At 62.2% G+C, this 57,671-nt stretch carries 41 protein-coding genes (1 of these 41 running past the window's edge); 22 read left to right on the top strand and 19 right to left on the bottom strand.

The annotated features are described in order from the left end of the window. The 3 genes from ACI2KS_RS19140 to ACI2KS_RS19130 all read left to right on the top strand — a co-directional run. Positions 1 to 284: the 3' end of an SDR family NAD(P)-dependent oxidoreductase gene (locus tag ACI2KS_RS19140; protein ID WP_404622561.1), read on the top strand. Its footprint begins 484 nt before the window's first position; 284 of the gene's 768 nt are visible here — the last part of the coding sequence; its start codon lies beyond the left edge, outside the window; its stop codon occupies positions 282 to 284. 21 nt (positions 285 to 305) lie between these two features. Then, the gene (locus ACI2KS_RS19135; RefSeq protein ID WP_404622560.1) at positions 306 to 1,514 is read left to right on the top strand and encodes an acetyl-CoA C-acyltransferase; all 1,209 of its coding nucleotides are present in this window, start codon (positions 306 to 308) and stop codon (positions 1,512 to 1,514) included. Between the two features lie 92 nt (positions 1,515 to 1,606). Further along, positions 1,607 to 2,380 (top strand): enoyl-CoA hydratase, encoded by a 774-nt coding sequence (locus ACI2KS_RS19130; protein ID WP_404622559.1) that lies wholly within the window; start codon positions 1,607 to 1,609, stop codon positions 2,378 to 2,380. A 26-nt stretch (positions 2,381 to 2,406) separates the two neighbouring features. On the opposite strand, the gene ACI2KS_RS19125 is transcribed toward ACI2KS_RS19130, so the two are convergent. Beyond that, complete coding sequence (locus ACI2KS_RS19125) at positions 2,407 to 3,963, bottom strand: type VI secretion system Vgr family protein (protein WP_404622558.1); 1,557 nt, start codon at positions 3,961 to 3,963, stop codon at positions 2,407 to 2,409. A 323-nt stretch (positions 3,964 to 4,286) separates the two neighbouring features. Between ACI2KS_RS19125 and ACI2KS_RS19120 the strand changes: the two genes are divergently transcribed. Continuing rightward, positions 4,287 to 4,991 carry a YebC/PmpR family DNA-binding transcriptional regulator gene (locus tag ACI2KS_RS19120; protein ID WP_404622557.1) on the top strand — a complete coding sequence of 235 codons (705 nt, stop codon included), beginning with the start codon at positions 4,287 to 4,289 and terminating at the stop codon, positions 4,989 to 4,991. Positions 4,992 to 5,162: 171 nt separating this feature from the next. Here ACI2KS_RS19120 and ACI2KS_RS19115 read toward each other — a convergent pair whose 3' ends face one another. Together ACI2KS_RS19115 and ACI2KS_RS19110 are read right to left on the bottom strand one after the other, a co-directional pair. Then, positions 5,163 to 6,452 (bottom strand): leucine-rich repeat-containing protein kinase family protein, encoded by a 1,290-nt coding sequence (locus ACI2KS_RS19115; protein WP_404622556.1) that lies wholly within the window; start codon positions 6,450 to 6,452, stop codon positions 5,163 to 5,165. Between the two features lie 59 nt (positions 6,453 to 6,511). Further along, positions 6,512 to 7,060, bottom strand: coding sequence for a TetR/AcrR family transcriptional regulator (locus ACI2KS_RS19110; protein WP_404622555.1), 549 nt, complete (start codon positions 7,058 to 7,060; stop codon positions 6,512 to 6,514). 106 nt (positions 7,061 to 7,166) lie between these two features. On the opposite strand from ACI2KS_RS19110, the gene ACI2KS_RS19105 reads away from it, so the two are divergent. From ACI2KS_RS19105 to ACI2KS_RS19095, 3 genes are all read left to right on the top strand, one after another. Then, positions 7,167 to 8,372, top strand: a complete 1,206-nt coding sequence (locus ACI2KS_RS19105) for an MFS transporter (RefSeq protein WP_404622554.1) — start codon at positions 7,167 to 7,169, stop codon at positions 8,370 to 8,372. A gap of 158 nt (positions 8,373 to 8,530) precedes the next feature. Next, on the top strand, positions 8,531 to 10,432 hold the full coding sequence (locus ACI2KS_RS19100; RefSeq protein WP_404622553.1) for a propionyl-CoA synthetase: 1,902 nt from the start codon (positions 8,531 to 8,533) through the stop codon (positions 10,430 to 10,432). A 123-nt stretch (positions 10,433 to 10,555) separates the two neighbouring features. Further along, positions 10,556 to 12,154: a lactate dehydrogenase gene (locus tag ACI2KS_RS19095; protein WP_404622552.1), complete on the top strand. Its 1,599-nt coding sequence runs from the start codon at positions 10,556 to 10,558 to the stop codon at positions 12,152 to 12,154. Positions 12,155 to 12,212: 58 nt separating this feature from the next. Here the strand turns inward: ACI2KS_RS19095 and ACI2KS_RS19090 are convergent, their stop codons facing one another. Both ACI2KS_RS19090 and ACI2KS_RS19085 read right to left on the bottom strand, forming a co-directional pair. Next, positions 12,213 to 12,959 carry an anti-sigma factor family protein gene (locus ACI2KS_RS19090; RefSeq protein ID WP_404622551.1) on the bottom strand — a complete coding sequence of 249 codons (747 nt, stop codon included), beginning with the start codon at positions 12,957 to 12,959 and terminating at the stop codon, positions 12,213 to 12,215. After that, positions 12,956 to 13,468 carry a sigma-70 family RNA polymerase sigma factor gene (locus ACI2KS_RS19085; RefSeq protein WP_404622550.1) on the bottom strand — a complete coding sequence of 171 codons (513 nt, stop codon included), beginning with the start codon at positions 13,466 to 13,468 and terminating at the stop codon, positions 12,956 to 12,958. The genes ACI2KS_RS19090 and ACI2KS_RS19085 overlap by 4 nt, the downstream gene beginning before the upstream one ends. A 191-nt stretch (positions 13,469 to 13,659) precedes the next feature. Between ACI2KS_RS19085 and ACI2KS_RS19080 the strand changes: the two genes are divergently transcribed. Together ACI2KS_RS19080 and ACI2KS_RS19075 are read left to right on the top strand one after the other, a co-directional pair. After that, complete coding sequence (locus ACI2KS_RS19080; RefSeq protein WP_404622549.1) at positions 13,660 to 14,745, top strand: catalase family peroxidase; 1,086 nt, start codon at positions 13,660 to 13,662, stop codon at positions 14,743 to 14,745. Further along, positions 14,742 to 15,278 carry a cytochrome b gene (locus ACI2KS_RS19075; RefSeq protein ID WP_404622548.1) on the top strand — a complete coding sequence of 179 codons (537 nt, stop codon included), beginning with the start codon at positions 14,742 to 14,744 and terminating at the stop codon, positions 15,276 to 15,278. Before ACI2KS_RS19080 ends, ACI2KS_RS19075 begins: the two co-directional genes overlap by 4 nt. A 144-nt stretch (positions 15,279 to 15,422) precedes the next feature. Here the strand turns inward: ACI2KS_RS19075 and ACI2KS_RS19070 are convergent, their stop codons facing one another. The 4 genes from ACI2KS_RS19070 to ACI2KS_RS19055 form a co-directional block, all read right to left on the bottom strand. Next, the gene (locus ACI2KS_RS19070; protein ID WP_404622757.1) at positions 15,423 to 16,562 is read right to left on the bottom strand and encodes a M14-type cytosolic carboxypeptidase; all 1,140 of its coding nucleotides are present in this window, start codon (positions 16,560 to 16,562) and stop codon (positions 15,423 to 15,425) included. Between the two features lie 191 nt (positions 16,563 to 16,753). Next, the gene (locus ACI2KS_RS19065; RefSeq protein WP_404622547.1) at positions 16,754 to 17,299 is read right to left on the bottom strand and encodes a DUF4880 domain-containing protein; all 546 of its coding nucleotides are present in this window, start codon (positions 17,297 to 17,299) and stop codon (positions 16,754 to 16,756) included. A gap of 176 nt (positions 17,300 to 17,475) precedes the next feature. Beyond that, positions 17,476 to 17,844, bottom strand: a complete 369-nt coding sequence (locus ACI2KS_RS19060) for a hypothetical protein (RefSeq protein ID WP_404622546.1) — start codon at positions 17,842 to 17,844, stop codon at positions 17,476 to 17,478. Between the two features lie 48 nt (positions 17,845 to 17,892). Next, positions 17,893 to 18,360 (bottom strand): Lrp/AsnC family transcriptional regulator, encoded by a 468-nt coding sequence (locus ACI2KS_RS19055; RefSeq protein WP_404622545.1) that lies wholly within the window; start codon positions 18,358 to 18,360, stop codon positions 17,893 to 17,895. 223 nt (positions 18,361 to 18,583) lie between these two features. Between ACI2KS_RS19055 and ACI2KS_RS19050 the strand changes: the two genes are divergently transcribed. Next, positions 18,584 to 22,066: an indolepyruvate ferredoxin oxidoreductase family protein gene (locus ACI2KS_RS19050; protein ID WP_404622544.1), complete on the top strand. Its 3,483-nt coding sequence runs from the start codon at positions 18,584 to 18,586 to the stop codon at positions 22,064 to 22,066. Between the two features lie 170 nt (positions 22,067 to 22,236). On the opposite strand, the gene ACI2KS_RS19045 is transcribed toward ACI2KS_RS19050, so the two are convergent. The 7 genes from ACI2KS_RS19045 to ACI2KS_RS19015 form a co-directional block, all read right to left on the bottom strand. Next, positions 22,237 to 24,198 (bottom strand): acetyl-CoA carboxylase biotin carboxylase subunit, encoded by a 1,962-nt coding sequence (locus ACI2KS_RS19045; protein ID WP_404622543.1) that lies wholly within the window; start codon positions 24,196 to 24,198, stop codon positions 22,237 to 22,239. Beyond that, positions 24,198 to 25,016: a gamma-carboxygeranoyl-CoA hydratase gene (locus ACI2KS_RS19040; protein WP_404622542.1), complete on the bottom strand. Its 819-nt coding sequence runs from the start codon at positions 25,014 to 25,016 to the stop codon at positions 24,198 to 24,200. Before ACI2KS_RS19040 ends, ACI2KS_RS19045 begins: the two co-directional genes overlap by 1 nt. A 13-nt stretch (positions 25,017 to 25,029) precedes the next feature. Beyond that, positions 25,030 to 26,637 (bottom strand): carboxyl transferase domain-containing protein, encoded by a 1,608-nt coding sequence (locus ACI2KS_RS19035; RefSeq protein ID WP_404622541.1) that lies wholly within the window; start codon positions 26,635 to 26,637, stop codon positions 25,030 to 25,032. A gap of 92 nt (positions 26,638 to 26,729) precedes the next feature. Next, entirely contained in the window at positions 26,730 to 27,893 is a 1,164-nt protein-coding gene (locus tag ACI2KS_RS19030; RefSeq protein WP_404622540.1) for an isovaleryl-CoA dehydrogenase, read from the bottom strand. Positions 27,894 to 28,752: 859 nt separating this feature from the next. Continuing rightward, positions 28,753 to 29,652: a hydroxymethylglutaryl-CoA lyase gene (locus ACI2KS_RS19025; RefSeq protein WP_404622539.1), complete on the bottom strand. Its 900-nt coding sequence runs from the start codon at positions 29,650 to 29,652 to the stop codon at positions 28,753 to 28,755. 51 nt (positions 29,653 to 29,703) lie between these two features. Then, positions 29,704 to 30,087, bottom strand: a complete 384-nt coding sequence (locus ACI2KS_RS19020; RefSeq protein ID WP_404622538.1) for a MerR family DNA-binding transcriptional regulator — start codon at positions 30,085 to 30,087, stop codon at positions 29,704 to 29,706. 248 nt (positions 30,088 to 30,335) lie between these two features. Next, on the bottom strand, positions 30,336 to 31,283 hold the full coding sequence (locus ACI2KS_RS19015; protein WP_404622537.1) for a LysR family transcriptional regulator: 948 nt from the start codon (positions 31,281 to 31,283) through the stop codon (positions 30,336 to 30,338). A gap of 156 nt (positions 31,284 to 31,439) precedes the next feature. Here ACI2KS_RS19015 and ACI2KS_RS19010 point away from each other — a divergent pair, with 156 nt between their 5' ends. Next, positions 31,440 to 32,672 carry an acyl-CoA dehydrogenase gene (locus ACI2KS_RS19010; protein ID WP_404622536.1) on the top strand — a complete coding sequence of 411 codons (1,233 nt, stop codon included), beginning with the start codon at positions 31,440 to 31,442 and terminating at the stop codon, positions 32,670 to 32,672. Positions 32,673 to 32,772: 100 nt separating this feature from the next. Here the strand turns inward: ACI2KS_RS19010 and xthA are convergent, their stop codons facing one another. Continuing rightward, entirely contained in the window at positions 32,773 to 33,585 is an 813-nt protein-coding gene (xthA, locus tag ACI2KS_RS19005) for an exodeoxyribonuclease III (RefSeq protein ID WP_404622535.1), read from the bottom strand. Between the two features lie 214 nt (positions 33,586 to 33,799). On the opposite strand from xthA, the gene ACI2KS_RS19000 reads away from it, so the two are divergent. The 3 genes from ACI2KS_RS19000 (at position 33,800) to ACI2KS_RS18990 (ending at position 39,937) form a co-directional block, all read left to right on the top strand. Next, positions 33,800 to 34,450: a GNAT family N-acetyltransferase gene (locus ACI2KS_RS19000; protein WP_404622534.1), complete on the top strand. Its 651-nt coding sequence runs from the start codon at positions 33,800 to 33,802 to the stop codon at positions 34,448 to 34,450. A gap of 67 nt (positions 34,451 to 34,517) precedes the next feature. Further along, on the top strand, positions 34,518 to 36,248 hold the full coding sequence (locus ACI2KS_RS18995; RefSeq protein WP_404622533.1) for an autotransporter assembly complex family protein: 1,731 nt from the start codon (positions 34,518 to 34,520) through the stop codon (positions 36,246 to 36,248). A gap of 5 nt (positions 36,249 to 36,253) precedes the next feature. Further along, positions 36,254 to 39,937 (top strand): translocation/assembly module TamB domain-containing protein, encoded by a 3,684-nt coding sequence (locus ACI2KS_RS18990; RefSeq protein ID WP_404622532.1) that lies wholly within the window; start codon positions 36,254 to 36,256, stop codon positions 39,935 to 39,937. 641 nt (positions 39,938 to 40,578) lie between these two features. Here the strand turns inward: ACI2KS_RS18990 and ACI2KS_RS18985 are convergent. Beyond that, positions 40,579 to 41,574, bottom strand: coding sequence for an aldo/keto reductase (locus ACI2KS_RS18985; RefSeq protein ID WP_404622531.1), 996 nt, complete (start codon positions 41,572 to 41,574; stop codon positions 40,579 to 40,581). 123 nt (positions 41,575 to 41,697) lie between these two features. On the opposite strand from ACI2KS_RS18985, the gene ACI2KS_RS18980 reads away from it, so the two are divergent. The 8 genes from ACI2KS_RS18980 to ACI2KS_RS18945 all read left to right on the top strand — a co-directional run bounded on the left by ACI2KS_RS18980 (position 41,698) and on the right by ACI2KS_RS18945 (position 55,582). Next, on the top strand, positions 41,698 to 42,627 hold the full coding sequence (locus ACI2KS_RS18980; protein WP_404622530.1) for a LysR family transcriptional regulator: 930 nt from the start codon (positions 41,698 to 41,700) through the stop codon (positions 42,625 to 42,627). Between the two features lie 103 nt (positions 42,628 to 42,730). Continuing rightward, positions 42,731 to 43,231, top strand: coding sequence for a thiol peroxidase (gene tpx, locus ACI2KS_RS18975; protein WP_404622529.1), 501 nt, complete (start codon positions 42,731 to 42,733; stop codon positions 43,229 to 43,231). A gap of 210 nt (positions 43,232 to 43,441) precedes the next feature. Next, positions 43,442 to 44,770: an MdtA/MuxA family multidrug efflux RND transporter periplasmic adaptor subunit gene (locus tag ACI2KS_RS18970; RefSeq protein WP_404622528.1), complete on the top strand. Its 1,329-nt coding sequence runs from the start codon at positions 43,442 to 43,444 to the stop codon at positions 44,768 to 44,770. Continuing rightward, positions 44,767 to 47,862 carry an MdtB/MuxB family multidrug efflux RND transporter permease subunit gene (locus ACI2KS_RS18965; RefSeq protein WP_404622527.1) on the top strand — a complete coding sequence of 1,032 codons (3,096 nt, stop codon included), beginning with the start codon at positions 44,767 to 44,769 and terminating at the stop codon, positions 47,860 to 47,862. The genes ACI2KS_RS18970 and ACI2KS_RS18965 overlap by 4 nt, the downstream gene beginning before the upstream one ends. A gap of 97 nt (positions 47,863 to 47,959) precedes the next feature. Next, positions 47,960 to 51,067: an efflux RND transporter permease subunit gene (locus ACI2KS_RS18960; RefSeq protein WP_404622756.1), complete on the top strand. Its 3,108-nt coding sequence runs from the start codon at positions 47,960 to 47,962 to the stop codon at positions 51,065 to 51,067. Further along, positions 51,064 to 52,566 carry an efflux transporter outer membrane subunit gene (locus tag ACI2KS_RS18955; RefSeq protein WP_404622526.1) on the top strand — a complete coding sequence of 501 codons (1,503 nt, stop codon included), beginning with the start codon at positions 51,064 to 51,066 and terminating at the stop codon, positions 52,564 to 52,566. Before ACI2KS_RS18960 ends, ACI2KS_RS18955 begins: the two co-directional genes overlap by 4 nt. A gap of 127 nt (positions 52,567 to 52,693) precedes the next feature. Continuing rightward, positions 52,694 to 54,784 carry a putative bifunctional diguanylate cyclase/phosphodiesterase gene (locus tag ACI2KS_RS18950; RefSeq protein WP_404622525.1) on the top strand — a complete coding sequence of 697 codons (2,091 nt, stop codon included), beginning with the start codon at positions 52,694 to 52,696 and terminating at the stop codon, positions 54,782 to 54,784. Between the two features lie 51 nt (positions 54,785 to 54,835). Beyond that, the gene (locus ACI2KS_RS18945; RefSeq protein ID WP_404622524.1) at positions 54,836 to 55,582 is read left to right on the top strand and encodes an SDR family oxidoreductase; all 747 of its coding nucleotides are present in this window, start codon (positions 54,836 to 54,838) and stop codon (positions 55,580 to 55,582) included. A 124-nt stretch (positions 55,583 to 55,706) separates the two neighbouring features. On the opposite strand, the gene mapR is transcribed toward ACI2KS_RS18945, so the two are convergent. Then, positions 55,707 to 57,188: a GntR family transcriptional regulator MpaR gene (gene mapR, locus ACI2KS_RS18940; protein WP_404622523.1), complete on the bottom strand. Its 1,482-nt coding sequence runs from the start codon at positions 57,186 to 57,188 to the stop codon at positions 55,707 to 55,709. Between the last annotated feature and the right edge of the window lie 483 nt (positions 57,189 to 57,671).

Below are 57,671 nucleotides of genomic sequence, written 5' to 3'. Positions count from 1 at the left end.
CAGCCTCCAAGGGCGCGATCGTCAGTCTGACGTTGCCCGCGGCCCGGGAGCTGGCGCGCTTCGGGATCCGGGTGATGACCATCGCGCCGGGAATCTTCGAGACCCCAATGATGGCCGGCATGACCGCGCAGGTGCGCGAAAGCCTGGCCGCCGGGGTGCCGTTTCCGCCAAGACTGGGCAAGCCCGAAGAATATGCAGCGCTTGCCCGCCACATCATTGAAAACAGCATGCTCAACGGTGAGGTGATCCGTCTCGACGGCGCCTTGCGCATGGCTGCGCGCTAATCGAATCGAGGAGATCTTGTCATGTCACTGAACAAACGCCAGCTGCTCAATGAGGACCCTGTGGTCATCGTCAGCGCCGTGCGCACCCCCATGGGCGGTTTTCAGGGCGATCTGAAAAGCCTCACCGCGCCACAGCTCGGGTCGGCCGCGATCCGCGCCGCGGTGGAGCGTGCCGGGCTCGACAGCGCGGATGTCGAGCAGGTGCTTTTTGGTTGTGTGCTGCCCGCAGGCCTGGGCCAGGCACCGGCGCGTCAGGCGGCGCTGGGCGCAGGACTGAGTAACGCCACGCTGTGCACGACGCTGAACAAAATGTGTGGCTCGGGCATGCAGGCGGCGATCATGGCTCATGACCTGCTGCTGGCCGGCACTGCCGAGGTGGTGGTCGCCGGCGGCATGGAGAGCATGTCCAACGCGCCGTATCTGCTGGACAAAGCCCGCAGCGGTTACCGCATGGGCCACGGTCAGGTGATTGATCACATGTTTTGCGACGGTCTTGAGGACGCCTATGAGCGCGGCCGATTAATGGGGACCTTTGCCGAGGAGTGCGCCTCGTTCGAAGGCTTCAGTCGTGAAACCCAGGACGCATTCGCCATTGCCTCGCTGACCCGCGCCCAGGACGCGATGCGGCAGGGCTGGTTCGACGCCGAGATCGTTCCGGTACAGGTCACCGCGGGCAAAGAGCAAAAACTCATCCGCCAGGACGAGCAACCGCCCAAGGCCAGGCTGGACAAGATTGCCGGTCTCAAACCGGCCTTTCGTGAAGGCGGCACGGTCACAGCAGCCAACTCCAGCTCGATTTCCGACGGCGCTGCCGCACTGACCCTGATGCGCAGGTCCGAAGCTCAGCGGCGAGGGCTCAAGCCTTTGGCGGTGATTCATGGCCATGCGGCGTACGCCAATCAGCCAGGGCTGTTTCCTACGGCGCCTGTGGGTGCCATTGAAAAGCTCATGGGCAAGACCGGTTGGGCGCTGGGCGAGGTGGACCTGTTCGAGATCAATGAAGCGTTCGCGGTGGTGACGCTGGTCACTATGAGCAAGCTGGAGTTGCCTCATGACAGGGTCAACGTCAACGGCGGGGCTTGCGCACTGGGGCACCCGATCGGAGCCTCCGGGGCGCGCATTCTGGTCACCCTGTTGTCGGCTCTGAAGCAACGCGGATTGCAGCGCGGCGTCGCGGCGATCTGCATCGGTGGCGGCGAAGCGACCGCGATGGCGGTTGAGTTGATTTAATCGTTATTTATCAATCATTTATGGACAATACTTAAAGCGGGTTAACGTCGTTTATAGCCTACCTGGTCGAATAATAAAACGGATATAGAACAATGAGTTACTCAACGATTCTCACAGAAGTTCAAGGTCGGGTCGCCCTCATCACCCTCAACCGTCCAGAGGCACTGAACGCACTGAATTCGCAGCTGATCAGCGAACTCAACCACGCCCTCGACGAGCTGGAAAGCAACCGCGACATCGGCTGTATCGTACTCACCGGCTCAGCCAAGGCGTTTGCCGCCGGCGCCGATATCAAGGAGATGGCCGAGCTTAAATACCCGCAGATTTATCTGGATGACCTGTTCAGTGACAGCGACCGGGTGGCCAACCGGCGCAAACCGATCATCGCGGCGGTCGCCGGTTTCGCCTTGGGCGGGGGCTGTGAGCTGGCACTGATGTGCGACTTCATCCTGGCCGCTGAGAACGCCCGTTTTGGTCAGCCGGAAATCAAGCTCGGGGTGCTGCCGGGTATGGGGGGCACGCAGCGTCTGACCCGTGCGGTGGGCAAGGCCAAGGCCATGGAAATGTGCCTGACCGGACGCATGATCGATGCCGTCGAAGCTGAACGTGCCGGACTGGTCGCGCGCATCGTGCCGCAGGAGCAGTTGCTCGAGGAGGCCTTGAAGGTCGCCCAGTCAATCGCTGCCAAGTCATTGCCAATCGCCATGATGGTCAAGGAAAGCGTCAATCGCGCCTTTGAAGTCAGCCTGGCCGAAGGCATTCGTTTCGAGCGCCGGGTGTTTCATTCTGCGTTCGCCAGCGACGATCAGAAGGAAGGCATGGCGGCGTTCATCGAAAAGCGTGAGCCGGCGTTCAAGCATCGCTGATGCGCAGGAGCACGCCCCTGAACAGGTCAGGGGCGCTTGCGCAGTGCGCAGAGAATCCCGTCTTCGGTGATGCGCAGGGTGGCTCGTGCACTGCGCAGCAGCAGAGGCGCAGCGCTGTCGACGCGCAACTGTTCATCGACGCCCAGCTGCACGGACGGCGCGGCTGGCTCGTATGCCGCGCTGTCGGCTTGTAGCACGCGGATCACCCGTGCCGTGTCTTGACCATCGCCGAGCGTGCCGCACGCCAGAGGCTGATCGGGGTCGCCCTCGAAAAACCTGATGCGCAAGCGCGTTCCGGCGCGATGCTGGCCCAGGCTGCCGACGACGCTTGCCCAGCTGTCCAGCTCGTGGTCCACAGGGCTCTGCGGTTGCCAGTCATAGCGAATCTTCACTCGCCCCAGCGGGTCGGCGAGTTCAGCGGTCTGCGTGGCGAGCAGAGTCTCTAGAACCACCGGCCGGTGGTGCTTCACCGAAGGACGGAACGGCATCGTCCATGGGATGACTCGAAAGTGGTTGCTGTAGCTGGCCAGGAGCGGCAGTTCGCTTGCGGCTTGCGGCCAGTCGCGATTGGCGACGCTGATCGCCTGCAGAATGCCGATGGCATCGCTGGAGGGGCAATCCTTCAGCGGTGCCAGTTGCTTGGCGCAGTGGCGCACGTGCGTCAGCAGCCAGTGATCGTTCAACAGTGCGTCGGGTTGTCCCTCCACGCGTATCACCTGCCCGCTGCGCAGCCAGCCCTGATCGCTGCGTCCGCGGATATCCCGACGCTCGCAGCGCAAACGCTCCAGGTTGCGGCCGCTGCGCTGCTGACAGTGCCGGTGGTTCTCGCGCGCATCATTGCCGGGCCAGGACGGCTGATTGTCCGCGCCATCGTGGCCCGCAGGCGCGGCCACGCCGTCAGGGGCGTAGCGCTCACCGGCATGGCTGCTGTGGCAGGTCTGCACCGACAGTCGCTCGACCAGATGCTCGGGGTGCAGCGCTGTGGGACGTTCAGGGAAAGCTGCCGGATCATCGGAGAACACCAGGCAGTGGCCGTCCCGCTGCTGCTCGAAGCGAAAGCTGATGCCTTCCTCCTCGCACAAGCGGCAGAGCAGCTGCAGGTCGCTTTCGTCGTACTGCACACAGTGTTCGCGGGCGGGATAGACGCCGATCAGCGGGTCGAAGCGGAACGCCTGTTGCGCAACGCCGTGGTGGTCGAGCAGGCGGGCGATGATTTGCGGCACCGTCAGGCCGTTGTGACTGCGCCGGCGAACGCTTGCGCCAAGTCGCTGCAGGGCCGGCATCAGGCGCACTCGGTACAGGGTCAGATCGACCCCACGGTGCAGCCGTCTGACGCTGTATACCTGGCCATGCACGCCACAGTCGTTGTCTGTGTCCACACCGAAGGTCAGCCAGGCCTCGCGTTGCAACAGGCTGTTGCCATCGAATGTTGCATCCCAGGTCACGATATCCACATCAAAGCAGAAGGGCGCATTCAGCCGGTCCTGACCGTTGACGCCGATGACCTGCATATCGCCCGGGCTACCGGCGATGTCCAGGGACATTGTCACGTGCGGGTCTTCGCGCATCTGCTGTTTCACCATGAAAATTCGGGGTGCAGAGGGTACGAAAAGCTACAGACCAAAAGGGCGACTGCTGAATTTTCGGAAGGGGACTACAGGCTTCGCTTAGAAATCCCAGGCGTCGTGGTGATGTTTTCCGCGAAACTTCTCGACCACCGTTTGATCGATGGCAGCACGCCGGGGGTTTCATCTGTCGTCATCGCGTATAAAATGCGCCGGGCGCCATGGATCTGCATGGGCGTGTCATCATCGGTCACCATTTTTCAGCATTCACCGTCATCGGTCCGGCGCGCCACGCCGGGCCGGCATGGACGGTTTATCGCCACCGGAACAAGAGAGCAATCATGGGCGCACAGTGGAAGGTCAAACACAAAGAAGCAGCAGCCAACGCCAAGGGGCGTATTTTTGGCAAGCTGTCCAAGGAAATCATGATTGCTGCGCGCTCCGGCGCCGATCCGGACATGAATGCGCGTTTGCGTCTGGTGGTCGAGCAGGCAAAAAAGGCCTCGATGCCCCGTGAAACCCTGGAACGGGCGATCAAGAAAGGCGCCGGGCTGCTGGGCGAGCACGTGCATTTTGAGAAACTGACCTACGAAGGCTTCGCCCCGCACAAGGTTCCGGTGATCGTCGAATGCCTGACCGACAACATCAATCGCACCGTCTCCGAGATCCGCGTGCTGTTCCGCAAGGGGCAACTGGGCGCCGAGGGTTCGATTACCTGGGACTTCGATCACCTGGGCATGATCGAAGCGGTAGCGGCCAGCTCCGATGTGGACGCCGACGAAGCCGCCATCGAAGCGGGCGCTCAAGAGGTTGAAGCCGGTGATGAAGGCGCGACGATGTTCTACACCGAGATCATCGATCTGGACGCCGTGTGCAAGGCGCTGCCGGAATTCGGTTTCACGGTCGAGTCGGCGAAGATCGGTTATCGCCCGAAAAACCCGGTGGATGGCCTGAGCGACGAGCAGATGGCCGAGGTCGAAGCCTTTCTGGAAGCGATCGACAGCCACGATGACGTGCAGAACGTCTACGTAGGGCTGGCAGGGTAAATACCCTTTGTGTGGCACTGCGCCTGTTCTGTCCTGGGCGGTGCCGGGTTCTCGGCATGCTGCTACGGATGCTGGCTGCGGCATCTTCAAAATTGGCGCATACACAAACCCCTGTAGCAATCCGGCTCGCCGGCGGTAGCGATGGCAAAGCCGCCGCCGGCAAGCGTGCGGCTACAGGCTGCTGAGCGCCTGCTGCAGTTGCATAAGACTCGGGCGCTTCAGGATGTCGACCTGCACGCAACGCCGCTGCAAATCCCTCAGCCCGGCGGTTTCGGTCTCGCTGGCATCGCAGCACGTCAGCAGCTCCCCCAGCAATATCCCCAACGCCCGCACTTCGATGCGCTCCAATGCCCGCCCGGTTTCTGCATCCGGATAAAACGCGGCGGCGCCAAAATCCCCCAGCAGGCTATCGCCGCTTTCTTCCCAGAGAATGTTGTGGGCATACAGGTCGCCGTGGTTGATGCCGCGGGCGTGCAGATGGTGGCAAGCTGAGGCGATGCCCGCAGCAATGCGCCGGATCGTCGGCAAGCTCAGGCGTGTGCCCTGATAGACATCGCGTGTGCAGGACTCCAGGCTCGGCGGCCGGGCCAGTGTGGTGAAGCGTGGGGAAATCAGCTCCATCACCAGCCCATGGGCGTTTTGCGGATGAGCACAGACCTGCCCCAGGACCGGGATCAGGTTGCCGTGCAAGCCTGCGGCAATGCAGGCCGCCATCTCATTGAGCGGCGAACCGTCGCTGGTCAGCTCGCCCTTGTAGAGCTTGACCGCCACTGCGTGCGAAACCCCGTCGTCATCCAGCCATACTCCCTGTTGAATCACCCCTGAGGCGCCTTCGCCCAGCACTTGCTGCAGCGCCAGTTGCTGCCAGGGAATCTGCCCGATGGGCGACTCGACGTGGATGTCGTTCAGTGGGTTGCCAGCAAACGCCAGCCACGCCAGCGCAGGCATTTTCAGCAGCCATTCGGGCAGCTGGCGAATGTTGTTGGCGGCAATGCGCACCAGTTCCAGGCGTCGGCACGCGGCCAGGGATTCGGGCAGGCTGTGCAAGCGATTGCCGGCCATCATCAGCTTTTTCAGGTACTGGCACTGGCCCAGCGCTTGCGGCAACGACTCGATGCGATTGTCGGTCAGCACCAGCGAGCGCAAGGCCGGGGGCAGGGCGCGGGGGGAAACTTCGCTGATCCTGCAGGCCTTGAAGCCGACAAAAAACAGCTGTTCGCAGCGTCCCAGTGCTTCCGGTAAACGGGTGAACAGGTTGTCCGAGCAGAACAGGACTTTCAGGTGCTTGAGTCGGTGCAGATCGTCGGGCAGCTCGCTCAACTGATTGCCGCTCAGATTCAGCGTTTCCAGAGTGTCGCTGAGGCTGAAGATTTCGTCGGGAAATTGCGTGAGGCCGCAGCTGAGATCCAGCCGCTTGATGCCCGCCAGCTTGCCGGCGCGCAGGTCTGCGAGGGTATGCATGGGAGAGAGACACCGGTGGTCCAGGGCCGGCCATCATACCCAGTTGAGGGGCACCTTGCTCATCCCAGGCAGCGGTCGAGCAATTGGTGCATGCGCTCCAGGGTGGGCGGCGATTCGGCATAAAGGATGCGATAGACCATCGGCGCGACCACGGCGTCGACCAGCTCATCGGCGCCCGGGCTGCGTTCACCGCGGGCCTGGGCGCGGTCGATGATGATCTGCAGCTGATCGCGGACCATGTTCAGGCACTTGCCGGAGCACAGGGTCGCGCTGCTGGCCACGACGTCGCGCATCATCTCGCGACCGGGGGCCGAACTGGTTTCCTCCAGATACACCTCCACCCAGGTACGCAAGTCGTCGCGCAGGTTGCCGCAATCGACCGGCTCGTCGGGCCGCAGGCGCTCGACCGCAGCGTCGGCCAGCAGCGCGGTCAGGTCGCCCCAGCGGCGATAGATGGTCGAGGGGGTGACGCCGGCGCGTGCGGCGATCATCGGCACGCTGAGGGCCGAGCGCTCTTGTTCCAGCAGCAGATCGCGCACTGCCGCGTGAATCGATGTCTGCACCCGGGCACTGCGGCCGCCGGTACGAATGCCTTCTTTGATAGCCATGGGGCGGACCTTAACACAAAGTATTTGCTTTAAGCGGATTCTGCTCGCACACTCGCTAACGCAAATTCATAGCTTTTATAGCGTGCTTTTTTGGGAGAGTGTACTCGTGTCTGATTCTTTGCAGAACCCGCAAGTAGATGGTCGGGGCCGAGGTCACCTGGGATACCTGGCGTTGGTGATGTTGGGCTTTTTTGCCGCATCCAGCGCGCCCACGCCGCTTTATCATGTGTACCAGCAGGCATGGGGATTTTCCTCGGCGTCGCTGACGCTCATTTTTGCGGTGTATGCCTTGAGCCTGCTGGCGACGCTGCTGGTGTTCGGCTCGCTGTCCGACTATCTGGGCCGACGCCCGGTGATCCTTGCCGCGCTGGTGCTGGAGATGCTCTCCATGCTGCTGTTCATCAGCGCCAGTGACGTCGGCTGGCTGATTGCCGCGCGGGTACTGCAGGGAATCGCCACCGCCATCGCCACCAGCGCGCTGGGCGCGGCCATGCTCGATACGTCGGTGTCCCAGGGTCCGCTGATCAACAGCGTCACACCCATGCTGGGGATGGCCGTGGGCGCGCTGGGCACCAGCATCTTGGTCGAGTTTGCGCCGTTGCCGCTGCTGCTCGTGTACGGGCTGCTGCTGGCGGCGTTCGCCTGCCAGGCGCTGTACCTGTGTCGTATTCAGGAGACGGTGACCCCGCAAGCCGGCGTCCTCAAGACCCTCAGACCCACCTTATATGTGCCGCAACGAGCCCGCAGCACCCTGTTATTGGTATTGCCAGCGGATATCGCCGCCTGGGCGCTGGGCGGCTTTTTTCTGTCGCTGGCACCCTCGCTGCTGGCCGCCGCCACCGGTTCGAAGTCGGTCCTCAATGGCGGGCTGGCAGTCGCAGCGCTGACCATCAGCGGCGCGATCTCGATCATGAGCCTGCGCCTCAAGGCGCCGCAGTTGGCGTTGTTGGTGGGCTGCAGTTTCCTCGCCGTGGGGGTGTCAGTGGTGCTGCTGGCGGTCAATCTGGGCTGGCTGTGGCTGTTCTTCACGGGGGCGGTGATCGCGGGCATTGGTTTCGGCGCCAGTTTTCTCGGAGCTTTGCGCTTGCTGTTGCCTTTGGCCCACGCCCATGAACGTGCCGGCCTGATGTCCGCGTTTCTGGCCCTCAGTTACCTGGCGTTCTGCGTGCCGGCGCTGGTTGCCGGGCTGGCGATAAAGACCCAGGGTTTGATCGTCACCACCAATGTCTACGGATCGGTGGTGATCGTACTGGCGTTACTGGCGTTGGCCGGGCTACTGGCGCAACGAGTCGCCGGCAGCCGCACGGCGTAAGTTGCACCACCGACACAGCCCCTGTAGCAGTCCGACTCGCCGGCGGTAGCGCCTCTGTCAGCGCCATGGATAACGACCAGATGGCAAGCCCTTGAGCTTCTGCTAAGTTGATTCCTGTGTTGTCGCCCCCTCATAAAAACAATCACAGGGATACACGGATGAATGACCGCAACGGCGCACCGGCAAGCGCTCAGCATGCCCACCATCATCAGCGTTCCATTGCCAGCCCGGAGGAGTACTGGGCTGAGCAGGCTCGGCAGGTGGCCTGGTACCGCGCACCGCAACAGACCCTGCAGACGATGCCTGACGGGACGCACCGCTGGTTTGCCGATGGGCAGCTGAACAGCTGTTACCTGGCGCTGGATCGGCAGGTCGAGCTTGGCCGGGGTGATCAACTGGCGCTGATCTACGATTCTCCCGTCACCGGCCAGCAAGCGAGCTACAGCTACAGCCAGCTCTGCGATGAGGTAGCGCGCCTGGCTGGTCTGCTGCGCAAGCTGGGCGTGCGCAAGGGCGATGGCGTCATCATCTATATGCCCATGGTGCCGCAGGCGGCCATGGCCATGCTGGCCTGTGCGCGGATCGGCGCCATGCATTCGGTGGTCTTCGGTGGTTTCGCACCTCATGAGCTGGCATTGCGCATCGACGACCTGAAACCCAGGCTGCTGCTGACGGCCTCCTGCGGCCTGGAATTCGACAGGGTCATTGCCTACAAACCCCTGGTGGACAAAGCGCTGCAGCTGGCGACCTACAAGCCCGATCACGTGTTGCTCTGGCAGCGCGAGCCGTCGCTGGCGGATCTTCAACCGGGTCGCGACCTGGACTGGCGCGCTGCGCTGCAAGGCGTCGAGCCTGTGGACCCGGTGCCGGTCGCCAGCCTTGACCCGCTGTACATTCTCTACACCTCGGGTACCACCGGTAAACCCAAGGGGATCGTTCGCGAAAACGGCGGGCATGCGGTGGCCATGCTCTACACCATGGCCCAGGTGTATGGCATGCACGCCGGGGATGTCTGGTGGGGGATTTCCGATGTCGGTTGGGTGGTCGGCCACACGCTGATTGTCTACGGCCCGCTGATGGCCGGTTGCACCACGGTGTTTTACGAAGGCAAGCCGATTCGTACCCCGGACGCCGGGGCCTATTGGCGCATCATCGAGCAGTATCGGGTCAACGCGCTGTTTTGTGCGCCCACGGCCATGCGTGCGATTCGCAAGGAGGACCCGGACGGGCGACTCCTTGAAGGCCGCGACCTGAGCTCGATCAGGCAACTGTTTCTGGCCGGCGAAAAGCTCGACTCCAGCACCCATCAGTGGCTGCAGCAGTTGACCGGTAAACCGGTGCTGGACCACTGGTGGCAGACGGAAACCGGCTGGCCGGTGACCGCGCCGTGCCTGGGCCTCGCCGGACATGACCCGGCGCCGGGGTCCAGCAACCGGGCGGTTCCGGGATACGCGGTGCAGGTCATGGACGAAGAAGGGCGCCTGCTCGATCCAGGCGAGCAGGGTTCGATCGTCATTGCGCTGCCGCTGCCGCCGGGATGCAGCCAGACTTTGTGGGGGGATCATTCGCGCTACTTGCAGGCGTACCTGCAAGCGTTCCCCGGCTACTACAACACCGGCGACGGCGGTTACATCGACGCGCAGGGTTTCGTTTACATCATGGGGCGCACCGATGACGTGATCAATGTTTCCGGTCATCGGCTGTCTACCGGTGAAATGGAGGATCTGGTCGGCCAGCACCGCGCCGTAGCCGAAAGCGCGGTAATTGGCGTGCATGACCCGATAAAGGGCCAGGTCCCGCTGGCGCTTGTGGTGCTCAAGGACGGCGGGCTTCAGGAGCCCGCCCAGGTACAGCGTGAACTGGTGGCGCTGGTGCGCGAACGCATTGGTGCCCTGGCCTGTTTCAATCGGGTCGTGGTGGTCAAGCGCCTGCCCAAAACGCGCTCGGGTAAAACCCTGCGCGCGGTGCTGCGCAAAATGGCGGACGGGGAGGACTATTGCGTCCCGGCAACCATCGACGACCCGGCAATCCTTGCAGAAATCGCCCAGGCCCTGAGCTGAACGGCAGTTGGCTCAGCGTCAGGCGTGGGTGCAGCGCGCCTGGCTTTGTATCACTAAAGTTACAATTGCCGCTGCCGACAGAGTGGGTAGGAAACTCCTTACTCACTTGAACATGGACGTGCAATGACTTCGATTTCTTCCCTTTCGACCGCGCAGCCGCTGATCATCGCCAGTGCCGCGGTCAGCGTGCCTGTAGCAGGCAGCCCGAGTGTGGCCGCCGCCGTCACGTCCTCACCCTCGTCGATTGTGATCCTGGGGCAAGACACCAGCGTCGTCGATGCACAGACCTATAACGCCCGCGGGGTGATAGCCGATCCGGAGGTTGCCCCTGCCTGGGAATACACCCGCCAGGACAAGGTGTCGCTGGCCATGATGGGCAATTTCAGCAGCTCTTCGGGCAGCAGCCGGTTCCAGGGGCTGGGCGCGTCGCTGCTGGCCCAGCTGGCAGAAACCAACAAGGGTATCTCCCAGTCGGTGATCCGCTCCTCTACCGGCAAGGCCCTTGAACCTGCGCAACTGTCCGCCGCGCAAGCCAAACTGCACAGCAGTGCGGCGGACAACAGCATCAGCCTGACGCTCAAGACCGCCAGTGGCAAAACCGTGCAATTGACCCTGTCCAGCCAGGACAACGGGCTGGCGGTGCAGGCCGATGTCAGTGGCGGCGAGCTCACCGATGACGAACTCGCGGCGCTGGGCAAGATGGCCGATGGTTTTCAGTCGGCGATCGACGGACTGACCGCCAGGCCACCCCAACTCAAGCTCGATGCGCTGACCCAGTTCGATGCCAAGGCGTTTTCATCGGTCGACCTGAGCACCCGTTTCAAGCTCGATGACGACAGCACCCAGACCCTGGAGCTGCATGCCGATGCCGATCAGCGCTCGGTCCGCATGAATGGCGCGGCGGGCGACCTGAACATGTCCGTGGACCTCAGGAATGCGGCAGTCCTGGGCGACAGCAACCAGCAGGCCAAGGCGCTCAAGGGCTACATCAGCCAGATCGAGGCAGCGCGCAAACGTGGCGACGGTGATCCGCAATTGTTGTCGATGTTCGAGGACGCCTTCACCACGTTGCACAGCCACTATCCCGACACGCGCGCGGCCAGCGCACCGCAAACGGTCAATTCCATCGAACTGACCGACACCGATCACAGCCTGCTGACGGGCCTGGCCGACTTCAGTGCCTCGGTGACCGAGAAGACCACGGCCAGTAACCCTGCGCGGCTCAATGAGCTGGACAGCTTCGCCTATGACCTGTCACAGGCCACGCAATCCAAAGGCCATGACCAGCTCAACCGGACCATCGTTCAGGATCAGCAGTCGCATCTGACCGCCAACTACCACAAGCCCCTGTATGCCGGGCAGAAACTGGACCTGGGGCGCGATGCCAAGTCGCAGAACTATCTGTATTACCAGATCAACGATCAGGCGAGCAGCAAGACCAGCATCGGTTATGACAAGGGCGCACTGGTCAACGCCACCGTCGCTCAGTCGGCAAGTCAGTCCACGCGAATTTCCCGCTACGTGATGGGCCATCTGGAGGACGACAAGACCACACCGGTCAAATCCTCGAAGACGCAGAACCTGCTCGGCGCGCTGCACCAGGCCTTGCAGCAGGACAAGGAGGCCAGCCAGGGCCGAGGCAGCTCACGGCTCAAGCAAACCCTGGCCGGTCTTCAGGCCAAGGTGCTGCTGCAGAGTGATCCGGCGCGGCTCAACGGTTGAAGCCAAGCCGCTGGCCGTCAGGCCTGGCCGGGGCGGGGCAGCAGGCTTTTTCAGGCAGCTACAGCGCCTGGCGCGCCGCTTTGGCCGCAGGGTCGTCCGCCGGACCGACCACCGCATAGTTGTAGCCACCGCCGGACCAGTAATCGGCTTGCAGCTCGCCGTCACGGCGGCTGCCGCGGGGCAGCGGGTGATTACGTTCGGCCGGTGGACGGATGTAGAAACTCAACGTGCGCCCGTCGGCATCCTTGTACACCACCATCGCCGCTGCGCCCTGTTCGGTACTGCTCAGGCGACCGCTGACCGGCTTGAATCCGGCTGATTGCAGATCCGGCAGGCGATTGGCCTGGGCAAAGTTCTTGTCCAGCCAGACCTGCACATTGCTCGGTTGATCGGTGTTCCAGTCGCTGGCCATGCTGTCGTTGACCGCAAACATGCGATACGCCTGCACCGCGTCGGCCATAGGCGCGGCGTTGCCGGTGAGGGTCATCTCCCGAGCCTGCCAGCCGCTCAGGCCGCCGACACTCACGGCAATCAGCAGGACTGCTGCGGTTGCATAATGGCGGGTGCGGCTACCGCGCAGGCGCTGGCGAATGAACGCCGGATCCAGCTGCGGATTCACCGGGCGGTGCAGCTCACCGCTGAGGCCTGCGCGCAGGTTCTGCGCATCCAGCTGCCAGGCCAGCACCTGCCTGGACAGTTCCGGGTTGGTCGCAAGACAGGTTTCCAGGGTCTGCCGATCGGCATCGCTGAGCTGACCGTCGACGTAGGCGTGCAAGTCACGTTCACTGGGGGGCAAGGTGATCATTTCAGTATCCGCAGGGCAGGGGTGGTGATTTCGCCTTCGCTGAGCAGGCGCAAGGCTTGACGGGCGCGCGACAGGCGGGACATGACAGTGCCCATGGGGACCTCGAGGATCTGCGCCACTTCGTTGTAACTCAAGCCTTCGACCGACACCATCAGTAGCAAGGCGCGCTGTTCGGTGTTCAGCCTTTCGAACGCTTGCAGGGTGGTCTGGGCCACGACGGTGCGTTCCACCGAGGGCTCGTAATGGTCTTCCTTGCCGCCGGTGAACAGCTCAAGCATGCGGCTGTATCGGCGCGAACGTCGATGGGCGTCGAGAAATTGCCTATAAAGAATGGAGAACAACCAGGCGCGCAGGTCACCCTCGGGCCGTTTGCGGCTCCAGGCAGACAAGGCTTTCTCCAGGCTCGCCTGCACCAGATCATCGGCACTGCTGGGGTCGCGGGTCAGCGACACGGCGAACCGACGCATCCGCGGCAGCAACTCTCGTAATTGATCGTCGACATCATTCATCGCAGGGATTCCAGGTCGATCAGCGGGATCGCTTCAGATCGTGTGACCAGAGAGACGCACGTCGATGCAAGTTATTCCATCGCAATCCAAATAAACATGGGCTGTGGAATAAACCGGCAGCGCACGCGTCCCACCGTACCACTTGCTTATCAGCACCTGTTCATAGAGGCCCAAGGCCCGGAGAGTGACCGATGATTGACCGTGAGCCGCCATACCCGCGTAAACCGCCACTGAGCACTTCGGCAACATTGCTGCGCCTGGCCGGTATCGGCCTGGTGGTGGTGATTGCCGCCAGCGCTTTTGCCTACGTCAATGGCACATTCGACCCGCAGCGTCTGACGCCGGCGCGGGTAGTCGACGTGTTCGAGCGCAGCAACGGTGTACACCCCGGCTATCGCCGCAATCACCCCAAGGGCATCTGCGTGGCGGGGTATTTCGAAAGCAATGGCGCGGCATCGGCGCTTTCCAGGGCGCAGGTCTTCGGCAGCGGCCGCACCCCTGTGATCGGCCGACTGGCGCTGCCCACCGGCAACCCGTACTCCCCGGACAGTGCGGCGCCGATCCGCAGTTTCGCCGTGCAGTTCACTCAGCCCAACGGCCAACAGTGGCGCAGCGGGATGAACAGCATGCCGGTGTTCCCGGTCGGCACTCCACAGGCGTTCATCGACCTGCAAAAGGCTACCGCGCCAGACCCGAACACCGGCAAGCCTGATCCGGCCAAGCCGCCTGCATTCTTCGCCGCGCACCCTGAAACCCAGCCGTTCCTGGCCTGGGTCAAGACCGCCAGACCGTCTGCCAGCTTCGTCACTGAAACCTACAACAGCATCAACGCCTTCGTGCTGGTCAACGCCGACGGCAAGCGCCAGGCCGTGCGCTGGAGCCTGGTACCCGCAGCGACAGGACAAGCCTGGGCACCGGACAGCAAGGATTACCTGCAACAGGACTTGAACGAAAAACTCGCCAGCGGCCCGCAGCGCTGGAGCCTGCTGCTGACCCTGGCCAACGCCCAGGACCCGACCAATGATGCGTCCAAAGCCTGGACCGGCGAGCACAAGACGATCAATGCCGGGACCCTTGTGGTGGACAGCGACAGCTCGCAACTCAATGGCGACTGCCGCGACATCAATTACGACCCGCTGATATTGCCCAGCGGCATCGAAGGCTCCGACGACCCGCTGCTGGCTGCACGTTCGGCAGCCTATGCGGCGTCATACATGCGTCGCACCAGCGAAGTCGATCAACTGACCGCCGCGCCTTCCCAGGAGAAACAGCCATGACTGCACCCACTCGGCATTTCGCTCCATTGGCCCGCGCGCTGCATTGGCTGATGGCACTGATGATCATTGCCATGTTGTTTATCGGCGCCGGCATGGTGGCTTCGGTGTCCGAACGCCACGAATGGCTGCTCAACCTGCACAAACCCTTGGGCATCGCCATCCTGCTGCTGGTCATCGTGCGTTTGATCGTGCGCTTGACCACCCGCACGCCGCCGCTACCCGCCGATCTGCCGGAAGTACAGAAGCTGGCCGCGAAGCTATCGCATTACCTGTTGTACGCGCTGATGCTGGCCATGCCACTGATTGGCTGGGCGATGATTTCAGCTGCGGGGGACCCGGTCATGCTCGGCAGCTCGATACGTCTGCCTTCGATCGTCGCGGCACACGCCGAGACCTTCGCTTTTTTGCGCAAGGCCCATCGTTATCTGGCGTATCTGTTTTTCCTGACCATCCTCATGCACCTGGCGGCGGCGTTGTTCCACGGATGGGTGAGGCGCGATGAGGTGCTCGACAGCATGTTGCGGGGCAAATGAACCCAGGGGCTGACGTCGGGCTGTCTGTAGCGGTCCGGCTGACCGGCTGACCGGCTGACCGGCTGACCGGCTGACCGGCGGCGGGGTAATCAAACTTGCTACCGCTGGCAAGCCGGACTGCTACAGGGAGGTCTGGGCTGCTGCTCAGCGCAGTACCGCGACCATCTGCCCCATGACCGTCAACACGTCCCGCGCCAGCTGCATGGAACGCTTGCCAGACCAGCCGGTGACGACATCCGGAGCGTCGTCGTTGTCCTTGAACGGCATTTCCAGGGTCAGCGACAGGCACTGGTAGCGTTCGCCGACGCTGTTGCAGGCCAGGTTCATGTTGGCTTTGCCCGGCGCGGACCGGGGATACCCGTAGCGCGTCTGGAAGTCACGGGTCAGACCGCTCAGGCGTGCACGGAAATCAGCTTCCAGCTCTTTTTGCTTGTCGCTGTAGCCGGGATTGCCTTCACAGGCGGCGGTGAACACATAGGGAATTTCTTCGTCTCCGTGGACGTCGAGAAACAGGTCTACGCCGTATTTTTCCATCTGCTGCTTGACGAAGAACACTTCCGGGCTCAACTCCGGTGTCGCGTCCTGCCATGCGCGGTTCAGGTCCTTGCCCTGTGCGTTGGTGCGCAGGTGGCCGTGAAAGGAGCCGTCCGGGTTCATGTGCGGCACCAGGTACAGGTCGGCAGCGGCGAGCAGGGCTTGCAACTGCGGATCGTTTTCCTGCAGGCGTTCGATCACCCCCTCCATGAACCATTCGGCCATGTGCTCGCCGGGGTGCTGCTGGGCGATGATCCAGATCTTGCGCTTGCCCGGTGCGCCATCACCCTTGCGCAGCAACGGGATGTCGCGGCCTTCGACACTTTTGCCGGTGGCCAGCAGCTCGGTGCCGCCCTGGTTCAGCGCCTGTTCGATCAATTGCTCATGACGCTCGCGGCTGTAGGGCTCGAAATAGGCGAACCAGATCTGCGGCTGTTGCGGCGAGAGTTTGAAGTTCAGCGCCTTGCCATCGAAGTCGCTCGGAACGCGGAACCAGGTTTTCTGATCGTAGGAGGCGGCGGCGTTGTAGCCGGTCCAGGCGCGGTTGTAGCTCGACTCGCTGGCGTTGCCAAGGCTGAACGCGTGGGGCTGGCCGACCTGCATGCCCTCCACCTTGAAATGAAACCACTGAAAGTGCGGGCTGCGGGTGTCCGGGCGGATTGCCAGTTGCACGTTCTGCGGGTTGCTTGCATCGAGCACGACAATATTGCCGCTGTCGAAATCAGAGGAGATGCTAAGGGCGGTCTGAATCACGGAAAAGTCCTGGGTACGTTAGTGCCAACTCGACGCCATCGGGTGACAATCGCGGCGGGCCGGACGATCACGCTGGGCTGTTATGGCAGGTACTTTACACCGATCGGCATGGCTGGCAGCGACAGATTGTTCTGTCTTTGGGTCATCCCGGCGCCCTCGATCCAGACGCCGTGGCGCGCCAGGGGTTTTCAGGAAAACGCTTCTGCGGTGACCAGCAGGCTGCACAGCAACGCGGTCAACAGCAACCAGCCCATATAGACCCGGCGCTTGCGGCGGTGCCAGCCGCTGGCGCCAAGAATGGCGGCCGGCGCTTGCAGCTGACGCCACAGCCGCTCGGTGTCTTCGAAGGCGCTCAGATGCTGGTGGTCTGCATCGAGCCAGTGACGAAATTCGATGCGTTGACTGGCGGTGGCCTGGGGGCTCTGCAGATGTACGTACCAGCGCCGCGCTTGCAGGCTGGTGGCATCGAGGGACGGACCCTGGGCCGTTTCATCACTGCATTGATCCAGCAGGCGGACCATGCAGCGCTCGACCGTGTCGATGTCCAGATCCAGGAGTCGGGCGATGTCGTTGTAGGTGAGTCGGTCAAGGCGGCTTAGCAGGAAAACCTGTTGTGTCCTGCGCGGCAGTTTCTGGATGCGCCGACGGTAGGCATCGGTTTCCTGGCTGACGGGGAGATGTGGCTGCCCTGTCGGCAGCACAAGGGTCGAGGTGAGCGGGTCATGACGGTTCACTCGCTGGTCATCCGTGGTCGTCCTCTGGGAAGGAGTGGGGGCATCGTCCGTGATGCCGCTCGATGCTAGTGCTTATGAGAACTATTCTCAAGCGTGGCGTCGTTTTATTCGGCTTTTTTAGCAAATATGTCGTTTTTGACCACGTCGGCGGTTCAGCGGTCGGTTCTGTTTTGCTATCATGCGCGCCATTGCGAATCGGGACCACGATTCGACCCCTCTTCATTAGCCTGAAGAAGCAACACCCGACCGAACCAGACCCTTAAAGGGCAAAAAAAAAAGACCCGGCAAAAAGCCGGGTCAAAAACCGTGATTAGCCTGATGAGGAGATAATCCCGAAGCCGACCTAAGGCTTGCGGGGTTACCAACCGGTCTCTCGACCGGTTGCGCTCAATAATAATCATTATCATTTGCACGTCAAATGTTTTTTCGCATTCTGCTGAAAATAATGTCCGCGTGACCGAAACATCCTCAATCCACGCCCATCCCTGTAGCAGCCCGGAACGCCGGCGGCAGGGGTGTGTCAGCAACGCATTCAGTGCAGACATTGCGCAAGCGCCAGCAAGCCGGACGGCGACACGAGCGCCGAGCATTTGCTATTCAATAGGCAACTCGGTCGTACGCTTGACCACGCTCATGGCAATGTTCGAATGCGCTTCCTGGACGTGCGGGCTCTGCAGCAGTTGGTCACGCAGAAACCGCTCGTAACTGGCGATGTCCTGCACCACCACCTTGAGCATGAAGTCCATGTCGCCGGCCATCGTGTAGCACTCCAGCACTTCGGGGTAGCCGATGATCGCCTCTTCGAATTCGGCCAGGTAGCGCCGACCATGGCCGGACAGCTTGACGTCGACGAACACCGTCATGGTCAGCCCCAGCTTGGCCGGGTTGAGCAGGGCGACCTTGCGCTCGATCACGCCTTCCTCTTGCAGCCGATTGATCCGGCGCCAGCATGGCGATTGCGACAGCTCCACCCGCTCGGCGATCTCGGCGGCCGAGAGGTCGGCATCGTGTTGCAGCAGGCGAAGGATTTTGCGATCGATGGGGCTAAGCTTGACCTGCATGAATTGACCCTTTTTTATTATCTAAATGAAACAGGCATGCACGATATGAGCAGATTCGCGCACATTTAGAAAGAAAAAGCCTGCGCCGTACAGGCACTATTTGGCCTGTGAGCGCCGGGTCCACCGTCCCGGCCACCGAGCAGCCGGCCGATGGCTCATGAGGCCTGCGAGGTTGCTGCTCGCCACATTCAAAACGCACTAATAAAAACAAAGGAGTGCCTGAATGTCTTTGGCTGATATTCGTCTGGACGATAAATACCGACTCGCAACCGGCAACCTGTATCTCACCGGCACTCAGGCGTTGACCCGCCTGCCGATGCTGCAGAAACAGCGCGATGAAGCGCGCGGCCTCAATACCGCCGGTTTCATCTCCGGTTACCGTGGCTCGCCCCTGGGCAATCTGGACAAGAGCCTGTGGGACGCCAAGGATTACCTCCAGCAGAACGCCATTCATTTTCAGCCCGGGGTCAACGAAGAGTTGGCGGCCACCGCGGTCTGGGGCAGTCAGCAGGTCAACCTGTTTCCCCACGGCAAATACGACGGGGTGTTCGCCCTTTGGTACGGCAAGGGGCCGGGCGTGGATCGCTGCGGGGACGTGTTCAAGCACGGCAACTCGGCAGGCGTGGCTGAGAACGGCGGCGTATTGATCCTGGCGGGCGACGATCATGGCTGCAAATCTTCGACCATCGCCCATCAGAGCGAGCACGCCTTCATCGCCTCGATGATCCCGGTGCTCAACCCCAGCAACGTCCAGGAATTGCTCGACTACGGCATCATCGGCTGGGAGCTGTCGCGCTACAGCGGTTGCTGGGTGGCGATGAAAACCATTGCCGAAAACGTCGACTCCTCAGCCGTGGTCGAAGTCGATCCGCTGCGTATCAAGACGCAAATCCCTGACGACTTCCAGCTGCCCGAGGACGGCCTGCACATTCGCTGGCCGGATCCGCCGCTGGCCCAGGAAGCACGCCTGAACACCTACAAGATCTACGCCGCGCGCGCCTTTGCCCGCGCCAACCAACTGAACAAGGTGGTGATCGACTCGCCCCAGCCGCGCCTGGGCATCATCACCACCGGTAAATCGTATCTGGACGTGCGCCAGGCCCTGGAAGAACTGGGAATCGACGAGCAACTGTGCGCATCGGTCGGCATCCGGGTGCTCAAGGTCGGCATGAGCTGGCCGCTGGAGCCGGTGTCGGTGCATGACTTCGCCGAAGGCCTGGACGAGATTCTGGTGGTCGAGGAAAAACGCAGCGTGATCGAGGATCAGCTGACCGGCCAACTGTACAACTGGCCGGTGGAACGACGGCCACGGGTAGTCGGTGAGTTCGACGAGGAAGGCCGCTCTTTGCTGCCGAACTTGGCAGAGTTGACCCCGGCGATGATTGCCCGCGTCATCGCCAAACGCCTGGCCCCGATCTACAGCAGCGCCAGGATCGACGCCCGCCTGCAGTTCCTGCAAGACAAGGAACAGGCCCTGGCGGCCCCGCTGTTCAACACCCAGCGCACCCCGCATTTCTGTTCCGGCTGCCCGCACAACACCTCGACCCGAGTGCCCGAAGGCAGTCGCGCGCTGGCCGGTATCGGCTGTCACTACATGACCATCTGGATGGACCGCGAAACCGAGACCTTTACCCAGATGGGCGGCGAGGGCGTGACCTGGATCGGTCAGGCGCCGTTCACCCAAACCCCTCACGTGTTCCAGAATCTGGGCGACGGTACCTATTTTCACTCGGGGCACTTGGCGCTGCGCGCTGCAGTGGCGTCCAAGGTCAACATCACCTACAAGATCCTCTACAACGATGCGGTGGCCATGACCGGCGGGCAGCCTATCGACGGCATCCTGCGGGTCGATCAGCTCAGCCGCCAGGTGTTCAACGAAGGCGTGATGCGCATTGCGCTGGTTTCCGACGAGCCTGAGAAATATCCGAGCCGCGAGCAGTTCGCGCCGATCACCACCTTCCATCACCGTCGCGACCTGGACAGCGTGCAGCGCGAACTGCGCGAGTTCAAAGGCGTGTCGGTGATCATCTACGATCAGACCTGCGCCACCGAAAAGCGCCGCCGGCGCAAACGCGGGACCCTGCTGGACCTGGATCAACGCGCGATCATCAACCCGGCCGTGTGTGAAGGTTGCGGCGATTGCGGGGTGAAGTCCGGCTGCCTGTCGATTCTGCCCAAGGAAACCGCAGAAGGGCGCAAGCGTGAAATCGACCAGAACGCCTGCAACAAGGACTTCAGCTGTGTCGAGGGCTTCTGTCCAAGCTTCGTCACAGTGCATGGCGGCAAACTGCGCAAGCCACAGCTGCCCAAGCAGAACCAGACATTTGCCCTGTTGCCAGAGCCAACCTTGCCCGGCCTGGATCAGCCATACAACATCCTGCTACCCGGTGTGGGCGGTACCGGCGTGACCACCGTTGGCGCCATGCTGGGCTACGCGGCGAATCTTGAAGGCAAGGGCTGCAGCGTGCTTGATCAAGCCGGTCTGGCGCAGAAATTCGGCCCCGTGGTCAGCCACATTCGCATCGCTGCTCGCCAGCAGGATCTGTTCGCGGTGCGTATTGCCGCCGGTGAGGCGCACCTGTTGCTGGGCTGCGACCTGCTGGTGTCTTCCGGCCCCGATGCGATTGCCAAGCTCAACAGCGCCCGCTCGTATGCCGTGGTCAACAGCCAGCAAACCCCGACGGCCGAGTTCACCCGCAATCCGGACGCGGAATTCCCGGCCGAGGCGATGATGCAGACCATTCGCGAGGCGGTCGGCGATCACAAGACGCATTTCATCCAGGCCACTGACCTGGCGACCCGCCTGATGGGTGACAGCATTGCCAGCAACCTGTTCATGCTCGGCTATGCGTTCCAGATGGGCTTGATCCCATTGACCTCGGCGGCCATTGAAAAGGCCATCGAGCTCAACGGCGTCGCGGTCAATCTGAATCAGCAGGCCTTTCTCTGGGGACGCCGCGCGGCGTTCGATCTGGCGGCTGTGCAAGCGGCAGCCAATCCTCAGGCAGTGGCTGCGCAACCGCAGGAGCTGACTCTGGAACAGCGCCTGGCCACGCATGTGAAGACCCTGGGCGAGTACCAGAACGCCGCTTACGGCGAGCGTTATCTGGCGCTGGTGTACAAGGTTCGCGACGCCGAAACCCGTTTATTCCCCGGTCAGCCGTTGGCATTGACCGAAGCGGTGGCGTTCAACTACTTCAAGCTGCTGGCCTACAAGGATGAGTACGAAGTCGCTCGGCTGTACAGCAATGGCGAGTTCAGCCGCCAGTTGCAAGCGCAGTTCGAAGGCGATTACCGGTTGCAGTTCCACCTGGCACCGTCCTGGCTGGCCAAGCGCGACCCCAACAGCGGTGTCCCGCGCAAACGCAGTTTCGGCCCGTGGATGCTCAAGGCGTTCGATGTGCTGGCGAAGTTCAAATTCCTGCGCGGCACGCCATTCGATCCGTTCGGTCGCAGCCTGGAGCGTCGTCAGGAGCGGGAGCTGATCGACAGTTATGTGGCCGACATCGAGCTGATCATGTCGCACCTGACTGCCGGTAATCGCCACACGGCGCTGAGTCTGGCGCGCTTGCCGGAGCGCATTCGCGGTTACGGCCATGTGAAGGAAAGCGCGATGAAAGCGGCGGCGCTGCAGGCTGGGCGGATGCGTCAGAGCCTGGTCAGCGGGGAAGTGGAGCTGCCGAAGTTGTACGAGGTGGCGGCTTAAATGAAGAAGGGTGTGGGGATGCTTGATCCTCACACCCTTCTTGTTGGGGTTTCCATGTAGCTAACGTAAATCCACTGTAGCCGTGAGCTCGCTCGCGATTGCGCCTGGTCAGCCGGCGCAACACTGTCTGACACTGCAAATCGCGAGCAAGCTCACTCCTACCGGTGGCGTCATTCCTTCAACTCCACCAATACCATTCCCTCACTGACCATCTCGCCTTCGGCGCAATACAGCGCTGCAACCGTACCTGCATGGTTGGCGCGGATGCTGTGCTCCATCTTCATCGCTTCAAGCACCACCAGCGGCGTGCCGGCTTCCACTGGCTGGCCAACCTCGACCAATACCCGCACGATGCTGCCGTTCATGGGGGCGCTGAGGCCGCCCTGATGGGCGTGGCTGGTCTGCACCGCAGCGATCGGATCAACGCGCTTGACCGAATGCAGGTCGCCCGCCCAACGCAGGTACAGGGTCTGGTCGCGCCGAATCGCCACGGTCTGACGCCGCACTCCGGCTTCCTCGATCAGAAGCTGTTCACCGTGCAGTCGGATGTCCGGCTGCTCGGCGCCGCGCAGACGAACAGTGCGACTTTCACCGGCACAGGTAAGCTGCAGATCCACCTCGCTCGGCAACCCCAGACGCAGCCCGCCCGCGCTTGACCACGGCGATTGTGAGTCGTCGTCGCGCACCATCGTCGGGGTGCTCTGCCAGAAGCCTTGCCCTGCCACTTGCCAGAATGCCTCGGACAACGCCTCGACAGGCGGCAACAGGTCGGCCTGATGGCGGCCAATGAAGCCGGTATCCAGCCGGGCGTCGGCAAATGCCGGATGGGCGATGATCCGGCGCAGGAAAGCAAGGTTGGTGCGCACGCCGCCGATGGCAAATTCATCGAGCATGGCCAGCAGCCGCAGACGCGCCTGTTCACGGTCTTCGCCCCAGGCGATCAGCTTGCCCAGCATCGGGTCGTAGAACGGCGATACCTCGTCGCCCTCGGTCACGCCGCTGTCGACGCGGCGTCCCGGACCTGGCGCTGACTCGCGATAGACCTCGAGCGTGCCGGTGGCGGGCAGAAATTCGTTGGCCGGATCCTCGGCGTACAGCCGCACCTCGATCGCATGGCCGTTGAGCGGCACTTGCTCCTGGGTGATCGGCAACGCCTGGCCCTGAGCCACGCGAATCTGCCAGGCCACCAGATCCAGCCCGGTGATTGCCTCGGTGACCGGATGCTCGACCTGCAGGCGCGTATTCATTTCCATGAAAAAGAACTCGCCACGGGCGTCGAGGAGAAACTCGACGGTGCCGGCACCGACGTAACCGATTGCCTGAGCTGCCCGCACGGCCGCTTCGCCCATGGCCCGTCGCAGCTCCAGACTCAAGCCAGGGGCCGGGGCTTCCTCGACCACTTTCTGGTGGCGGCGCTGAATCGAGCAGTCACGTTCGTTCAGATACAGGCAGTGACCGTGCTGGTCGGCGAACACCTGGATCTCGACATGGCGCGGCTCAAGAACGTATTTCTCGACCAACATGCGTGAGTCGCCGAAGGACGACTGTGCCTCGCGTTGCGCCGAGGCCAGCGATTGCGCCAGGTCCTCGTCGCGTTCGACCACCTTCATGCCCTTGCCGCCGCCACCCGCTGCTGCCTTGAGCAGGACCGGATAGCCGATGCGCGCAGCGGCCTCCCGGAAGGTCGCCGCGTCCTGGGCCTCGCCGTGATACCCCGGCACCAGCGGCACCCCGGCGGTTTCCATCAGCGACTTGGCGGCTGACTTGCTACCCATGGCGTCAATGGCCGAGGCGGGCGGTCCGAGGAAAATCAGCCCCGCCTGCGCCACTGCACGGGCAAAACCTGCGTTTTCCGAGAGAAAACCGTAGCCCGGATGAATCGCGTCGGCGCCGCTGCTTATGGCCGCGGCGATCAGCTTGTCGATCTGCAGATAGCTGTCCGCAGCCTTGCTGCCACCCAGATCAACCGCAATGTCGGCCTCGCGCACGTGGCGGGCGTTGTGATCGGTCGCGCTGTGGACGGCAATCGTGGTCAATCCCATGGCCTTGGCCGTGCGCATCACCCGACAGGCGATCTCGCCACGGTTGGCGACGAGCACGGAACGCAAGGCGGTGTTGTTCGGGCCGCTCATCAACGTGATTCTCCATTCTTGTTGTTATCGTCGCGCCAGCTCGGCTCGCGTTTTTCGAGGAAGGCGCGCAGGCCTTCCTGACCCTCGGGGCTGACGCGGATCCGGGCGATCGCGTTTTCGCAATAGCGGCGCACGGCAGGGGTCAGCTCGCCATCTGCGACCTCCCTCAGCAGATCCTTGCTCACGCGCATGGCCTGGGGGCTATTGAGCAACAGGTTGTCGACCCAGTGCTGCACCCGGCGCTCCAGCTCGGAGGCCGGGCAGGATTCGGCCAGCAGACCGATTTCCCGGGCCCGCAGGCCGTCGAAGCGTTCAGCCGTCAGGGCATAGCGACGGGTGTGACGGATACCGATGGCCTGGATCACGAACGGGCTGATTACCGCTGGCGCCAGGCCAATCCTGACCTCCGAAAGGCAGAACTGTGCGTCATCGGTGCCGAGCGCCATGTCGCAGCAACTGATCAGGCCAAGCGCACCGCCATAGGCTGCGCCTTGCACCACCGCCAGCGATGGCAGTTTGAGCCTGGCCAGGGTGTACATCAGCTCGCCCAGTTCGTGGGCGTCGCCCAGATTGGTCTGGTAGTCCAGATTGGCCGACTCTTGCATCCAGGCCAGGTCGGCGCCGGCACTGAAGTGCTTGCCCCGTGCCCGCAGCAGCAGGAACCGCAGGCCTGTATCGCTCTGGACCTGCTGCAGGGCGATGATCAGCTCACGAATCATCCGCGCATTGAAGGCGTTGTTCTTTTCCGGACGATTGAGCCACAGCGTGGCAAACCCGCGGGGGTCACGTTCAAGCTCAAGGGTGTCGAAATCGGTCATGGTCAATCCTCGGTCACATCCGGAACACGCCGAAGCGGGTCTGTTCGATAGGGGCATTGAGCGCAGCGCTGATCGCCAGGGCGAGGATGTCGCGGGTCTGTGCCGGGTCGATCACACCGTCATCCCACAGCCGGGCGCTGGAGTAGTAGGGGTGACCCTGGTGTTCGTACTGGTCGAGAATCGGCTGCTTGAGCGCGCTTTCCTGCTCGGCGCTGAACACCTGGCCGCTGCGCTCTGCCTGCTCGCGCTTGACCTGAGCCAGGACGCCGGCGGCTTGCTCGCCACCCATCACGCCAATCCGCGCGTTGGGCCACATCCACAGGAACCGCGGATCGTAGGCGCGCCCGCACATGCCGTAGTTGCCGGCACCGAAGCTGCCGCCGATGATCACGGTAAACTTCGGCACCCTGGCGCAGGCAACCGCGGTCACCAGCTTGGCGCCATGTTTGGCGATGCCGCCGGCCTCATATTTCTGGCCGACCATGAAACCGGTGATGTTCTGCAAGAACAGCAGCGGTATCCCGCGCTGGCACGCCAGTTCGATGAAGTGCGCGCCTTTTTGCGCGGCCTCGGCGAAGAGGATGCCGTTATTGGCCAGGATCGCGATCGGATAGCCATTCAAGTGTGCGAAACCGCACACCAGCGTGGTGCCGAACAACGCCTTGAATTCATCGAATACCGAGCCGTCGACCAGCCGTGCAATGACCTCGCGTACGTCGAAAGGCTGCTTGGGATCGGCGCAGATCACGCCGTACAGCTCTTCACCGGGATATAGCGGCGCCACCGGCTGGCGAGTCTGCAACTGACCCTGTTTGCGCCAGTTGAGATTGGCGACGCTGCGTCGCGCCAGTGCCAGCGCATGATCGTCGCTGTCGGCGTAGTGATCCGCCACGCCGGAGATCTTGCAGTGCACATCGGCACCGCCCAGGTCTTCGGCGCTGACCACCTCGCCGGTTGCCGCTTTCACCAGCGGCGGGCCGGCGAGAAAGATCGTCGCTTGCTGACGGACCATGATCGCCTCGTCGGCCATGGCCGGCACATAGGCGCCGCCAGCGGTGCAAGAGCCCATGACCACGGCGATCTGCGGGATGCCCTCGGCGCTCATGTTCGCCTGATTAAAGAAGATGCGTCCGAAATGCTCGCGATCCGGGAACACTTCATCCTGGCGCGGCAGGTTGGCGCCGCCCGAGTCCACCAGATAAATACACGGCAGACGATTCTGCTGGGCGATGGTCTGGGCGCGCAGGTGTTTCTTGACCGTCAACGGATAGTACGAGCCGCCTTTGACCGTGGCATCGTTGGCGATGATCATGCATTCCACGCCTTCGACCCGGCCGATACCGGCGATCATGCCGGCAGCCGGGACGTCTTCGCCGTATACCTGGTGGGCGGCCAGCTGGCTGATTTCAAGAAAGGGGGAGCCGCTGTCGAGCAGGCAGTTGATGCGCTCGCGGGGCAGCAGCTTGCCCCGTGAGGTGTGGCGCTCCTGCGCTTTGGCGCCGCCACCCTGATGAACCTTGGCCAGCAGGGTGTGCAAGTCGTCGACCTGTCTGCGCAAGGCTTCGCTGTTACCCAGGAAGTCGGCTGCGCGAGTGTTGAGCTTAGTGTGCAGAATGGCCATGAAAACCTACTCCATCAGTCGCAAGGCAACCAGACTGTGGCCCGGATGCTGTGTCGTTACGTGCGGCTTGTCGTTTGACGCTTGCCGCTGCTTCACCTGGTTTCATTGAACAGCTCGCGACCGATCAGCATGCGACGGATCTCACTGGTTCCGGCGCCGATTTCATAGAGCTTGGCGTCACGCAACAGGCGGCCTGCGGGAAATTCGTTGATGTAGCCGTTGCCGCCGAGAATCTGAATGGCGTCGAGTGCCATCTGGGTCGCGCGCTCGGCGCTGTAGAGGATCACCCCCGCAGCATCCTTGCGCGTGGTTTCGCCGCGCTCGCAGGCCTGTGCCACGGCGTACAGGTAGGCGCGGCTGGCATTGAGTTGGGTGTACATGTCGGCAACCTTGCCCTGGATCAACTGGAACTCGCCGATGCTCTGACCGAACTGCTTGCGGTCGTGGATGTAAGGCAGCACGACGTCCAGACAGGCCTGCATGATCCCGGTGGGCCCGCCGGAGAGCACGACCCGCTCGTAATCCAGCCCGCTCATCAGCACCTTCACGCCGCCATTGAGCGCGCCGAGCAGGTTCTCTTGCGGGACTTCGACGTCGTCGAAAAACAGCTCGCAGGTGTTTGAGCCGCGCATGCCCAGCTTGTCGAACTTGCTGCCACGGGAAAAACCCTTCCAGTCACGCTCGACAATGAAGGCGCTGATGCCGTGAGCGCCCTTTTCCAGATCGGTCTTGGCGTAGATCACATAGGTATGGGCGTCCGGACCGTTGGTGATCCAGGTCTTGCTGCCGTTGAGCACGTAGCGGTCGCCGCGTCTGTCGGCGCGCAGCTTCATCGACACCACATCGGAACCGGCATTGGGTTCGCTCATGGCCAGCGCGCCGATGTGCTCGCCGCTGATCAGCCTTGGCAGGTAGCGGGCTTTCTGCTCGGCGTTGCCATTGCGATTGATCTGGTTGACGCACAGGTTGGAGTGCGCACCGTAGGACAACGCCACGGAGGCCGAGCCGCGGCTGATTTCTTCCATCGCCACCACGTGCGCCAGATAACCCATCCCGGCGCCGCCGTACTGCTCATCGACGGTGATTCCCAGCAGGCCCATTTCACCGAATTTGCGCCACATGTCGGCGGGGAACAGGTTGTCCTGATCGATCTGTGCAGCCCGTGGCGCGATCTCTGCCGCGACAAACGCCTGCACCTGATCGCGCAGCATGTCGATAGTCTCGCCGAGACCGAAATTGAGGGTGGGATAGTTCATGAGCCTGCGTTCCCTTATTGTTTTTGGAGGGCGGTCGGATGGCAATATCTTGCATCACCTTTACGTTAACGTAAACCTGCATAGGTAGGAATGTCAACGGTGATAAGGGAGGGGATGGAGATTCTGCCCGCAGGCAGTGGGGCGAGCTTGCCGGCGATCCGCCGGGGACCGGCAGCCAGCCACGACGACTGGATTGCAGCCGTCTGGCTCCATCGACAGGATTTACCGGCGGTGCCCGCCAGATGGGCGGCCAGCCGGGTTCCCGGGGCCTTGGGGCAGCGGGGGATTCAATAGAAGGGAGTTTTTCCAGACGCCAGACAGCACGAAGGGGAGCCAAGGCTCCCCTCCAAGTTTTTCAGTTGCATGCTCTTTTTTATTTTGAGGTGGCCTGTTGTTGTTTTTGGTAGCCATACCTTTTCATGCTGTTTTGAGCGACCCCCATCCGGGGTCAAGAGCAAACGTATTTTTTTGAGCGCTGATGCTGCTTCGATCTTGCGATCCAACCTGGTCGGGAGCTACCTGAGGGTAGTTTTATTGTTCTCTGCCCGGTCGAGAGGCCTGCGCCTCACAAAGCGATCCACTCCAAAAAAATCTGTTAGCTACGCCTCTGTGCGTGTTGTTCTTGTTATGTCAGAGCCGATACGTCTTGTTTTTATTGGTTTGCTGCAATTTGTTATTTTTGTTGTACGTAAGAGATAGCAGAAGCCATGCCAACTTTGCGAAACCCCCGAAATCCGGGGGTTTGTGGAGAAACCTGCGGTCAGCCTGTCGCTGAAAGGGTGACCAGGTGTTTCCGTGTTACCCGTTTCCATCGCTTCAATGCCCGGCAGGGTAACACTGTGTGACAAGTTGTCGCACATCAGCCCGACAGACGTGCCTTGGCCACACGCGAACCGTTGGCACGGCCCACCACGTCACTGATCCGTTGCCCGGCGGCGATCAACTTGTCCAGGTCAATACCGGTATCAATGCCCAGGCCGTTGAGCATGTACAGCACGTCCTCGGTGGCGACATTGCCGGTGGCGCCCTTCGCGTAAGGGCAGCCACCCAGGCCTGCGACCGAGCTGTCGAACACCTGAATGCCTTCCAGCAGGCTGGCATAAATGTTGGCCAGCGCCTGGCCGTAGGTGTCGTGGAAGTGGCCGGCGAGTTTGCTTCGCGGGATTTGCCCGGCGACGATGTCGAACAACTCGCGCGTCGCTCCCGGCGTGCCGGTGCCGATGGTGTCGCCCAGAGACACTTCGTAACAGCCCAAGGCAATCAACTCATTGGCCACCTCGGCCACTTGCTTTGGCGCAACGACCCCTTCATACGGGCAACCCAGCACGCAGGACACGTACCCGCGCACCTTGATGCCGTGCAAGCGCGCCGCCTCCATGATTGGCAGAAAGCGGTCCAGGCTCTCGCTGATCGAGCAATTGATATTGCGCTGGGAAAACGCCTCGGAGGCAGAGGCGAAAACCGCGACCTCCTTTACACCCGCCGCCAAAGCGTCTTCAAACCCGCGCAGGTTCGGCGCAAGCGCCGCGTAGGTGACATCCGTCGCGCGCTGGATCCCGGCGAAGACCTCAGCCGAGCCTGCCATTTGCGGAACCCACTTTGGCGATACGAAACTTCCGACTTCGATGTAATCAAGGCCTGCGCCGGTCAAATCGTCTACCAGGCGAACCTTGTCGGCCACGCTGATCGGCCGGGCTTCGTTCTGCAGGCCATCGCGGGGGCCGACTTCTACCAGACGTACACGTTGCGGGAGGGGCATGGCAGGTGCTTCCTTGAAGAATTGACTTTGAGTTGTTGTCGTAACCTATTGTTATTTATCAGCATGAACCAACGCCGCTCGGCAACGCTCTTCGGCGGTGTCCAGCTCCAGCTGCATTTGCTGGATGTCCAGTAACTGCTGATCCAGCTGCGCACGGCGTTCGGTAATCTTCGCCAGCATCGTGGTGAGCTGCTTCTGATTGTCCCCGGACGAGTCGTAAAGGCCAATCAGATCGCGGCATTCGGCCAGGGAGAAACCGATGCGTTTGCCGCGCAGAATCAGCTTCAGCGTCACCTTGTCCCGGGCCGTATAAATGCGCTCAAGGCCTCGCCGCTCAGGGCTGATCATGCCTTGTTCTTCATAAAAACGGATGGTGCGCGTGGTGATATCCAGCTCGCGGGCCAGATCGGAAATGCTGTAGGTCAGATTGCTCATGGAGGGCTCGAACGAGGTAAGCGTCGCGCTAACGTACGGCGACCTTGACGTAAACGTCAAGGTGGTTGCGGCATCAGCGGGTATTGATGCGAGGCCAAAGCCGCAAGGTTTCGGCTCGCTGGCATCGGTGATTTATAAGGTGCAGGCGCCAGCAGGCCAGGCTGTGACAGCAGAAACCTGTTCTAGAAATGACATCAAGACCATCTTGAATTAGCACGAGATGTATAGCGTAACCATTTGATTATTAACTATTTAACTGCGTCTTCAAGTTCTTTGCCGAGTTTGCGTTCCTGCGCCGCTACCAGCTGACACAACTCGATGATCTGCTCGCGCATCCAGCGGTTGGCCGGATCCTGATCGGTGCTCTCGTGCCAATACAGGTGCGTTTCAACCGTCGGTACATCGTTGACCGGCAAGTGAACGAAATGCAGGTCGTTGCGACGGGCAAAGCGCTCGGGCACCGTCATGACCATGTCGGTCTGGTGCAGCACCTGAGAGGCCATCAGATAGTGCTGCGAGCGCAGGGCAACCTTGCGCTGGATGCCCATCTTGCCCAGTGCCAGGTCGACATAGCCCAAGCCACTGCGACGACTGGAGATGTGGATATGGGCCACCGACAGGTAGTCATCCAGGCTCAGCGCCTGCCGGCTCGCCAGCGGGTGGCCTTTGCGCATGGCACACACGTACTTGTCTTCCATCAACTTGACATGACGCACTTGCGGGTCGGTGTTCAGCGGCGCGTCGACGGCAAAGTCCAGCCGTCCAGCCGCCAGTTCCTTGGTGGTTTCCCGACGTTTGGACAAAAAGCTCTCGATGGTTACCGCCGGTGCCAGGCGCCGCAGACGCTGGAACAACGCAGGCAGGATGATCGCCTCGGTGAGGTCGGTCATGCTGATACGGTAGTTCTTGTTCGCCTGCAGCGGGTTGAAGATCCGGCTTTCCTGAACCGAGACCCGCAGCAGGGAAAGCGCGTTGCGTACCGGACCGATGATGTTCTGTGCCATGGGCGTGGGCACCATGCCTTGGGCTGTGCGCACGAACAACGGATCATTGAAGGTTTCGCGCAACCGGGCAAGGGCATTGGACACCGCAGGCTGGGTGATGCCGACGATCTGACCGGCGCGGGTCAAGTTGGCTTCGGTGTAGATGGCGTCAAACACAATAAAGAGATTGAGATCGACCTTGCTCAGGTTCATTGCTGTGCGCCTCGTGCTGTTCTTGTTGTTTGGAGATTCGCCGATGATATATCGGTTATGAATGTTAATACACGCCGAGAATAGGTTAGATAAATGGTGATGGCTCATCTAGCATCGCCCCATGACCTGAACAACCTCATCAGAAGGTAGCTGACCATGGATTTCGCTTACTCCCCCAAAGTCCAGGAACTGCGCGAGCGTGTAACCGCGTTCATGGACACTTATGTGTACCCGGCAGAGCCGGTGTTCGAACGCCAGGTGGCCGAAGGGGACCGCTGGCAGCCGACGGCGATCATGGAGCAGCTCAAGGCTCAGGCCAAGGCGCAAGGCCTGTGGAACCTGTTCCTGCCAGAGTCCGAACTGGGCGCCGGCCTGACCAACCTGGAATACGCGCCGCTGGCGGAAATCATGGGCCGTTCATTGCTGGGCCCGGAGCCTTTCAACTGCTCGGCGCCTGACACCGGCAACATGGAGGTGTTGGTCAGGTATGCCAGCGAAAGCCAGAAGCAACAGTGGCTCGAACCCTTGCTGCGCGGTGAGATCCGCTCGGCGTTCGCCATGACCGAACCGGACGTGGCGTCTTCGGACGCGACCAATATGGCGGCCCGTGCCGAACGTGACGGGGATCAATGGGTCATCAACGGGCGCAAATGGTGGACGTCCGGTGCCTGCGATCCGCGCTGCAAGATCATGATCTTCATGGGCCTGAGCAATCCGGACGGGCCCCGTCATCAGCAGCACTCGATGATTCTGGTGCCCACCGACGCACCCGGCGTGAAGATCGTGCGTCCACTGCCGGTGTTCGGCTATGACGATGCGCCCCATGGCCATGCCGAAGTGCTGTTTGAAAACGTGCGGGTGCCGTACGAGAACGTGCTGCTGGGAGAAGGGCGCGGCTTTGAAATTGCGCAGGGTCGTCTGGGGCCTGGGCGCATCCATCATTGCATGCGTTCGATCGGCATGGCCGAGCGTGCGCTGGAGTTGATGTGCAAGCGCTCGGTGCAGCGCACCGCCTTTGGCCGGCCACTGGCGCGTCTGGGCGGCAATATCGACAAGATCGCCGACTCGCGCATGGAAATCGACATGGCCCGCCTGCTCACACTCAAGGCGGCGTACATGATGGACACCGTGGGCAACAAGGTCGCCAGAAGCGAAATCGCCCAGATCAAGGTGGTTGCGCCAAACGTTGCACTGCGGGTCATCGACCGGGCAATCCAGATTCACGGCGGAGCGGGGGTGTCCGGGGATTTCCCGCTGGCTTACATGTACGCCATGCAGCGTACATTGCGCCTGGCCGATGGCCCGGACGAAGTGCACCGCGCGGCGATCGGCAAATTCGAGGTGGGCAAGTACATCCCCAAGGAGATGCTGCGCAGCGAGCATCACTGATTCGGGACGCGTATGAGCCTCTAGCGATCCGGCTTGCCGGTGGTCAGGTTGCTAACGCCGCCAGGCCGGACTGCTGAACAGGGTCGGGTATCAGCGCTGTTCAGCTCAACTCCAGCCAGATCGGCGCGTGATCCGAAGGCTTTTCCATCGCGCGCAGATCGTAATCCACACCTGCTGCCTTGATGCGTGGTTGCAGGCCATGGGAGGCCATGATCAGATCGATTCGCAGCCCACGCTTGGGCGCATCTTCGAAACCACGGCTGCGATAATCGAACCAGCTGAACTGATCGATCACTTCCGGGTACAGGTGGCGGAAGCTGTCGACAAGCCCCCAGTTCTTGAGCTTTGCCAGCCATTCGCGTTCTTCCGGCAGGAAGCTGCACTTGCCGGTTTTCAGCCAGCGCTTGGCGTTGTCCGGGCCGATGCCGATGTCGCTGTCCTCCGGGGAGATGTTCACATCGCCCATGACCACCAGCGCCTGGTCGTTGCTGAAGCGGGTTTCCAGCAACTGTTGAAGGTCGGCATAGAACTTGGTTTTGGCCGGGAACTTGGTGGGGTGATCACGGCTTTCACCCTGTGGGAAATAGCCGTTCATGATCGTCACCGGCAGGCCATTGCGATCGGCGAACGTGCCCCAGATGAAGCGCTTCTGGGCTTCTTCATCGTCGCTGTCGAAACCCTTGTGCAGGTCCAGAGGCGGCTGGCGTGACAGCAGCGCGACGCCGTAGTGACCTTTCTGACCATGGAAGTGGACGTGGTAACCCAGCGCCTCGATCTCGGCCTGGGGAAACTGCTCGTCCGACACCTTGGTTTCCTGCAAGCCGATGACGTCGGGCTGGTGCTTTTCAATCAGCGCCGCCAGTTGATGCGGGCGGGCGCGCAGGCCGTTGATGTTGAAAGACACAATTTTCATAGACGGCAGTCCTGGCAAAAAACAAACCGCGATGCTAGCTGACCTGTCTGGCGACGGCCAGCGCCATGGCCCGATCTCGGTAGCCGAAGTGCCTGCTACGCTGTCAGAAGTGCCTGAAACTTCGCCGGAACTGTCTTGAGCGCTGCTACTCGAACGCTTGACACCGCGAACCCGTCCGACTGCGTCGGGTCGTCATCGAAAGGGATACGATCACATGTCTGAACCCACCCATGCATCGGCCGACATCCGTCAGCTGGACAGTGGCTATTCCCGCGAAGCACGCTCTTTGCTGTACCACGCCTATCGCCACGAACCAAGCTTTGCCTATCTGTTCGAGTCTGGCCGTTCCGGGTATGAACAACGGGTCAGAGCAACGATTCGCGAGCTGGTCAAACAGCATTTCCTGCAGGATCTGCCAGCGCTGGGGCTGTTCGTCGAGGACCGTCTGGTGGGTGTGGCCCTGATCGCACCGCCGCAGCGCCGACTGGGCATCACCGAAAGCTGGGCATGGCGGTTGCGCATGGTCATGAGCACGGGCCTGCGCTGCACCCAGCGCTATCTGGAGTATTACCAGGCGGTCCTCGCCTGTCTGCCGTCCGACGCCGTTCACGTGCTGCCGCTTTTTGGTGTTCACCCTGAATTTCAGGGCCAGCACTACGGTGAACAACTGTTGCAGGCGCTGCACGACTGGTGCGCGGTGGATGAGCATTCCCAGGGCATCGTGCTGGACACCGGCAATGACCACTACCTGGCGTTCTACAGACGACAGGGCTATGAGGAAATCGGCGAGGTGGCTGTAGGGCCTGTCCGGGAGCATGTGTTTTTTCATCCCAATCCCCAGGTTTCATTGGCTTCCATGGCTTGACCGCGGAAAACTTCTCCATTCTTGCGGGTTCCAGCCGTACCCGCCGCTCGTGTTAGCATCCGCGCCTATGAAGTTTCCCGGTCGATTTACCAGTGGTTTTCTCCTGATGTTCTCCAGCTGTGCAGCGTTCGCCGATGCGCAGCTGGATGTACGGATCAAACCTTCCAACTCAGCGCTCAAATCCAACATTGAAGGGTACGTGGGCAGTCTTGGCGAGCGCGACGAACAGGCGCTGGAGCGATTCAGCGTGGGCGCCATCGAGCAGGCGCAGAAGGCCGCCCAGGCCCTGGGCTACTACCAGGCGCAGATCGACAGTGAGGTCAAGCGCACCGACAAGGATCTGCACCTGATCCTCAAGGTGCAGGCGGGAGAACCTGTGCACTTGCGCAACGTGGTGGTGCGCGTCGAGGGACCCGCCAGTCAGCTCAAGGCATTCCGCGTGCCCAAGGGCGACGCCCTCAAGTCCGGCGCCGTGCTCAACCATGGCCATTACGAGGATGCCAAGCGACTGATCCAGAACCAGGCCGCGCGCTACGGCTTTTTCAATGGCCGCTTCGTCACCCAACGTCTTTCCATCGATCCGCGCGCCGGTGTTGCCGACATCGAGCTGGTCTACGACAGCGGGCCGCGTTATTCGCTAGGCAAAGTAACGTTCAGTGGCGACGCGCCGTTTGACGAGGACCTGCTGCGGCGCATGGTGCCCTTCAAGGAGGACACCCCCTATGACTCCGAGCTGATCGCCGAACTCAATCAGGCGATGCAGTCCAGTGGCTATTTCGAAGGTGTACGGGTCGATGCGTCACCGACCTCGGCGCAAGCGCAGATCATCCCCGTCGTGGTCCAGCTGCAAACCCGCAAGCCCCGCACCATGGGCCTGGGGGTCGGCTATTCGACCGACGTCGGCCCGCGGGTCAAGGCCAACTGGACCCGTCACTGGGTCAACCCACAAGGCCACAGTTATGGCGCGGAAGCCGAAGTGTCCGCGCCACGGCAAAACGTTGGCCTGTTCTACGACATCCCGCTGGACCCACCCTTGACCGACAAGCTGCGCTTTGCCGGCGGCTACCAGTACGAAGAAATCGCCGACACCGACAGCCTCAGCAAGCTGTTGACCGTCGGGCCCGAATGGCACAGCAAGCTGCCCAGTGGCTGGGAGCGAGTGATTTCCCTGAAATGGCAACGCGAAGAGTACCGGCTGGGTAACGACGCCGGTTTGAGTACCTTGTTGATGCCGGGTGTCAGTTATTCCTATTTGCGCAGCGACAACCGGATCGACCCGCACCATGGCTATCGCCTGCAGTTCGATACCCAGGTGGCCAAAGAGGGCCTGGGCTCGGACGCCAACCTGGTGCATGGCACCGTTCTGCTCAAGGGTCTGACCACCGTGGCGCAGAACCATCGGTTCCTGGGGCGGGTGCAGGTTGGCGGCAGCGCCACCAATGGATACAAGTCGATTCCGCCATCGCTGCGCTTCTTTGCCGGGGGCGACCAGAGCGTGCGCGGTTATGACTATCAGTCGCTGTCCCCGGAAAACTCCGATGGCGACAAGATCGGCGGCCGCTACATGGTTGCCGGCAGTGCCGAATACCAGTACTCGATCGCCGAGAAGTGGCGCGTGGCGGCGTTCGTCGATCAGGGCAACTCATTCAATTCCCTGGAGCTGCCGAGCCTGAAAACCGGTGTCGGTATCGGCATTCGCTGGGTTTCACCCGTGGGACCGTTGCGCCTGGATCTGGCTCACGCCCTGGATGACGATGGCGGTATTCGTCTGCACTTCTCGATGGGGCCTGAACTGTGACGGGTATGGCAGTGGCAAAACGTATTTCGGCCATTGTGGCCATTACCCTGTTGACGCTGGTGGTTCTGATCGTCGTCGCACTGGGTTCGCTGCTGGGCACCGAGTCAGGCAGCCGCTGGGCGCTGGCGCGCGTGCCAGGGTTGCAGGTGCTGAACTTCTCCGGCCACCTGGGCGGTCAATGGCAGGCTGACTCGCTGATCTGGCAGCAGGGGCAAACCAGGGTTGAAGTGGATGCCCCGGTCTTCGCCTGGTCGCCGTCATGCCTGACCCGGATGACCCTGTGTATCGACACCTTGCAAAGCGGCGACATCCGTTTGCAGCTTGCGCCGTCTGACGGCGAGCAAAGCAGCGGACCGATCACGCTGCCCAACCTCAAGCTGCCCTTGGCCATCGAACTGGGCCGGGTGCAGGTTGCCAGCCTGCATCTGCAGGGGACCGAGCAACTGCGCGACTTGCAGCTGGCGGCGCACTGGACGGCGGACGGCCTGAAAATCGATTCGGTTCACGCCCGGCGCGATGACATCGTGCTCGATCTCGACGGCCTGCTCAAACCGGTTGACGACTGGCCGCTGACGGCTCAGGGCAAGATCAAGCTGCCCGATATAAGCGGTCAGCCGTTGTCGCTGGCGCTGAACGTCGATGGCGACCTGCTCAAGACCCTCAACCTCAGCGCGCAGACCAGTGGCTACCTCGAGGCGAAGCTGGTGGGTCAGCTGCAGCCCCTTGCGCCGAACCTGCCCGCGCAGGTGACGATGACCAGCGAGCAATTCAGGCCCAGCGTCGATCTGCCCGACACCTTGCAACTCAATCAGCTGACCCTCGATGCCAGGGGCGACCTTGCGCAGGGTTATGCCATTGCCGGCAACGCCACCCTGCCTGCCGAACAGGGTCCGGTGGCGCTTGCCCTGAAGGGCCGAGTGGATGCCAACGGCGCACAGGTCTCTGCGCTGGACCTGACCGCCAACGATGCGCAGCGGCTGAAACTCAACGGCCAGGTAAACTGGCAGAAGGGCTTGACCGCCGAGGCGAAAATCGACTGGCTGGACTTCCCTTGGCACCGTCTTTATCCGCAGGTGGATGAACCCCAGGTCAGCATTCATACCTTCAAAGCTGAGGTTTCCTACACCGACGGCAAGTACCTGGGTAATTTCGCCGGCGACTTCAAAGGCCCGGCCGGGCCATTCAGCCTGCAAAGTCCGTTCAGTGGCGATCTGCAGCAGGTCTTTCTGCCTCAGCTGGAGTTGGCTGCCGGGCAGGGCAAGGCCAGCGGACACTTGAATCTGCAGTTTGCCGATGGCATCGCCTGGGACACCGCGCTGGACCTGAGCGCCATCGACCCCGCGTTCTGGGTCGCCGAGCTTCCGGGCTCATTGGCCGGGCCCTTGCGCAGCAAAGGCGCGTTCAAGAACCAGCAGCTGAACCTCAGTGCCGATCTGGATCTCAAGGGCCGCTTGCGCGGTCAGCCAGCGGTCCTGCAGGCCAAAGCCGACGGTGTGGGAGACAAATGGACACTGAACACGCTGGATGTGCGCCTGGGCGATAACCGCGTACAGGGAAGCGGCAGCCTGCAGCAAAAGCTGGCCGGGCAACTGCAGCTCGATCTGCCGCGGCTTGGTCAGCTGTGGCCGCGCCTGCAAGGTCAGGCCAAAGGGCGCCTGGATCTGGCCGGTACGCTGCAAGCGCCGCAAGGACAACTGACCCTGCAAGGGGGACAACTGGCGTACGACAGCAACAGGCTGCAAAGCCTGAATCTGGCCGCCAGACTGGACAGCGCCCAACGTGCCAGCGTAGACCTCAAGGCCAGCGGGATTCAGGCCGGCGATACGGCGCTGGGCACGCTGAGCGTCAATGGCCAAGGTGACATCAAGGGCCAGCAGGTCAAGCTTGACCTGCAGGGGCCTCTGCTCAAACTTGCGCTGGCACTGGATGGCAATCTGGACAAGGGTAACTGGCGCGGCCGTCTGGCCAGCGGCGATATCCAGACCGGCGGCCAGGACTGGAAGCTGCAGCAGCCCGCCCGGCTGGAACGCCTGGCCGACGGCAAGATCAACTTCGGCGCCCATTGCTGGATGTCCGGACCGGCCAGCCTGTGCGGCGAGGACCAGCGTCTGATGCCTGACCCGCGCCTGCGCTATCACCTCAAGCAGTTCCCGCTGGACAGCCTGGCGCAGTGGCTGCCCAAGGATTTCGCCTGGAAGGGAATGCTCAACGCCGACGTGCAGCTGGATCTGCCTGCGGCGGGCCCCAACGGCCAAGTGGTGATCGACGCCAGCGGCGGCACCTTGAGGGTCAGGGACAAGAACCAGTGGCTGGACTTCCCGTACCAGACGCTGAAGATGACCAGCAGCCTGACGCCGAAGAAAGTCGACACCAGCCTTGATTTTCGGGGTGGGAAGCTGGGCCAGCTGCTGGCTCGACTGAGCATTGACCCCATGGGCAGGAACAAACCGGTCAACGGTGAGTTCAGCCTCAGCGGCCTGGATGTTTCCGTGGCCCGCCCGTTCTTGCCCATGGTCGAGAAACTCAACGGCAAACTCAACGGCAACGGACGCATCTCCGGTGACCTGCTGGCACCGCAAGTCAACGGCAACGTGGTGTTGAGCGATGGTGAGGTATCCGGGCCGGAACTACCGGTGAGCCTGGAAAAACTCAACGTGCAAGCCATGATTGCCGGCGAGAACGTCCAGCTCAAAGGCGACTGGAGCAGCGGTCCTGCGGGGCAGGGTAGCCTCGCCGGGCATATCGGCTGGGCGCAGGCGCTCGACGTGGACCTCAGCCTGCGCGGCGCTCGCCTGCCGATCACGGTGGAGCCCTACGCCAAACTTGAAGCCGCCCCCGACCTGAAGATCACCTTGCAAGGTGAGCGCCTGGCGGTATCGGGCAAAGTGCTGATTCCAAAAGGTGAAATCACTGTGCGGGAGCTGCCACCGTCGACGGTCAAGGTGTCCGACGACACCATCATCATCGGCGCGCAGACCAAGGCGGGCAAAGCGCCTATGGCGATTGCCATGGACGTCGACGTCGAAGTCGGGCAGGAAAAACTCAGTTTCACCGGCTTTGGTCTGAGCGCCAATCTGGCCGGTCATGTCCACATCGGCGACAACCTCGACACTCGCGGCGAGTTGAATCTCAACGATGGTCGCTACCGGGCCTACGGCCAGCGCCTGACGATCCGCAAGGCGCGGCTGTTGTTCGCAGGTCCCGTGGATCAGCCGTATCTGGACATTGAAGCCATCCGCCAGACCGACGACGTGATTGCCGGGATCCGCCTGAGCGGCAGCGCCGAGCAGCCGACCACCACGGTGTTTTCGGAGCCTGCCATGAGCCAGGAGCAAGCACTCTCCTATCTGGTGTTGGGCCGCCCCTTGAGCACCAATGGTGAAGACAACAACATGGTGGCTCAGGCGGCGCTGGCATTGGGGCTGGCAGGTGGGTCGTCAACCGCAGGCAAACTGGCCTCGGGCCTGGGCATCAAGGATTTCGACCTGGACACCTCGGGCAGCGGCGACAAGACCGCCGTGGTGGCCAGCGGCAAGATCACCGACAAACTGAGCCTGCGCTACGGCGTGGGAGTGTTCGAGCCAGCCAACACCATCGCCTTGCGCTACCTGCTGAGCAAAAAGGTGTACCTGGAGGCGGCGGGCGGAGTGGCCAGTTCGCTGGATATATTCTACAAGCGCGACTTTTGAGGGAATGCCCCGGGGCGTGTCAGATACGCCGCGGGGCCTGCTGGCGCTTCGTTCCAGATCGTCCGGATGCGCCCCAGAGACAAGCCCCGCTCCCACGCCCTTCGGGCAAAAGCGGGTCGGTGCTAATGCCCCACGCCCTCCGGGCAGCAGCGGGCCGACGTCGGCTGCCTCACCGCTTTTGATTCTGTCCGAAGGGCGTGGGAGCCTGACTTGTCGGCGATCGGCTGCGCAGCAGTCGTACAATCGGGCGACGCGGAGCATCAGGCAGACCGCGTACACAGGTTTGGCTGCCGCTTCGCGCCAGATCGCGGGACAAGACACGCTCCCACGCCCTCCGGGCAGAAGCGGGTCGATGCTAATGCCCCACGCCCTTCGGGCAGAAGCGGGTCGGTGCTAATGCCCCACGCCCTCCGAGCAGCAACGGGCCGACGTCGGCTGCCTCAGCGCTTTTGATTCTGTCCGAAGGGCGTGGGAGCCCGACTTGTCGGCGATCGGCTGCGCAGCAGTCGTACAATCGGGCGACGCGGAGCATCAGGCAGACCGCATACACAGGTTTGGCTGGCGCTTCGTTCCAGATCGTCCGGATGCGCCCCAGAGACAAGCTCCGCTCCCACGCCCTTCGGGCAGAAGCGGTGGCGATGTCAGCCGTTGACCAGCTTCATCGCCGCTTCGGTATACCGTCCCCCGGCCACTGCTGCCACCGGAAACAGGTCCTTGAGCGCCTGCAGTTCGCCCGCGCTGAGCTGCACATCCAGCGCCGCCACGTTCTCCTGCAGATACTTGCGCTGTTTGGTACCGGGAATCGGAATCACGTCATCGCCCTGCGCCAACACCCAGGCCAATGCCAGTTGCCCGGCCGTGACGCCTTTGTCCGCCGCCAGTTGCTGGACCTTTTCCACCAACAGCAGGTTCTTTGCAAAGTTTTCGCCCTGAAAACGCGGGCTGCTGCGGCGGTAGTCGTCTGCGGCGAAATCTTCAGGGCTTTTCAGCGTGCCGGTCAGAAAGCCTCGCCCCAGCGGACTGTAGGGCACAAACGCGATGCCCAGACGGCGACACGTCTGCAGCACGCCGTTTTCTTCAGGCTCACGACTCCATAGCGAGTACTCGGTCTGCAAGGCCGCGATCGGATGAACCTTGTGCGCGCGCTCCAGCGTTGCTGCCGATGCCTCGCTAAGTCCCAGATAGCGCACCTTGCCCGCCTTGACCAGCTCAGCCATCGCGCCAACGGACTCTTCAATGGCGATGTTCGGATCGATGCGGTGCTGGTAATACAGGTCCAGGGTGTCGATCTTCAACCGCTTCAACGTACCCTCGATGGCTGTCCGAATGTATTGCGGGCTGCCGTTCACGCCACGGGCAGCCGCATCCCCGGGTGTTCGCACAATGCCGAACTTGCTGGCGATGAAAGCCTGCTCGCGCTTGCCGGACAAGGCCTTGCCCAGCAGCTCTTCATTGGTGTGAGGACCGTACATGTCAGCGGTATCGAACAAGGTGACACCCATCTCCAGCGCACGATGCACCGTGGCGATGGCTTCCTGCGGATCGCCGCCTGTGGTGTAGAAATCGGTCATGCCCATGCAGCCAAGGCCCATTGCCGAAACCTGAGGACCGTTGTTGCCCAGTTGTCGCGTTTGCATGATGGCTTCCTTCTTGGAATTAAGACCCGCCCATTGTTGCCTCTCGACACAATCGCGATAAACCGGCTAAAAGTACTTTCACTATTCGTTTATTCTGAATAATCCACCTGCTCTGGAGCCCCGATGGATCGATTCAACGCCATGCGCGCCTTCGCTCGGATTGTCGAACTGGGCGGTTTCGGCAAGGCCGCTGACAGCCTGCACATGCCTCGGGCCTCGGTGACGGTGCTGATCAAACAGCTGGAAGCGCATCTGGGCACGCAATTGTTGCTGCGCACCACGCGGCATGTCACACCGACACTGGACGGGCAGGCCTACTATCAGCGTTGCGTCAGCCTGCTCAACGAACTGGACGATACCGAGTCGGCGTTTTCCTCGGTGGCCAAGGACCCCGAAGGCATGCTGCGTATCGACATGCCGTCCGGGTTCGGTCGTTTGATCATCATGCCGTCGCTGCCGGAGTTCACCGGGCGTTATCCGCGACTGGAGATGGAGGTGGGCATGACTGACCGGCCGGTTGACCTGATTCGTGAAGGGTTCGACTGCGTCATCCGCGGCGGCCAGCCCCTGGATCACTCGCTGGTCGCGCGGCCGCTGGCGCAGATGCGCCAGGTGGTCTGCGCCAGCCGTAGCTATCTGGAGCTGCACGGCACGCCGCTGACGGTTGCTGATCTGGCGCGACACAAAGTCATCGAGTATTTTTCCTCAAGCTCCAATAAACGCTACGGGCTGGAATTCGTCATCGACGGCACCACGCAGGAACTGAACCTGCCCAAGACGCTGGCGACCAACAGCGCCGATGGCTATCTTGCGGCGTGCAGTGCCGGGTATGGCCTGGTGCAGACACCGTACTACCATGTCGCCGAGCTGCTGCGCCGGGGCGAGTTGATCGAAGTGCTCGGCGACTGCCCGCAGCCCAGACTGCCATTGACCGCGCTGTACCCGGCGCATCGGCAGATGTCGCGGCGGGTGAGGGTGTTCGTCGACTGGCTGGTGGATTTGTGCGCACGCCCCGGGCTGCTGGAAAAACCGCCTGCGGCGCACCCAGCCTGACAACAAATTCGTTTCGCCCCGTAGGTCGGCCATTGGTTTCGTGGTTAACTTGCGGGTTTGCAGTCAACCAGAACCCCGCATCTTCAGAATAAGGATTCAGCTCATGGCTCAAGTGACTCGTAGAGGCTCCCCGGTACAAATCAGCGGCGAATTGCCAAAGGTCGGCAGTCAGGCTCCGGCCTTCAAACTGGTCGGCGGTGATCTGGCTGATGTAACGCTGGAAACCTTCGCCGGCAAGCGCAAGGTGCTGAACATTTTCCCGAGCGTCGACACCCCGACCTGCGCCACCTCGGTGCGCAAATTCAATGCCCAGGCCAACGACCTGAACAACGCCGTGGTGTTGTGCATCTCCGCCGACCTGCCGTTCGCCCAGGCGCGTTTCTGTGGCGCCGAAGGCCTGGAAAACGTCAAGAACCTGTCCACCATGCGCGGCGCAGAGTTCATGCAAGACTACGGCGTGGCCATCGCTGACGGCCCCATGGTCGGTCTGACTACCCGCGCAGTCGTGGTCCTGGACGAAAACAATAACGTCCTGCACAGCGAACTGGTTCCGGAGATCGGCCAGGAGCCGAACTACGAAGCTGCTCTGGCAGTGCTCAACTAAGTTGGCCGTTGCGTATTGTCAGACATCACGCTGCAATACATGGCAACACAAAACGGCCTGACTCGATCAGGCCGTTTTTATTTGCACTTCAGCACCTTACCCAAGTAGGCACTAGGTAAATTGCCGGTAAAGGCTCTTTGCTTGGCAGGTAACTATGCTTATTGTTCAGCCTCCCGAAGACGCTCACGCGCACACTGGTTGACTTAATTCATGCAATCGTCTGCTCCACGTAACTCCCGTCGCTGGCTGTTCAGCCTCTTGGTTCTGCTGATTGTCGCAGGCGCCTGCTGGCGATTCTGGCCGGGTTCGGCGCAAAAAACCGACGCCACCGCCGACAGCGGCCAGGCACACAAGAGTGCCAGCCGCAGCGGTGGGGCAGGCAAGGCGGGGGGGCAGCGCCCCGGTTTTGGTGGCTCGACCGGGCCGGTGCCAGTGCGCGTGGCGGCGGCATCCACCGGCGATTTCCCGATCTACTACAAGGCACTGGGTACCGTCACGGCGATGAACACCATCAACGTGCGTAGCCGGGTGGCAGGCGAGCTGGTCAAGATCAGCTTCGAGGAAGGGCAGCAGGTCAAGGCCGGTGACCTGCTGGCAGTGATCGACCCGCGCAGCTATCAGATCGCTCTGCAGCAGGCTGAAGGCACCCTGATGCAGAACCAGGCGCTGCTGAAAAATGCGCAACTCGATGTACAGCGCTATCGGGGCCTGTACAAAGAGGACAGCATTGCCAAGCAGACGCTGGACACCGCCGAATCCCTGGTGGGCCAGTATCAGGGCACGATCAAGACCAATCAGGCGGCAGTGGGCGACGCCAGGCTCAATCTGGATTTCACCCAGATCCGCGCGCCGATTGCCGGGCGCGTTGGTTTGCGCCAACTGGACGTGGGTAATCTGGTCGCCGCCAATGACACCACCGCACTGGCGGTGATCACCCAGACCAAACCGATCACGGTCAACTTCACCCTGCCGGAAAAAGACCTGGCCGATGTCATCAGCCACTACCGCAGCGGGGAAAAGCTGCCGGTGGAAGCCTGGGACCGTGGCGATGTGAAGCTGCAGGCGCGCGGGGTACTGGCCAGCATCGACAACCAGATCGATATCACCACCGGCACCCTGAAATTCAAGGCGCGCTTCGATAACCAGAGCGAAACCCTGTTCCCCAACCAGTTCGTCAATGCGCGGCTGCTGGCCACAACCCTGAAAAACGTGGTGCTCGTGCCATCGGCGTCGGTTCAGTTCGGCGTCAACGGCACGTTCGTCTACGTGATGGATGGCGACAAAAAGGTGCGCATTCGTCAGCTCAAGACCGGCGCGAGCGATGAAAACTCGACGGTCATCACCGAAGGACTGGCAGCCGGCGACCGCGTGGTCCTGGAAGGCACCGACCGTCTGAAAGACGGCAGCGACGTGGAGGTGGTCAACGACAGTAAGGATGTACCCGCCACCCCCGGTCAGAAACTGCAGGGCAAGCCGTCCAAAGACAAGGAGTCCGGTGAGTCTGCCGACGTCGCCAGCGCGAAAAAAGGCAACGTATGAACCTCTCGCGGCTGTTCATCCTGAGGCCGGTGGCGACCACCCTGAGCATGCTGGCCATCGTGCTGGCCGGGCTGATTGCCTACGGCTTGCTGCCGGTGTCCGCGTTACCGCAGGTCGACTACCCGACCATCCGGGTGATGACCCTGTATCCCGGTGCCAGCCCGCAAGTGATGACCAGCGCAGTGACCGCGCCGCTGGAGCGCCAGTTCGGCCAGATGCCGGGCCTGACGCAAATGGCCTCGACCAGCTCCGGCGGCGCCTCGGTGATTACCTTGCGCTTCAGCCTGGACATCAACATGGACGTGGCCGAGCAGCAGGTGCAGGCGGCCATCAATGGCGCCACCAACCTGTTGCCCAGCGACCTGCCGGCGCCGCCGACCTATAACAAGGTCAACCCGGCCGACACGCCGGTGCTGACCCTGGCCATTACCTCCAAAACCATGCTGCTGCCCAAGCTCAATGACCTGGTCGACACGCGCATGGCGCAGAAGATCGCCCAGATCAGCGGCGTCGGCATGGTCAGCATCGCCGGCGGCCAGCGTCAGGCGGTGCGGATCAAGGTCAACCCTGACGCCTTGGCCGCCAACGGTCTGAACCTGTCGGACGTGCGCACACTGGTCAGCGCCTCCAACGTCAATACACCCAAGGGCAACTTCGATGGTCCGACCCGGGTGTCGATGCTCGACGCCAACGATCAGCTCAAGTCGCCCGAGGAATACGCAAACCTGATCCTGGCCTACAAAAACGGCGGCCCGCTGCGACTCAAGGATGTCGCGCAGATTGTCGATGGCGCGGAAAACGAGCGCCTGGCGGCCTGGGCCAATAAAAATCAGGCGGTGCTGCTGAACATCCAGCGCCAGCCCGGTGCCAATGTCATCGAAGTGGTCGACCGGATCAAGGCCTTGCTGCCGAGCATTACCGACAACCTGCCTGCCGGGCTCGACGTGGTGGTGCTGACCGACCGCACCCAGACGATCCGCGCCTCCGTCAGCGACGTGCAACATGAATTGCTGATCTCCATCGTGCTGGTGGTGCTGGTCACCTTCCTGTTTCTGCGCCGCTTCAGTGCCACGATCATTCCATCGGTTGCCGTGCCGCTGTCGCTGGTGGGCACGTTCGGCGTCATGTACCTGGCCGGTTTCTCGGTGAACAACCTGACCCTGATGGCCATGACCATTGCCACCGGCTTCGTGGTGGACGATGCGATCGTCATGCTGGAGAACATTTCCCGGCATCTGGAGGAGGGCCAGACACCGCTGCAAGCGGCCCTCAAGGGTGCCCGGCAGATCGGCTTCACGCTCATTTCGCTGACCGTCTCGCTGATCGCAGTGCTCATTCCTCTGCTGTTCATGGCCGATGTGGTGGGGCGGCTGTTCCGCGAGTTCGCCATCACCCTGGCCGTGGCGATCCTGATTTCCCTGGTGGTCTCCCTGACCCTGACGCCGATGATGTGCGCGCGCCTGCTCAAGCGCGAACCCAAGCCCGAAGAGCAGGGCCGCTTCTATCGTGCCAGCGGCGTCTGGATCGACTGGCTGATCGCCGCCTACGGGCGCAAGCTGCAATGGGTGCTCAGGCATCAGCCGCTGACCCTGCTGGTGGCAGTCGCCACGCTGGGCATCACCGTGTTGCTGTATCTGGTGGTGCCCAAAGGCTTCTTCCCGGTACAGGATACCGGCGTGATCCAGGGCATCTCCGAGGCGCCGCAATCGGTGTCGTTTGCCTCCATGAGCGAGCGGCAGCAAGCGTTGGCGAAAATCATCCTGCAAGATCCGGCGGTGGCCAGCCTTTCGTCCTACATTGGCGTCGATGGCGACAACGCCACGCTCAACAGCGGGCGCATGCTGATCAACCTCAAACCGCATAACCTGCGCGATGTCTCGGCCAGTCAGGTGATCCAGCGTCTGCAGCCGGAAGTCGATCAGCTCTCGGAAATTCGCCTGTTCATGCAGCCGGTGCAGGACCTGACCATCGAAGACCGGGTCAGCCGCACTCAATACCAGTTCAGCATGTCCTCGCCGGACGCCGAATTGCTGAGCCTGTGGAGCGGCAAGCTGGTCCAGGCCCTGGCCGAGCGCCCGGAGCTGACCGATGTCGCCAGCGACTTGCAGGACAAGGGCCTGCAGGTGTACCTGAATATCGATCGCGACGCCGCCAGCCGCCTGGGCGTGACCGTTTCCAACATCACTGACGCGCTGTATGACGCCTTCGGCCAGCGGCAGATTTCCACCATCTATACCCAGGCCAGCCAGTACCGCGTGGTGTTGCAGGCCGCGGCCGGCAATGATCTCGGGCCGCAGGCGCTGGAGCAGATTCACGTCAAGACCACCGATGGCGGGCAGGTCAAGTTGTCCAGCCTGGCCAGGATCGAACAGCGTCAGGCGCAACTGGCGATTGCCCATATGGGCCAGTTCCCGGCGGTGATGATGTCGTTCAACCTGGCCCCCGGCGTTGCCTTGGGGCAGGCGGTGGAAGTGATCGAGCAGGTGCAGAAGGACATCGGCATGCCGATCGGCGTGCAGACCCAGTTCCAGGGCGCGGCACAAGCCTTCCAGGCCTCGCTGTCCAGCACGCTGTTGCTGGTGCTGGCAGCGGTGGTGACCATGTACATCGTGCTTGGCGTGCTGTACGAGAGTTACATCCACCCGATCACCATTCTTTCGACACTGCCTTCGGCGGCCATCGGCGCGTTACTGGCGCTGATCCTCAGCGGCAACGATCTGGGGATGATCGCCATCATCGGCATCATTCTGTTGATCGGCATCGTCAAGAAGAACGCGATCATGATGATCGATTTCGCCCTGGACGCCGAGCGCAACCGTGGCATCGACCCACAAACGGCGATCTACGAAGCGGCGCTGCTGCGCTTCCGGCCGATCCTGATGACCACCCTGGCGGCATTGTTCGGCGCCATCCCGCTGATGTTCGCCACCGGTTCCGGCGCCGAGCTGCGCCAACCCTTGGGTCTGGTGATGGTAGGTGGCTTGTTGGTCAGCCAGGTGCTGACGCTGTTCACCACGCCGGTCATCTATCTGTATTTCGACCGGATGGGACGCAGGTTCCGTCGCACAGGCAAGACCGAGGTGGCGCTATGAGTGGCAGCCGCTACACGCCACAAGCCACACGCTGCAAGCGGGTTTACGCCGCCACAGCTCCTTGCAGCTTGCTGCATACAGCCTGGAAGTGGTCCCGGTGAACCTCTCGGCGCCTTTCATCCGCAGGCCAGTGGCGACCATGCTGCTGAGCCTGGCGATCATGCTGCTGGGCGGCATGAGCTTTGGCCTGCTGCCCGTGTCGCCGTTGCCGAACATGGATTTTCCGGTGATCGTGGTCAGTGCCTCGCTGCCCGGTGCCAGCCCGGAAATCATGGCGTCCAGCGTGGCCACGCCGCTGGAGCGATCGCTGGGCACGATCGCCGGGGTCAACACCATGAGCAGCCGCTCCAGCCAAGGCTCGACGCGGATCATTCTGCAATTCGACATGGACCGCGACATCAACGGCGCCGCGCGCGAAGTGCAGGCGGCCATCAACGCCTCGCGCAATCTGCTGCCCAGCGGGATGCGCAGCATGCCGACCTACAAGAAGGTCAATCCGTCCCAGGCGCCGATCATGGTGTTGTCGCTGACCTCCGATGTGCTGGAAAAAGGCCAGCTGTACGACCTGGCCTCGACGATCCTGTCCCAGAGCCTGTCCCAAGTGAACGGCGTGGGCGAGGTGCAGATCGGCGGCAGCTCGCTGCCGGCGGTGCGGGTCGAGCTTGAGCCCAAACTGCTGGATCAGTACGGCGTGTCGCTGGATGAGGTGCGTACCACAATCTCCGGTTCCAACGTGCGTCGACCCAAAGGCTCGGTGGAGAATGCCGAGCACAACTGGCAAGTGCAGGCCAACGATCAGCTGGAAAAGGCCAAGGATTACGAATCACTGATCATTCGCTACCAGGACGGCGCCGCGTTGCGCCTCAAGGACGTGGCCAGGGTCAGGGACTCGGTCGAGGACCGCTACAACAGCGGCTTCTTCAACAAGAAGTCAGCCGTGCTGCTGGTGATCAACCGCCAGGCGGGCGCCAACATCATCGAGACCGTGGCGGCGATCAAGGCGCAGTTGCCGGCCCTGCAGGCGGTGTTGCCGGCCAGCGTCACCCTGGATCTGGCCATGGATCGCTCGCCCGTGATCAAGGCCACCCTGCACGAAGCGGAAATGACCCTGCTCATCGCCGTGATGCTGGTCATCCTGGTGGTGTTCCTGTTTCTCGGCAATTTCCGCGCCTCGCTGATCCCCACCCTGGCGGTGCCGGTATCGCTGGTGGGCACGTTCGCCATCATGTATCTGTGCGGTTTCTCACTGAACAATCTGTCGCTGATGGCACTGATTCTGGCCACCGGTCTGGTGGTGGACGACGCCATCGTCGTGTTGGAAAACATCTCGCGGCACATCGACGAGGGCGTGCCGCCGATGCAGGCCGCTTACCGCGGGGCCGAAGAGGTCGGGTTTACCTTGCTGTCGATGAACGTGTCGTTGGTCGCGGTGTTCATTTCGATACTGTTCATGGGCGGCTTGGTGGAGAGCCTGTTTCGCGAGTTTTCCATCACCTTGTCGGCCTCCATCGTGGTGTCGCTGGTGGTCTCACTGACGCTCACCCCGATGCTCTGCGCGCGCTGGATCAAACCTCATGTGCCAGGCCAGGAGAATCGCCTGCAACGCTGGAGCCAGCGCATCAACGATCGCATGGTCGTCGGCTACGACCGCAGCCTCGGCTGGGCGCTGCGCCACCGCCGCCTGACCCTGCTGACGCTGTTGATCACCATCGGCGTCAACGTCGCCCTGTATGTGGTGGTGCCCAAGACCTTTCTGCCGCAGCAGGACACCGGCCAGTTGATGGGCTTCGTGCGCGGTGACGATGGCCTGTCGTTCTCGGTCATGCAGCCGAAGATGGACGTGTTCCGCAATGCCATCCTCAAGGACCCTGCCGTTGAAAGCGTGGCCGGTTTCATCGGCGGCAACGGCGGCACCGGCAACGCCTTCATCATCGTGCGTCTGAAACCGATCCAGGAGCGCGGGATCGGCGCTGAACAAGTGGTCGAGCGACTGCGCAAGGAAATGCCCAAGGTGCCGGGCGGGCGCTTGTTCCTGCAACCCGATCAAGACCTGCAACTGGGCGGGGGGCGTGAACAGACCAGCTCGCAATACCAGTACATCCTGCAAAGCGGCGATCTGGAAACCCTGCGCCTGTGGTATCCGAAAGTGGTCGCAGCGCTCAAGTCGCTGCCGCAGCTGACCGCCATCGACGCCCATGATGGCGGCGGCACCCAGCAGGTGACGCTGATCGTCGACCGTGATGCGGCCAAACGGCTGGGCATCGACATGAACATGGTCACCACGGTCCTCAACAACGCCTACAGCCAGCGTCAGGTGTCGACTATCTATGACCCGCTGAACCAGTATCAGGTGGTGATGGAGGTCAATCCCAAGTACGCCCTGGACCCGATCACCCTGGAGCAGGTGCAAGTGATCACCGCCGATGGCGCGCGGGTGCCGTTGTCGACCATCGCCCGCTACGAGCGCAGCCTGGAAGACGACCGTGTGGCCCACGACGGTCAGTTCGCCTCCGACAGTGTGTCCTTTGACCTTGCCGACGGCGTGACGCTGGACCAGGCCACCGTGGCCATCGAGCGCGCCGTGGCAGCGGTGGGCCTGCCCGAAGACGTGATTGCCAAGATGGCCGGCACCGCCGATGCCTTTGCCGCCACCCAGAAAAGCCAGCCATGGATGATCCTGGGCGCGCTGGTGGCGGTGTATCTGGTGCTGGGGATTCTCTACGAGAGCTATATCCACCCACTGACCATTCTGTCGACGCTGCCGTCGGCCGGCGTTGGCGCGCTCCTGAGCATTTACCTGACCGGTGGCCAGTTCAGCCTGATCTCGTTGCTGGGGCTGTTTCTGCTGATCGGGGTGGTGAAAAAGAACGCCATCCTGATGATCGACCTTGCCCTGCAGCTGGAGCGGGGCAGTGGCATGACGCCGCTCGAATCGATCCGCAATGCCTGTCTGCAGCGCCTGCGACCGATCCTGATGACCACCCTGGCGGCGATCCTCGGTGCCGTGCCATTGCTGCTCAGCAGTGCCGAAGGGGCCGAGATGCGTCGCCCGTTGGGCCTGACCATCATCGGCGGGCTGATCCTCAGCCAGATCCTCACGCTGTACACCACGCCTGTGGTTTACCTTTACCTCGACCGTCTGCGCCATCGCTTCAATACCTGGCGTGGTGTGCAGACCGATGTTGCCCTGGAAACGCCGCTATGACTCATCGCCTCAACGCTTTTGCCAACCAGCGGAATTTGCCATCGCGGCGCACCCTGGCCACGCCCCTGGCGGTGACCCTGTGTGCGCTGCTGCTCGGTGGTTGCGCGGTCGGTCCGGACTACAAGACGCCGGACATGCCGACGCCTGCGCACTTCAAGCAGGCCCAGGGCTGGACCCAGGCCAACCCCGGCGATGCAATGGCCCGCGGCGCCTGGTGGGAGGTCTACAACGATGCGCAGCTCAACGCCCTGGTGGAAAAGCTCAACAGCTCCAACCAGACCGTGGCCCAGTATGAGGCGCAATACCGTCAGGCGGCCGCGCTGGTTCGCAGCGCTCGTGGCGCGTTTTTCCCCACGGTGGATCTGACCACCAGCAAGAATCGATCAAGCCAGGGTACCGGCAGCAGCAACTCCAGCCTGAGCAGCTCCAGCAGTGGGATTCGCGACACCTACAACGCGCAGCTGGGGGTGAGCTGGGAGGCTGACGTCTGGGGCAAGTTGCGCCGCGGCCTTGAGGCCGACAAGGCCAGTGCCCAGGCCAGTCTCGCCGATCTGGCCTCGATGCAACTGAGCCTGCAATCGCAACTGGTGCAGAACTACCTGCAACTGCGGGTCATCGACGAGCAGAAGCGCCTGCTCGAATCGACGGTCGAGACCTACCAGCGCTCCCTGACCTTGACCCAGAATCAGTACCGCGCCGGGATTTCCGGGCGCGACGCGGTGGCGCAGGCACAGACCCAGCTCAAGTCGACCCAGGCCGACCTGATCGATCTGGCCTGGCAGCGCGCGCAGTTCGAGAATGCCATTGCGGTACTGATGGGGCAGGCGCCTGCCGATTTCAGCCTGGCAGCGACCACCAGCGTCCCCGGCTTGCCGCAGATTCCGGTGCAATTGCCTTCGCAGCTGCTGGAGCGGCGCCCCGACATCGCCGCCGCGGAACGCTCGGTGATGGCCGCCAATGCCAATATCGGGGTGGCCAAGGCTGCGTACTATCCCGATCTGACCCTGAGCATGAACGGCGGTTACAGCAGCAGTACCTTCAGCAACTGGATCACACTGCCGAACCGTTTCTGGTCAGTCGGCCCGCAACTGGCCATGACCCTGTTCGACGGTGGCCAGCGCTCTGCCGAGGTGGACCGCACCGAAGCGGTGTACGACCAGACCGTGGCGCAATATCGTCAGGCCGTGCTCGACGGCTTCAAGGAAGTCGAGGATTACATGGCGCAGTTGCGCGTCTACGAGCAGGAAGCCGGGGTCCGCGACGAAGCCCTGGCGGCGGCGCGCGATTCGCTGCGTCTGACCAGTAACCAATACAAGGCCGGTTTGATTGGCTATCTTGATGTGGTGAACGTACAGACCACGGCCTTGAGTAACGAACGCAGTGTGCTGACACTGCTGCAAAGCCGCCTGATTGCCAGCGTTCAGTTGATCGCGGCACTGGGTGGGGGCTGGAATGCCGAGACCGGTCTGACGCGTGAGCCCGAGTTGTCCAGACGTTAGCCATGCTTAAATGGCTTAATGCCATGATTACGACGGACTGCCGCGACATTTTCCCGGATTTCGGTACAATCGCCGCCGTATTCCATGGCTGTAAAGCCTTATCTGGTTGAGTCATGAGTTACGCCCCATGCTGATTGGACACTACACGTTGTCGCTGGTCCTGGTTTCCATTCTCGTGGCCATTCTGGCGTCCTATACCGCGCTCGATCTTGCCGGACGCATTGCCACCGCCAAGGGCCGGGCAATGGTCATGTGGATCTGCGGCGGAGCGCTGTCGATGGGCATCGGCATCTGGTCGATGCACTTCATTGGCATGCTGGCGTTCAAGCTGCCGATCGACCTGGGCTTCGACCTTTCCCTGACTTTGCTTTCGCTGCTGGTGGCGGTTCTGTCATCAGGCTTCGCCCTGTGGCTGATCAGTCACAGGCATGTGCCGCCGCTGCAGATCCTGCTCGGCGCGCTGGCCATGGGGGCCGGCATCAGCACCATGCATTACACGGGCATGGCGGCGCTGCACATGCAGCCGGGGATCGATTACGACCCGACGCTGTTCGCAGCCTCCCTGCTGATCGCGGTCACCGCCTCCGCCGCGGCATTGTGCATCGCCCTGCGCCTGCGCCGGCAGACCCCCTACGTGCACCTGATGCGCTTTGGCGCAGCGGTGGTGATGGGTTTTGCCATCGTCGGCATGCATTACACCGGCATGGCCGCGGCCAATTTTCCCGAGGGCAGTTTCTGTGGCGCCGCGGTGACGGGGCTGCGCACTGACGGTCTGGACAAACTGGTGCTGATCACCAGCCTGGCGGTGCTGACCATCACCTTGCTGACGTCGATTCTCGATGCCCGTCTGGAAGCCCGTACCGCGCAGTTGGCGCAGTCGTTGAGCGAGGCCAATCGCGAGCTGACCCAACTGGCACTGCACGACACGCTGACCGGGCTGCCCAATCGGGTATTGCTGGCCGACCGTATCGAGCAGGCCATGGGCAAGGTCGACTCCCAGGGCGGCCTGTTTGCCCTGATGTTCATGGACCTGGACGGATTCAAGCCGGTCAACGACGCCTTCGGCCATCACGTGGGCGACCAGCTGCTGCGTGAGGTGGCGCTGCGCATGCGTGACAACTTCCACCGCCATGACACGCTGGCGCGCATCGGTGGCGATGAGTTCGTGCTGCTGGTGGAACTGGAGGAAATCGACGACGCGACCACCGTGGCGTCCCGCCAGGTGGCATTGGTCGGCAAGCCCTTCAACGTCCAGGACCACGACCTGCAGATAACAGTGAGCATCGGCATCAGCCTGTACCCGGGCAACGGCCGCACTCAGCAGGAGCTGCTGATGAATGCCGATGCGGCGATGTATCACGCCAAGAGCGCAGGCAAGAACGGCTACAGTTTTTTCGATGCGTCGATGAATACCAATGCGCGCAACCAGTTGCAGCTGTTGCAGGATCTGCGCGTCGGCCTGCGCGAAGGCCAGTTCTGCCTGCACTACCAGCCCAAGTTCGCTGCCGGAACCGGTGAACCGGTGGGCGCCGAGGCCCTGGTGCGCTGGAATCATCCGCAGCAGGGTCTGCTGATGCCTGACAAGTTCATCGGCCTGGCGGAGAAGACCGGTCTGATCATCAACATCGGTGATTGGGTGCTCAACGAGGCCTGTCGTCAGATGCGCGTCTGGTACGACGCCGGTTACACCCATTGGCGTATTGCGGTGAACCTGTCGGCCTTGCAGTTCTGCCACGCGGCGCTGGTCAAGACCGTGGCCAACTCGCTGGCCGCCCATGGACTGCCCGCCAACTGCCTGACACTGGAAATCACCGAAACCACGGCCATGAGCGATGCCGACGCGAGCATGACGGTCCTGCAGAAGCTCTCGGACATGGGGGTGGACTTGTCCATCGACGATTTCGGCACGGGCTATTCCAGCCTGATGTATCTCAAGCGCCTGCCGGCCAACGAGTTGAAAATCGACCGTGGCTTCGTCCGTGATCTGGAACATGACAGTGACGACGCGGCGATTGTCTCGGCGATCGTCGCGCTCGGGCAGGCGCTGAACCTGCGCATCGTCGCCGAAGGCGTGGAGACCAGCAGCCAGCAGAACTTCCTGACCCGGCTGGGGTGCGATTCGTTGCAAGGCTATCTGCTGGGTCATCCATTGCCAGCAGACCGCTTCATGGCGGATATTGTCGCGGCGCACAAACGCGTATCCGAGGACACCCTTTGACGTTCAACACGTTGCACAACACTAAAAAGCACGCATCGATTCGGACTCTCCATGGATAAAAATCTCCTCATCACTGGCGGCTCCAGAGGTATTGGTGCTGCCACGGCTATTCTGGCGGCCTCGCAGGGTTATCGCGTGTGCATCAATTATCTGTCTGACCACGGCGCGGCAGAACGCGTCTGCGGGCAGATTCGCGAGGCGGGCGGGCACGCCATTGCGATCCAGGCCGACGTCAGCAACGAAGACGAAATCATCCGCCTGTTTTCCCGGGTGGACTCCGAATTGGGGCGCTTGAGCGCGTTGGTCAATAACGCCGGCACGGTGGGCGAAGCCTCACGGGTCGAGACCATGTCCGAATTTCGCATGCTCAAGATCATGATGAGCAATGTGGTCGGGCCGATGCTGTGCAGCAAGCACGCGCTGCTGCGTATGTTGCCGCGCCACGGCGGGCATGGCGGCAGCATCGTCAACGTGTCGTCGGCGGCCGCACGCCTTGGCTCGCCGGGCGAATACGTCGACTACGCCGCCTCAAAGGGTGCGCTGGACACCTTCACCATCGGTCTTGCCAAGGAAGTGGCGGGCGAGGGTATCCGCGTCAACGCCGTGCGCCCGGGCTATATCTTCACCGAGTTCCACGCCCTGAGCGGCGATGCGCAGCGGGTCAGCAAACTGGAACCGACCATTCCCATGGGCCGTGGCGGGCTGGCCGACGAGGTGGCCGAGGCGATTCTGTGGTTGCTGTCGGACAAGGCCTCGTATTCGACCGGCGCGTTCATCGACCTGGCGGGTGGTCGGTAAGCCGCACCGCAGCTGCAGAGCCTGCAGTCAGGGTTGCCGGCGGTCAGCGATATGAAGGACGCTGCCGCCGGCAAGCCGGACTGCTGCAGGGTTTTGTGAAGGCGTTGCCAAACGGCGCGACGTGCTACTGGGTGGGCGCCAGGGCGGCCCCAGGCGCTGTCCCCAGCATTGACCGGATGATCTTGCCCAGCGTCTCCATCGCCCGCTCGGATGTCTCGCCCCACGGGCTGCCGTAGTTCAAGCGAATGCAATTGCCAAAGCGCCGGGTTGGCGAAAACATCGGCCCCGGGGCGATGCTGATGCCTTGGGCCAGCGCCACCTGAAACACTTTCAGCGAATCGATCTGCTCCGGCAATTCAAGCCACAGAAAATAACCTCCGGCAGGCTGGCTGACCCTGGTCTGTGCCGGGAAATAGCGGGCGACCGCGCCGAGCATGGCGCGCAACTGGTCTTCCAGGCTGTTGCGCAGTTTGCGCAGATGGCGATCATAACCGCCGTGCTGCAGGTAATCGGCGATGGCAGCCTGGGCGGGCATTGACGCGCACAGGGACGTCATCAGTTTGAGCCGCTCGACCTTTTGCGCATAGCGACCGGCCGCGACCCAGCCAACCCGGTAACCCGGCGCAAGGCTCTTGGCAAACGATCCGCAATGCAGCACCAGCCCTTCGGTGTCGAACGCCTTGGCCGGTTTAGGTGCGTGCTGGCCGTAGTACAGCTCGGCGTAGACATCGTCCTCGATCAATGGCACCTGATGCTTGCGCAAAAGCTCCACCAGCTCGCGCTTGCGCGATTGCGAAACGGTCGCACCGGTAGGGTTCTGAAAGCTGGTCATGCTCCAGCAGGCCTTGATCGGATAACGTTCCAGGGTGTGTTCGAGCACGCCCAGATCGATCCCGGTCTGTGGGTGCACCGGAATCTCGACGGCCTTGAGTTTCAGGCGTTCGAGCACCTGCAGGCAGGCATAAAACGCCGGAGCTTCAATCGCCACCAGATCCCCAGGCTCGGTCACCGCCTGCAGGCACAGGTTCAGGGCTTCCAGCGCGCCGTTGGTGATCAGCAGTTCTTCCATGGGCAACATCTGTCCGGCGACCATGTAGCGCAGCGCGATCTGCCGACGCAGGACCGGGTTTCCTGGTGACAGGTCGCTGACCACCATGCGCGGGTCCATGTCCCGCGTGGCACTGGCCAACGACCGCGCCAGGCGCTGCAACGGAAACAGCGCCGCGCTGGGGAATGCCGAACCGAAGGGCACGGTGTTCGGGTCCTTGATCGATTCCAGTACCGAAAACACCAGCTCACTGACATCGACCTCGGTGGTTTCACTGACCTGCGGTGGGTCGGGCATGTCCTGGGCGGGCGCTGGATCGAACCGCTGGCTGGCCAGGCTCTGGTTGCCAAGGCTGTCATTGACGAAGTACCCCGAGCGCGGCCGGGCCCGAATCAGCCCACGGCGCTCCAGAAGGTAATAGGCTTGAAACACGGTGGAGGGGCTGATGCCGTGGGTCTGGCTGGCGTAGCGCACCGACGGCACCCGCTGCCCGGCAGCGAGCACGCCGGAACGGATCAGCTCGGCGATGTCCTCGGCAAACTTTTCGTAACGCTTCATGGAGGGCTCGCCAGTTGCGGGAGCAGGCACGTGCCTGCGGTCACGGAAGAGCCGACTATGCGCGGCAAACAGGTTTCAGTACAGATGCAGGTTTTGCGATAAACAGCAGATCAGATGGGCAGCTGGGAAACAAACCTGTGGAGGGCGTGTCGGGGGCAGGCTGTCGATTCTGGCCGGCGGGCGACAGATGCCGACCGCTTCCTCCCGGAGGGCGTGGGAGTCCGGCCTGCCGACGATCTGGCGCGAAGCGCCAGCAAATCTTGTGAATGGTATGCACCTGACCCACCGAGTGTCTGATCCTACGGCCGGTACCCGGCAGCTCGTCCGGATGCGGCCCAGAGGCAAGCCCGCTCCTACGGGCTGAACTGACCTCAAAAAGTTGGACATTAATCCTGACTTTTTGGGTGTTCAGCATGGGCAAGTATTCGATTCAATTCAAAATCACCGCCATCAAGGCCTACCTCGATGGCGACGACGGCTTTC

The sequence above is a fragment of the Pseudomonas sp. NPDC087358 genome (assembly GCF_044900785.1).
Lineage (GTDB): Bacteria > Pseudomonadota > Gammaproteobacteria > Pseudomonadales > Pseudomonadaceae > Aquipseudomonas.
Note: the sequence above shows the minus strand (reverse complement) of the source record. Positions and strands in the feature narration are given on the sequence as shown.

Bases quoted from the DNA above. Each gene is read 5' to 3' on its own strand.
- ACI2KS_RS19135 (WP_404622560.1), top strand. From the start codon at position 306: ATGTCACTGAACAAACGCCAGCTGCTCAATGAGGACCCTGTGGTCATC.
- ACI2KS_RS19130 (WP_404622559.1), top strand. From the start codon at position 1,607: ATGAGTTACTCAACGATTCTCACAGAAGTTCAAGGTCGGGTCGCCCTC.
- ACI2KS_RS19125 (WP_404622558.1), bottom strand. From the start codon at position 3,963: ATGGTGAAACAGCAGATGCGCGAAGACCCGCACGTGACAATGTCCCTG.
- ACI2KS_RS19120 (WP_404622557.1), top strand. From the start codon at position 4,287: ATGGGCGCACAGTGGAAGGTCAAACACAAAGAAGCAGCAGCCAACGCC.
- ACI2KS_RS19115 (WP_404622556.1), bottom strand. From the start codon at position 6,452: ATGCATACCCTCGCAGACCTGCGCGCCGGCAAGCTGGCGGGCATCAAG.
- ACI2KS_RS19110 (WP_404622555.1), bottom strand. From the start codon at position 7,060: ATGGCTATCAAAGAAGGCATTCGTACCGGCGGCCGCAGTGCCCGGGTG.
- ACI2KS_RS19100 (WP_404622553.1), top strand. From the start codon at position 8,531: ATGAATGACCGCAACGGCGCACCGGCAAGCGCTCAGCATGCCCACCAT.
- ACI2KS_RS19095 (WP_404622552.1), top strand. From the start codon at position 10,556: ATGACTTCGATTTCTTCCCTTTCGACCGCGCAGCCGCTGATCATCGCC.
- ACI2KS_RS19090 (WP_404622551.1), bottom strand. From the start codon at position 12,959: ATGATCACCTTGCCCCCCAGTGAACGTGACTTGCACGCCTACGTCGAC.
- ACI2KS_RS19085 (WP_404622550.1), bottom strand. From the start codon at position 13,468: ATGAATGATGTCGACGATCAATTACGAGAGTTGCTGCCGCGGATGCGT.
- ACI2KS_RS19080 (WP_404622549.1), top strand. From the start codon at position 13,660: ATGATTGACCGTGAGCCGCCATACCCGCGTAAACCGCCACTGAGCACT.
- ACI2KS_RS19075 (WP_404622548.1), top strand. From the start codon at position 14,742: ATGACTGCACCCACTCGGCATTTCGCTCCATTGGCCCGCGCGCTGCAT.
- ACI2KS_RS19060 (WP_404622546.1), bottom strand. From the start codon at position 17,844: ATGTCTGCACTGAATGCGTTGCTGACACACCCCTGCCGCCGGCGTTCC.
- ACI2KS_RS19055 (WP_404622545.1), bottom strand. From the start codon at position 18,360: ATGCAGGTCAAGCTTAGCCCCATCGATCGCAAAATCCTTCGCCTGCTG.
- ACI2KS_RS19050 (WP_404622544.1), top strand. From the start codon at position 18,584: ATGTCTTTGGCTGATATTCGTCTGGACGATAAATACCGACTCGCAACC.
- ACI2KS_RS19045 (WP_404622543.1), bottom strand. From the start codon at position 24,198: ATGAGCGGCCCGAACAACACCGCCTTGCGTTCCGTGCTCGTCGCCAAC.
- ACI2KS_RS19040 (WP_404622542.1), bottom strand. From the start codon at position 25,016: ATGACCGATTTCGACACCCTTGAGCTTGAACGTGACCCCCGCGGGTTT.
- ACI2KS_RS19035 (WP_404622541.1), bottom strand. From the start codon at position 26,637: ATGGCCATTCTGCACACTAAGCTCAACACTCGCGCAGCCGACTTCCTG.
- ACI2KS_RS19030 (WP_404622540.1), bottom strand. From the start codon at position 27,893: ATGAACTATCCCACCCTCAATTTCGGTCTCGGCGAGACTATCGACATG.
- ACI2KS_RS19025 (WP_404622539.1), bottom strand. From the start codon at position 29,652: ATGCCCCTCCCGCAACGTGTACGTCTGGTAGAAGTCGGCCCCCGCGAT.
- ACI2KS_RS19020 (WP_404622538.1), bottom strand. From the start codon at position 30,087: ATGAGCAATCTGACCTACAGCATTTCCGATCTGGCCCGCGAGCTGGAT.
- ACI2KS_RS19015 (WP_404622537.1), bottom strand. From the start codon at position 31,283: ATGAACCTGAGCAAGGTCGATCTCAATCTCTTTATTGTGTTTGACGCC.
- ACI2KS_RS19010 (WP_404622536.1), top strand. From the start codon at position 31,440: ATGGATTTCGCTTACTCCCCCAAAGTCCAGGAACTGCGCGAGCGTGTA.
- xthA (WP_404622535.1), bottom strand. From the start codon at position 33,585: ATGAAAATTGTGTCTTTCAACATCAACGGCCTGCGCGCCCGCCCGCAT.
- ACI2KS_RS19000 (WP_404622534.1), top strand. From the start codon at position 33,800: ATGTCTGAACCCACCCATGCATCGGCCGACATCCGTCAGCTGGACAGT.
- ACI2KS_RS18995 (WP_404622533.1), top strand. From the start codon at position 34,518: ATGAAGTTTCCCGGTCGATTTACCAGTGGTTTTCTCCTGATGTTCTCC.
- ACI2KS_RS18990 (WP_404622532.1), top strand. From the start codon at position 36,254: ATGGCAGTGGCAAAACGTATTTCGGCCATTGTGGCCATTACCCTGTTG.
- ACI2KS_RS18985 (WP_404622531.1), bottom strand. From the start codon at position 41,574: ATGCAAACGCGACAACTGGGCAACAACGGTCCTCAGGTTTCGGCAATG.
- ACI2KS_RS18980 (WP_404622530.1), top strand. From the start codon at position 41,698: ATGGATCGATTCAACGCCATGCGCGCCTTCGCTCGGATTGTCGAACTG.
- tpx (WP_404622529.1), top strand. From the start codon at position 42,731: ATGGCTCAAGTGACTCGTAGAGGCTCCCCGGTACAAATCAGCGGCGAA.
- ACI2KS_RS18970 (WP_404622528.1), top strand. From the start codon at position 43,442: ATGCAATCGTCTGCTCCACGTAACTCCCGTCGCTGGCTGTTCAGCCTC.
- ACI2KS_RS18965 (WP_404622527.1), top strand. From the start codon at position 44,767: ATGAACCTCTCGCGGCTGTTCATCCTGAGGCCGGTGGCGACCACCCTG.
- ACI2KS_RS18955 (WP_404622526.1), top strand. From the start codon at position 51,064: ATGACTCATCGCCTCAACGCTTTTGCCAACCAGCGGAATTTGCCATCG.
- ACI2KS_RS18950 (WP_404622525.1), top strand. From the start codon at position 52,694: ATGCTGATTGGACACTACACGTTGTCGCTGGTCCTGGTTTCCATTCTC.
- ACI2KS_RS18945 (WP_404622524.1), top strand. From the start codon at position 54,836: ATGGATAAAAATCTCCTCATCACTGGCGGCTCCAGAGGTATTGGTGCT.
- mapR (WP_404622523.1), bottom strand. From the start codon at position 57,188: ATGAAGCGTTACGAAAAGTTTGCCGAGGACATCGCCGAGCTGATCCGT.